The 57671-nt window shown below is 64.0% G+C and carries 50 protein-coding genes (2 of these 50 cut by a window edge); 22 read left to right on the top strand and 28 right to left on the bottom strand.

Annotated elements, in window-relative coordinates:
- The 8 genes in view from WA950_RS20530 to WA950_RS20495 are tightly spaced (at most 52 nt apart) and all read left to right on the top strand, a layout consistent with a single transcriptional unit that may run on beyond the window.
- A protein-coding gene (locus tag WA950_RS20530) for an ABC transporter permease (protein ID WP_424553574.1) crosses the window boundary here: on the top strand, positions 1-456 show its 3' end. 570 nt of this gene lie to the left of the window's left edge; 456 of the gene's 1026 nt are visible here — the last part of the coding sequence; the start codon falls outside the window, past its left edge; its stop codon occupies positions 454-456.
- The gene (locus WA950_RS20525) at positions 453-1286 is read left to right on the top strand and encodes an ABC transporter permease (RefSeq protein WP_288081813.1); all 834 of its coding nucleotides are present in this window, start codon (positions 453-455) and stop codon (positions 1284-1286) included. The genes WA950_RS20530 and WA950_RS20525 overlap by 4 nt, the downstream gene beginning before the upstream one ends.
- A complete protein-coding gene (locus tag WA950_RS20520; protein WP_424553573.1) occupies positions 1283-2173 on the top strand; it encodes an ABC transporter ATP-binding protein in 891 nt (296 codons plus the stop codon). Before WA950_RS20525 ends, WA950_RS20520 begins: the two co-directional genes overlap by 4 nt.
- Complete coding sequence (locus tag WA950_RS20515; protein ID WP_424553572.1) at positions 2170-2982, top strand: ATP-binding cassette domain-containing protein; 813 nt, start codon at positions 2170-2172, stop codon at positions 2980-2982. Before WA950_RS20520 ends, WA950_RS20515 begins: the two co-directional genes overlap by 4 nt.
- Positions 2969-3475, top strand: a complete 507-nt coding sequence (locus WA950_RS20510; RefSeq protein ID WP_424553571.1) for a GAF domain-containing protein — start codon at positions 2969-2971, stop codon at positions 3473-3475. Before WA950_RS20515 ends, WA950_RS20510 begins: the two co-directional genes overlap by 14 nt.
- Positions 3472-5544 carry a hydantoinase/oxoprolinase family protein gene (locus WA950_RS20505; RefSeq protein ID WP_424553570.1) on the top strand — a complete coding sequence of 691 codons (2073 nt, stop codon included), beginning with the start codon at positions 3472-3474 and terminating at the stop codon, positions 5542-5544. Before WA950_RS20510 ends, WA950_RS20505 begins: the two co-directional genes overlap by 4 nt.
- 12 nt (positions 5545-5556) lie before the next feature.
- Positions 5557-7221: a hydantoinase B/oxoprolinase family protein gene (locus WA950_RS20500; protein WP_424553569.1), complete on the top strand. Its 1665-nt coding sequence runs from the start codon at positions 5557-5559 to the stop codon at positions 7219-7221.
- Positions 7222-7273: 52 nt separating this feature from the next.
- Positions 7274-8377: a M24 family metallopeptidase gene (locus tag WA950_RS20495; protein WP_424553568.1), complete on the top strand. Its 1104-nt coding sequence runs from the start codon at positions 7274-7276 to the stop codon at positions 8375-8377.
- Between the two features lie 43 nt (positions 8378-8420).
- Here the strand turns inward: WA950_RS20495 and WA950_RS20490 are convergent, their stop codons facing one another.
- Positions 8421-8852, bottom strand: coding sequence for a c-type cytochrome (locus WA950_RS20490; protein ID WP_424553567.1), 432 nt, complete (start codon positions 8850-8852; stop codon positions 8421-8423).
- 179 nt (positions 8853-9031) lie between these two features.
- Positions 9032-9424, bottom strand: a complete 393-nt coding sequence (locus tag WA950_RS20485) for a hypothetical protein (RefSeq protein ID WP_424553566.1) — start codon at positions 9422-9424, stop codon at positions 9032-9034.
- Positions 9425-9568: 144 nt separating this feature from the next.
- Between WA950_RS20485 and WA950_RS20480 the strand changes: the two genes are divergently transcribed.
- Entirely contained in the window at positions 9569-10684 is a 1116-nt protein-coding gene (locus tag WA950_RS20480) for a PLP-dependent cysteine synthase family protein (RefSeq protein WP_424553565.1), read from the top strand.
- A gap of 12 nt (positions 10685-10696) precedes the next feature.
- Here WA950_RS20480 and WA950_RS20475 read toward each other — a convergent pair whose 3' ends face one another.
- Genes WA950_RS20475 through WA950_RS20465 form a run of 3 tightly spaced genes read right to left on the bottom strand, consistent with a single transcriptional unit; the run spans position 10697 to position 15166 of the window.
- Positions 10697-11776, bottom strand: a complete 1080-nt coding sequence (locus WA950_RS20475) for a DUF2218 domain-containing protein (protein WP_424553564.1) — start codon at positions 11774-11776, stop codon at positions 10697-10699.
- A gap of 10 nt (positions 11777-11786) precedes the next feature.
- The gene (locus tag WA950_RS20470) at positions 11787-12938 is read right to left on the bottom strand and encodes an ABC transporter substrate-binding protein (RefSeq protein ID WP_424553563.1); all 1152 of its coding nucleotides are present in this window, start codon (positions 12936-12938) and stop codon (positions 11787-11789) included.
- Positions 12938-15166 carry a TonB-dependent siderophore receptor gene (locus tag WA950_RS20465; RefSeq protein WP_424553562.1) on the bottom strand — a complete coding sequence of 743 codons (2229 nt, stop codon included), beginning with the start codon at positions 15164-15166 and terminating at the stop codon, positions 12938-12940. The genes WA950_RS20470 and WA950_RS20465 overlap by 1 nt, the downstream gene beginning before the upstream one ends.
- Before the next feature lie 211 nt (positions 15167-15377).
- Here WA950_RS20465 and WA950_RS20460 point away from each other — a divergent pair, with 211 nt between their 5' ends.
- Positions 15378-16388: a helix-turn-helix transcriptional regulator gene (locus WA950_RS20460; RefSeq protein ID WP_424553561.1), complete on the top strand. Its 1011-nt coding sequence runs from the start codon at positions 15378-15380 to the stop codon at positions 16386-16388.
- A 38-nt stretch (positions 16389-16426) separates the two neighbouring features.
- On the opposite strand, the gene WA950_RS20455 is transcribed toward WA950_RS20460, so the two are convergent.
- A complete protein-coding gene (locus tag WA950_RS20455; protein WP_424553560.1) occupies positions 16427-17101 on the bottom strand; it encodes a TetR/AcrR family transcriptional regulator in 675 nt (224 codons plus the stop codon).
- 246 nt (positions 17102-17347) lie between these two features.
- On the opposite strand from WA950_RS20455, the gene WA950_RS20450 reads away from it, so the two are divergent.
- The 5 genes from WA950_RS20450 to WA950_RS20430 all read left to right on the top strand — a co-directional run bounded on the left by WA950_RS20450 (position 17348) and on the right by WA950_RS20430 (position 23100).
- The gene (locus tag WA950_RS20450; RefSeq protein ID WP_424553559.1) at positions 17348-17911 is read left to right on the top strand and encodes a TRAP transporter small permease; all 564 of its coding nucleotides are present in this window, start codon (positions 17348-17350) and stop codon (positions 17909-17911) included.
- A 10-nt stretch (positions 17912-17921) separates the two neighbouring features.
- Positions 17922-19202, top strand: coding sequence for a TRAP transporter large permease (locus WA950_RS20445; RefSeq protein ID WP_424553558.1), 1281 nt, complete (start codon positions 17922-17924; stop codon positions 19200-19202).
- A 56-nt stretch (positions 19203-19258) separates the two neighbouring features.
- On the top strand, positions 19259-20275 hold the full coding sequence (locus WA950_RS20440; protein WP_424553557.1) for a TRAP transporter substrate-binding protein: 1017 nt from the start codon (positions 19259-19261) through the stop codon (positions 20273-20275).
- 61 nt (positions 20276-20336) lie between these two features.
- The gene (locus tag WA950_RS20435; RefSeq protein ID WP_424553556.1) at positions 20337-21197 is read left to right on the top strand and encodes a shikimate dehydrogenase; all 861 of its coding nucleotides are present in this window, start codon (positions 20337-20339) and stop codon (positions 21195-21197) included.
- Positions 21198-21210: 13 nt separating this feature from the next.
- Positions 21211-23100, top strand: coding sequence for a bifunctional sugar phosphate isomerase/epimerase/4-hydroxyphenylpyruvate dioxygenase family protein (locus WA950_RS20430; protein ID WP_424553555.1), 1890 nt, complete (start codon positions 21211-21213; stop codon positions 23098-23100).
- A gap of 9 nt (positions 23101-23109) precedes the next feature.
- Here WA950_RS20430 and WA950_RS20425 read toward each other — a convergent pair whose 3' ends face one another.
- The 18 genes from WA950_RS20425 to WA950_RS20340 all read right to left on the bottom strand — a co-directional run bounded on the left by WA950_RS20425 (position 23110) and on the right by WA950_RS20340 (position 45393).
- Positions 23110-24651, bottom strand: a complete 1542-nt coding sequence (locus WA950_RS20425) for a SpoVR family protein (RefSeq protein WP_424553554.1) — start codon at positions 24649-24651, stop codon at positions 23110-23112.
- Positions 24652-24662: 11 nt separating this feature from the next.
- The gene (locus WA950_RS20420) at positions 24663-25979 is read right to left on the bottom strand and encodes a YeaH/YhbH family protein (RefSeq protein WP_424553553.1); all 1317 of its coding nucleotides are present in this window, start codon (positions 25977-25979) and stop codon (positions 24663-24665) included.
- Positions 25980-26060: 81 nt separating this feature from the next.
- Positions 26061-28010 (bottom strand): PrkA family serine protein kinase, encoded by a 1950-nt coding sequence (locus WA950_RS20415; protein ID WP_424553552.1) that lies wholly within the window; start codon positions 28008-28010, stop codon positions 26061-26063.
- Between the two features lie 133 nt (positions 28011-28143).
- A complete protein-coding gene (locus WA950_RS20410; protein ID WP_424553551.1) occupies positions 28144-28893 on the bottom strand; it encodes an ABC transporter ATP-binding protein in 750 nt (249 codons plus the stop codon).
- Positions 28890-29723 (bottom strand): ABC transporter ATP-binding protein, encoded by an 834-nt coding sequence (locus WA950_RS20405; RefSeq protein ID WP_424553550.1) that lies wholly within the window; start codon positions 29721-29723, stop codon positions 28890-28892. Before WA950_RS20405 ends, WA950_RS20410 begins: the two co-directional genes overlap by 4 nt.
- Positions 29720-30637: a nickel transporter permease gene (nikC, locus tag WA950_RS20400; RefSeq protein WP_424553549.1), complete on the bottom strand. Its 918-nt coding sequence runs from the start codon at positions 30635-30637 to the stop codon at positions 29720-29722. The genes WA950_RS20405 and nikC overlap by 4 nt, the downstream gene beginning before the upstream one ends.
- A complete protein-coding gene (locus WA950_RS20395) occupies positions 30634-31680 on the bottom strand; it encodes an ABC transporter permease (RefSeq protein WP_424553609.1) in 1047 nt (348 codons plus the stop codon). Before WA950_RS20395 ends, nikC begins: the two co-directional genes overlap by 4 nt.
- A 39-nt stretch (positions 31681-31719) precedes the next feature.
- Entirely contained in the window at positions 31720-33369 is a 1650-nt protein-coding gene (locus WA950_RS20390) for an ABC transporter substrate-binding protein (protein WP_424553548.1), read from the bottom strand.
- Between the two features lie 205 nt (positions 33370-33574).
- Entirely contained in the window at positions 33575-34543 is a 969-nt protein-coding gene (gene yjfF / locus WA950_RS20385; protein WP_424553547.1) for a galactofuranose ABC transporter, permease protein YjfF, read from the bottom strand.
- Positions 34540-35565 (bottom strand): ABC transporter permease, encoded by a 1026-nt coding sequence (locus tag WA950_RS20380; protein WP_424553546.1) that lies wholly within the window; start codon positions 35563-35565, stop codon positions 34540-34542. The genes yjfF and WA950_RS20380 overlap by 4 nt, the downstream gene beginning before the upstream one ends.
- On the bottom strand, positions 35562-37082 hold the full coding sequence (ytfR, locus tag WA950_RS20375) for a galactofuranose ABC transporter, ATP-binding protein YtfR (RefSeq protein ID WP_424553545.1): 1521 nt from the start codon (positions 37080-37082) through the stop codon (positions 35562-35564). Before ytfR ends, WA950_RS20380 begins: the two co-directional genes overlap by 4 nt.
- 110 nt (positions 37083-37192) lie before the next feature.
- Positions 37193-38155: a galactofuranose ABC transporter, galactofuranose-binding protein YtfQ gene (gene ytfQ, locus WA950_RS20370; protein WP_424553544.1), complete on the bottom strand. Its 963-nt coding sequence runs from the start codon at positions 38153-38155 to the stop codon at positions 37193-37195.
- Positions 38156-38366: 211 nt separating this feature from the next.
- Positions 38367-39332: an ATP-binding cassette domain-containing protein gene (locus WA950_RS20365; protein ID WP_424553543.1), complete on the bottom strand. Its 966-nt coding sequence runs from the start codon at positions 39330-39332 to the stop codon at positions 38367-38369.
- Complete coding sequence (locus WA950_RS20360; RefSeq protein WP_424553542.1) at positions 39329-40237, bottom strand: ABC transporter ATP-binding protein; 909 nt, start codon at positions 40235-40237, stop codon at positions 39329-39331. The genes WA950_RS20365 and WA950_RS20360 overlap by 4 nt, the downstream gene beginning before the upstream one ends.
- A complete protein-coding gene (locus WA950_RS20355) occupies positions 40234-41055 on the bottom strand; it encodes an ABC transporter permease (RefSeq protein WP_424553541.1) in 822 nt (273 codons plus the stop codon). Before WA950_RS20355 ends, WA950_RS20360 begins: the two co-directional genes overlap by 4 nt.
- 4 nt (positions 41056-41059) lie before the next feature.
- Positions 41060-41995: an ABC transporter permease gene (locus WA950_RS20350; RefSeq protein ID WP_424553540.1), complete on the bottom strand. Its 936-nt coding sequence runs from the start codon at positions 41993-41995 to the stop codon at positions 41060-41062.
- Positions 41996-42078: 83 nt separating this feature from the next.
- The gene (locus WA950_RS20345) at positions 42079-43671 is read right to left on the bottom strand and encodes an ABC transporter substrate-binding protein (RefSeq protein ID WP_424553539.1); all 1593 of its coding nucleotides are present in this window, start codon (positions 43669-43671) and stop codon (positions 42079-42081) included.
- A 96-nt stretch (positions 43672-43767) separates the two neighbouring features.
- Positions 43768-45393: an amidohydrolase gene (locus WA950_RS20340; protein ID WP_424553538.1), complete on the bottom strand. Its 1626-nt coding sequence runs from the start codon at positions 45391-45393 to the stop codon at positions 43768-43770.
- A gap of 235 nt (positions 45394-45628) precedes the next feature.
- Between WA950_RS20340 and WA950_RS20335 the strand changes: the two genes are divergently transcribed.
- Complete coding sequence (locus WA950_RS20335; protein WP_424553537.1) at positions 45629-46573, top strand: LysR family transcriptional regulator; 945 nt, start codon at positions 45629-45631, stop codon at positions 46571-46573.
- On the opposite strand, the gene WA950_RS20330 is transcribed toward WA950_RS20335, so the two are convergent.
- The 4 genes from WA950_RS20330 to WA950_RS20315 all read right to left on the bottom strand — a co-directional run bounded on the left by WA950_RS20330 (position 46570) and on the right by WA950_RS20315 (position 51092).
- Positions 46570-47370: a M55 family metallopeptidase gene (locus WA950_RS20330; RefSeq protein ID WP_424553536.1), complete on the bottom strand. Its 801-nt coding sequence runs from the start codon at positions 47368-47370 to the stop codon at positions 46570-46572. The genes WA950_RS20335 and WA950_RS20330 overlap by 4 nt on opposite strands.
- 4 nt (positions 47371-47374) lie before the next feature.
- Positions 47375-48403: a P1 family peptidase gene (locus tag WA950_RS20325; protein ID WP_424553535.1), complete on the bottom strand. Its 1029-nt coding sequence runs from the start codon at positions 48401-48403 to the stop codon at positions 47375-47377.
- Positions 48404-48493: 90 nt separating this feature from the next.
- A complete protein-coding gene (locus tag WA950_RS20320; RefSeq protein ID WP_424553534.1) occupies positions 48494-49345 on the bottom strand; it encodes a D-amino-acid transaminase in 852 nt (283 codons plus the stop codon).
- A 190-nt stretch (positions 49346-49535) separates the two neighbouring features.
- Positions 49536-51092 (bottom strand): D-aminopeptidase, encoded by a 1557-nt coding sequence (locus WA950_RS20315; protein WP_424553533.1) that lies wholly within the window; start codon positions 51090-51092, stop codon positions 49536-49538.
- 326 nt (positions 51093-51418) lie between these two features.
- Between WA950_RS20315 and WA950_RS20310 the strand changes: the two genes are divergently transcribed.
- The 6 genes in view from WA950_RS20310 to WA950_RS20285 are tightly spaced (at most 37 nt apart) and all read left to right on the top strand, a layout consistent with a single transcriptional unit that may run on beyond the window.
- Positions 51419-51922, top strand: a complete 504-nt coding sequence (locus WA950_RS20310; RefSeq protein WP_424553532.1) for an Lrp/AsnC family transcriptional regulator — start codon at positions 51419-51421, stop codon at positions 51920-51922.
- 3 nt (positions 51923-51925) lie between these two features.
- Complete coding sequence (locus WA950_RS20305) at positions 51926-53470, top strand: hydantoinase/oxoprolinase N-terminal domain-containing protein (RefSeq protein WP_424553531.1); 1545 nt, start codon at positions 51926-51928, stop codon at positions 53468-53470.
- A complete protein-coding gene (locus WA950_RS20300) occupies positions 53467-54588 on the top strand; it encodes a DUF917 domain-containing protein (protein WP_424553530.1) in 1122 nt (373 codons plus the stop codon). Before WA950_RS20305 ends, WA950_RS20300 begins: the two co-directional genes overlap by 4 nt.
- A 37-nt stretch (positions 54589-54625) precedes the next feature.
- Entirely contained in the window at positions 54626-56188 is a 1563-nt protein-coding gene (locus tag WA950_RS20295; protein ID WP_424553529.1) for an ABC transporter substrate-binding protein, read from the top strand.
- A 15-nt stretch (positions 56189-56203) separates the two neighbouring features.
- Entirely contained in the window at positions 56204-57226 is a 1023-nt protein-coding gene (locus WA950_RS20290) for an ABC transporter permease (protein WP_424553528.1), read from the top strand.
- Positions 57223-57671, top strand: the 5' portion of a protein-coding gene (locus WA950_RS20285) for an ABC transporter permease (RefSeq protein ID WP_424553527.1). 391 nt of this gene lie beyond the right edge of the window; the window shows 449 of its 840 coding nt (coding positions 1-449); the start codon lies at positions 57223-57225; the stop codon falls past the right edge of the window. The genes WA950_RS20290 and WA950_RS20285 overlap by 4 nt, the downstream gene beginning before the upstream one ends.

The raw sequence follows: 57671 nt of genomic DNA, 5'->3' as shown, positions 1-57671 counted from the left end.
GCGGGCAACCTCAAGGCCTTTGCCGACGCCGTCTGGCACCTGATCCTGCCGGCCTTCGCGCTGGCGCTTTCCGGCATAGGACAGGCCGCCCGGCTCGTGCGTTCCAACATGGTGGAAACCTATGAGCGGCCCTATATCGAGATGGCCGAGGCCTATGGCTTCCCGGAAAAGCGTATCGCCCGGCGCTACGCCTTCCGCCCGTCGCTGATCCCCTCGCTCACCATTATCGGCCTCGATTTCGCGGCCATGCTCGGCAGCGCCTTCCTTGTGGAAGCCGTCTATGCCTGGCCGGGCCTGTCGCGCTACGGCGTCGCCGTCATCCTGCGCAAGGATCTCAACGCCATCGTGGGAACCGTGCTGATCATCTCGGCCATGTTCCTCATCGTCAACATCATCGTGGATATCCTGGTGTCGATCATCAATCCGCGCATCCGGCTTTCGCAGAGGGCATCATGAAAAAGACCCTCGTCATCCTCACCGGCAATCCGCTGTCGCTGATAGGGCTGATCCTCGTCGGGATCGTATTGTTCTCCGCCGTCTTCGCCGATTTCATCACGCCATTCCCCGAGCATGTCGGCGCCGTGGTGGACTTTGCCAACTTCAACCAGCCGCCCCAGTGGCCGAACATCTTCGGGACCGACCTCGTCGGCCGCGACCTCTTCACCCGTGTCGTCTATGCCTACCGGATCTCGCTGATCCTTGGCATCGTCGTGCTGGTCATCGCGGTGCCGGTCGGCGTCGCCATCGGCCTTGCCGCCGGCTATCTCGGCGGCTGGACGGAATATTTCCTGATGCGGCTTACCGACGTCTTCCTGTCGATCCCGCCGCTCGTGCTCGCCATGTCCATCATGGGCCTTCTTGAGCCGACGCTGACAAACGGGATGATCGCGGTCACCGTCATGTGGTGGCCCTGGTACACCCGGCTCGTCTACAACATCGCACGCTCCGAGAAGGAAGAGGGCTATGTGCTGGCGGCAGAAGTCATCGGCGCCTCGAAGCTGCACATCATGTTCCGCGAGATCCTGCCGAACTGCGTCCCCTCGATCATCACCAAGATGACGCTCGATTTCGGCTTCGTCATCCTGATCGCCTCCTCGTTGTCCTTCCTCGGCCTCGGCGTGCAACCGCCGACCCCTGACCTCGGCTCCATGGTGGCGGAAGGTGCGAAATACCTGCCCGACAGCTGGTGGCTCACCGTGTTCCCCGGCCTTGCCATCCTGATCGCCGTCTTCGGCTTCAACCTGATCGGCGACGCGCTGCGCGAAATCCTCGGAGTGGATCAATGACGGCTCCTACCCTCAGGATCGACAACCTGCGCCTCGGCTTCAAGACCTGGTCCGGTATGGTGGACGTGCTGCACGGCATCTCGCTTCACATCAAGAAGGGTGAGCGCGTGGCGCTGGTCGGCGAGTCCGGCTCCGGCAAGTCGGTGACGGCGCGCATCGTGCTTGGCATGCTCCAGCAACTGAAGTCGGCCCGCATCTCCGGCACGGTGGAATTCGAGGGCACCAACCTCGAAACGCTCAAACCCGCCTCGCGCCATGCGCTGCGCGGTACCGCCATGTCGATGATCTTCCAGGACCCGACTTCCTCGCTCAACCCGGTCTATCCGATCTTCACGCTGTTCCGCGAAGTGTTGCAGCGGGCCCAGCCAGGCCTCGACGAGGAGACGGCGCGCCGCAAGGCCATCGCCGCGCTGGCGGACGTTGCCATCAGCGAGCCGGAGCGCGTGCTGGAATCCTATGCCTTCCAGCTTTCCGGCGGCATGAACCAGCGCGTGATGATCGCCATGGCGCTCGCCAACAACCCGGCGCTGCTGCTGGCCGACGAGCCCGGCACGGCGCTCGACGTGACCGTGCAGGCGCAGACGCTCAAGCTGATGTCCGGGCTTGTCGAAAAGCACCAGACCTCGGTGCTGTTCATCTCGCACAATCTCGGCGTGGTGCGCGAATTCGCCGACCGGGTCTATGTTATCTACAAGGGCAACATCGTCGAGCAGGGGCCGACCGCCGCGCTCTTCGACGATCCCCGCCATCCCTATACGCGCGCGCTGCTTTCCGCCGTTCCGCGCATCACCGGCGGCGGCATTCCCGACATCGAGGACGATCCGGCGCAGTTCCTTGCGCCCCTCGTCGCCCATGAAGGCTTCAGCGAGAAGGAACTCCTCACATGAGCACGCTTCTTTCCGTATCGAACGTTTCCAAGCATTTCGAGGTGAACGGGCGCACCGTCAAGGCGCTCGACGGCGTCTCTTTCGATGTAGAGAAGGGTGAATGCCTTGCCATCGTCGGTGAATCCGGATCCGGCAAGTCGACCATCGCCAACATCATCCTCGGTATCTACGGCGCGACGGCGGGCAATCTCGCCTTCAAGGGCGAGACGCTGCCGGCAAAACGAACGCAGGAGCATCGCCGGGCGATCCAGCTCGTCCAGCAGAACCCGCTCTCCTCGCTCAATCCGCGCCGCTCCATCGGCGCGTCGCTGCGCCTTGCGCTCGACGTGCACAGTATAGGCGACAAGGCTGGACGCACTGCGCGCACCGGGGAGCTGCTGGAGGAAGTCGGCCTTCCCGCCGAGTTCCGGACGCGTTCGCCTTCCGCCCTTTCCGGCGGCCAGCGCCAGCGTGTCGCCATTGCCCGCGCACTTGCCTGCCAGTCGGAACTGGTCGTGCTCGACGAGCCGACCTCCGCGCTCGACGTGCTGGTGCAGGCGCGCGTGCTGAGGCTTCTGAAGGCGCTGAAGGAAAGCCGCGGGCTCACCTATGTCTTCATCACGCACGACCTTTCGGTCGTGCGCAACATCGCGGACCGCGTCGCCGTCTTCGAAAGGGGCCGGCTGGTCGAGCTGGCCACGACCGACGCGATCTTCACCCGACCCGAAAATCCCTACACGCGCCGGCTGATCGGCGCGGTTCCCGTCGTCAGCTCTGAAGAAGCGGCGCTCCGGGATCACATCATGGAGCAAGAGAATGGAAATGCCTGACTACAACGCTTTCGTCGAAGCCGTCGCCGCAGCCGGCGGTCAGCCGGACAGGGCCTATGCGGCGCTGGAAAAGCTGGTCAAGGATGTCGTCGGGGTAAAGCTCTTCACGATCATGACCTCGGACACGACCGACAAGCTTTCCGAGCGTATCTATTCCAACATGGCCGATGTCTATCCGGTCTCCGGCACCAAGCCATACAACGAGACCGAATGGTCGGAGATCGCGCTGGATCGCCAGGAGACCTTCGTCGCCAACACGATCGAGGATATCGCCAAGGTCTTCGACGACCACGAGCTGATCCTGTCGCTGGGCTGCGAATCGGTCATCAACGTGCCGATCATTGTCGACGGCGAGGTCATCGGCACGCTGAACTGCCTGCATGAGCGAGACTATTACACCGAGGAGCGCGTGCGCGCCGCCGACGCGCTCAAGCTGCCCGGCGCCGTCTGCATGCTGCTGCATGCCCAGCAGAAGAGAGAGGAAAACCGATGAGCCAGAAGACCATTCGTGTCGCGACCGATGTCGGCGGCACGTTCACCGATCTCGTCTGCTTCGAGACGGACCATGCGACCGGCGAGGCCCGCATCACCACGGCCAAGTCCGACACGACCCCGCCGAATTTCGAGCAGGGCGTGCTGAACGTGCTGGACAAGGGTGGCGTCGATCCGAAGACCGTCGATTTCCTCGCCCACGGCACTACCGTCGTCATCAACGCGCTGACCGAGCGCAAGGGCGTCAAGGTTGGCCTCATCACCACGGAAGGGTTCCGCGATTCTCTGGAGATCGCCCGCGGCAACCGGCCGGACTTCTTCAACCTCCATTACAGGAAGCCGGAGCCCTTCGTGCCGCGCTATCTGCGCCGCGAACTGCCCGGCCGCTTCGACTATCACGGCGTCGAGATGACGCCGCTCGATCTTTCGGGCCTGCCTGCCATCCTCGACGACTTCCGCGCCGACGGCGTGGAGGCGATTGCAGTCTGCTTCCTTCATTCCTACGCCAATACCAGCCATGAACTGGCGACGATTGCCGAGATCAAGCGCCTGTGGCCGGAAATCGCCACCGTCGCCTCGCACCAGATCACCCGCGAATGGCGCGAATACGAGCGCACCAACACGACCGTCATGTCCGCCTATGTGCAGCCGACGGCCGAGCGCTACCTGACGCGCCTCAATGACGGGCTTTCCGACAAGGGTTTTGCCGGCAACCTCTTCGTCATGCAGTCGAATTGCGGCGTGGATTCGCTGGAATCGGTCAAGAAGATCCCGATCACCATGGTCGAATCCGGCCCGGCCTCCGGCTTCTGGGGCGCGGCCGAACTCGGCAAGCTGATCGGCGAGCCGAACGTTCTGGCGCTCGACATCGGCGGCACGACGGCGAAATGCTCGCTGATCGAGGACGGCCAGGTCCGCATCATGACGGACTACTGGATCGAGCGCGACCGCACGTCGGCCGGCTATCCGATCATGGTGCCGGTGGTCGATCTCGTCGAGATCGGCAATGGCGGCGGATCCATCGCCTGGGTCGACGATTTCGGCAAGCTGCATGTCGGCCCGAAATCGGCCGGCGCAATGCCCGGCCCCGCCGCCTACGGCCGTGGTGGCACCAGCGCCACCACCACCGACGCAAATCTCTGGCTCGGCCGCATCAACCGCAACTATTTCTGCGGCGGCTCGGTTGTCGCGGACATGGCGGCGACCGAAAAGGCGCTGTCGGATGTCGGCGGCAAACTCGGCGTTTCGACCGATGACGTCGCGCGCGGCATCCTGCGCATAGCCAACAACAACATGGTCAACGCGTTGAAGCTCGTCTCGCTCAACCGCGGCTTCGACCCGCGCGACTTCACGCTGGTCGCCTTCGGCGGCGGCGGTGCGATGCATGCGGTGGCGCTCGGCATGGAGCTGGGGGTGAAGAAGGTCGTCATCCCCGCCGGCGCGGCGGTGTTCTCGGCCTGGGGCATGATGATGTCGGACCTGCGCCGTGACTATTTCGTCACCAAGCTCGCCGACCTCAAGGCCGATGCCGCAACGGCCATCGAGACCCTGTTCAGCGAAACCGAAGCGCTGGCCCACCAGCAATTCGGCGAGGAAGGCGTCGAGAAGGCGAAGGTCAAGTTCCTGCGCTACGGCAAGTTCCGCTACCAGAACCAGGAGCATACGACGGAAGTCCTCATCGAGGGCGCGATCACCGATGCGAGCCTTGCCGCCATCGAGGCCGCCTTCCACGAGACCTACGAGCGTGAATATACCTACCGCCTCGACGCCCCCGTCGAGCTGGTCGGCATCCACCTCGTCGCCTCGGCCGAGGTCGGCAAGCTGAAGATGCTGGAAAAGCCGCTTTCGGCGACGCCTGCTTCCGCCGCGCAGAAGGGCGAGCGCAGGGTCGACTATGCGCTGGAAGGCGTACATCCGGCCGCGATCTACGACGGCGAAAAGCTGGAACCCGGCATGGCCTTCGCTGGTCCTGCGATCATCGAGGATCCGGGCACGACGATCGTCATCCATCCCGGCAACCGCGTCGAGATCGACGGTTTCGGCAACATCCACATCCACCTGAAAGCCTGAGGAGTGCGGGACATGACGACGACTTCCCACGATCCGATCACGCTCGAGATCATCCAGAACTCGCTGCAGGCGACCGCCGACGAAATGTTCGCGGCCATGCGCAAGACGGCGATGAGCTCCATCATCTACGAAGTGCTCGACATGGGCACGGGCATCACCGATGCGGCGGGACGCCTCGCCTCATCGGGTGCCGGCATTCCCGGCTTCATCGGCGTGCTCGACAAGTCGGTGAAGGTGCTGCTGGAAAAATTCGCCAAGCCCGGTGAAATACAGCCCGGCGACGTCTTTATCACCAACGACCCCTATTATGGCGGCGTCACGCACTTGAACGACCTCGTCGTCTGCATGCCTGTCTTCGCCGGTGAAAAGCTGATCGCCTGGACGGCCAACATCGCCCACAATTCGGATGTCGGCGGCAAGTCGCCAGGTTCGCTGTCGGCCGATGCGACGGAAATCTTCCAGGAGGGCCTGCGCCTTCCCGCCATCAAGATGATCTCGAAGGGCGAGGCGATCCCCGGCATCTTCGACATCATCACCGTCAATTCGCGCATGCCCGACTTCCTCGAAGGCGACCTCTGGGCCGCCATCGCTTCCGTGCGCATCGGCGCAAAGCGTCTTGCCGAGCTTGCCGAAAAATACACGATCGCCACCTTCGAGGCGGCGATGGCAAGCTTCATGGATCATGGCGAGAAGATCGCGCTTGCCGAGCTCGCGAAACTCCCGCACGGCACCTTCGAACTGACCGAGGAGCAGGACGACGGGCGCATGTTCAACGTCAAGGTGACGATCTCCGACACGGAGTTCGTCATCGATCTTCGGGACAATCCGGATCAGGACACCGGCCCGTCGAATGCCGGCTATGACGACACGCTCGTCAGCATGCAGGTGATCTTCAAGGCGCTGACCGACCCGACCTCGCCGGCCAACGAAGGCTCCTTCCGTCCGCTCCGGGTGCTGACGCGCGAGGGTTCGTGCTTCCATGCCAAGGAACCGGCGGCCGTCGGCTTCTACTACGAGATCGGCATCCGCGGCTACGACCTCGTCTGGCGCTGCCTTGCCCCGCACATGCCGGAAAAGCTGCCTGCCGGGCACTTTTCCTCCATTGCCGGCACCTTCATCGGCGGCATCCACCCCGATACCGGACGGCAGTACACGATCATCGAGCCGCAGATCGGCGGATGGGGCGCTTCCAACGGCCGTGACGGCAATTCGGCGATCTTCTCCGGCGTGCACGGCGAGACCTACAATTGCCCGGCGGAAATCTCGGAAGCCCGCAACGGCCTCGTTGTCGACCGCATGGAACTGAACACCGATCCGGGCGGCGAAGGCAAATGGACCGGCGGCTACGGCATCCGGCTCGACTACCGTATTCGCCGTGACGATTCCTTCCTGACGCTCGGCTATACCCGCTCGCGCATCCTGCCCTGGTCGCTCGACGGCGGAAACGAGGGTTCGGCGAACTATGCGATGGTCCTGCGCAAGAACGGCGAGGCCGAGCGCTACGCCTTCGCCTCCGGCATCCGGGTCGACAAGGACGATGTGATCCGCGTGATCACCGGCGCCGGCGGCGGCGTGGGCGATCCGAAGGAACGCGATCCGGCCCTGGTGCGCGAGGATATCCGCAACGGCTACATCACCGCCGAACGCGCCCGCGAGGTCTATGGCGTCAGCCTGTAAGAGAGAGCGGCCGGCATCGCCGGCCACACCGTTCCTGAACGAGGACAGAACCATGACCGAACAGACCGCCGCCCGCCTGAAGGCCCTGCGCCAGCGCATGACCGAGACCGGAACAGGCCTCGTCGCCATCGCGCCGGGTTCCCACATGGACTGGGTGCTGGGTTTCCATCCGCATCCCGACGAGCGCCCCTGCCTGCTTCTCATCGGCCCGAAGAAGGAAGCCTTCCTGATGCCGGCGCTGAATGCCGAGGGCACGCGCGAATTCACGGACATCGCCTTCCACAACTGGGCCGACGACGAAGGCCCGGATGCGGCCCTTCGCGCGGCGCTTGCCGATATAGCCGCAGAAGCCCCCGGTCTTCTCGCGCTCGACGAAACGATGCGCGCCGACTTCGCCTTGCTGCTCATCGATGCGCTGCCGGCCGATACGCGCCGTGACTTTACGCCGGCAACGCTCGGCGGTCTGCGCATGCGCAAGGACGCCAGCGAATATGCCAAGCTGAAGATGAATGCCGGCATTGCCGACCGCGCCATGCAGGCGGCCTTTGCCGCCATTAAGCCGGGCATGACCGAGAAGGAACTTGCCACGGAGATCCGCGCGCATTTCTCCTCCGAAGGCGCTTCGCCGCAGTTCTGGATCGTTGGGGCGGGCGGCAACGGCGCTTTCCCGCACCATTCGGCAAGCGAACGGGTGATCGAGGAAGGCGACGCGGTGGTGATCGACATCGGTGGGCGTAAAGCGGGCTTCCCCTCCGACATTACCCGCATGGCCGTCGTCGGCCTGCCGCCGGAAGGCTATGGCGAGATCCACACCATCGTCGAGAAGGCCGTGCAGGCGGCGCTGAAGGCGGCCCGTCCCGGCGTTCGTGCCTGTGATGTGGATGCCGCCGCCCGCAAGGTCATCACCGATGCCGGCTATGGCGAGTATTTCGTGCATCGCACCGGCCACGGCATGGGCATCGATGGCCACGAGCCGCCCTATATCACCGCCACCTCCGAAACCGTGCTGGAGGAAGGCATGGTGTTCTCCATCGAGCCGGGCATTTACCTGCCCGGACGCTTCGGCATTCGCCTGGAAGACATCGTCATCCTGCGCGCCGAAGGCCCTGAAATCCTCTCCTCCCTGCCACGCGCGGTTCACATCGCGCGGGTTTGACCGCGAAGACGGCCTCCCCCAAAGGGAGGCCGTCTTTGTCCGGCTATTGGATGCCGTTTTCGCGTTGCAGTTCACGCACATAGGCGATGACGCTACGAAGGTCGGCCTTCGTCAGCGCCGGTTGCGGCGGCATGTTGCCGAACTGCCAGTGGTGCGCGCGCACGCCGTTGGTGACGGCACTCTCGAAGGCAAAGTCGCCGTGATGCGATGGCTCGTAGATCTTGTGCACGAGCGGCGGGCCGACGTCGGTTCCGGCGGCATTCACGCCATGGCATACGGCGCAGATGGCGTTGAACGCCCGCTCGCCGATCTTCGCCTCGTCGGAGAAGCTGGCGGGAACGGCGACGGACACCGCCGCCGCCTGACCGGCATTTGCAACGGCCGGCGGAGACGTCTCCCCGCCCCGCGTCCAGATGGCTGCAACGGCAATCACCGCCGCGACGGTGGCGAAAACGGCAATCTTTCCCTTGTTCATCGCATGATCCTCCCCTGCCGCGCCGCTCTGGTGGCGACGGTAGTGCTTCGGAATGCAGCGAAAGTGACTGTGCTTGCGGCCGGGAAGCCGCTGAAAATTGGTCTCATAGCGTTACCTCGGGACATTGCGTCCCGTTCAAAAATCCACTGACGGACGGCAGGATCGGTCCTGCCGCAGGCTCAAGGGAGATGCGCTATGGGAGGGCGGTCATCGAGGCCCGGCGGCGTCGCGACGAGGGCCGTTTCGGGGCCGGGAAGATAGGTCTCGCGCGCCGCCTGCACGCCGGCACCGAGCCGGGCGGGCGGCAGGAACACGCCGACGCCGGTGCAGACGAGATCGCACAGGCCGGGATCAACATTGCCGCAGGTCATGGTGTCGGCGCAGGATGTAGTCTGCATTGATGCATGATCCATCGACGGCATGGGGCTGGCGAACGACGTCGAGACAGCCATGCCGGTTTCATGCGCCGACGCCGTGAAGGACACCAGTGCAAGCAGGAAGGCAGTAACGATGGGCACCAGCAACCGAAGCATGGCGGGACGATAGATAGTCGAGCCCGTTTTGTCCATCATGCCCTGCGCCGGCGGACTATCAGCGACGCAACTTCAAAAGCGCTGGCCGATACTGCATGCATCTGCAAGGATCAGGCTTGCAAATGGCCGCGCCAGCGGATTGAAACAGTTGGCACATCCGAAATGCCCAGGAAGGACCGACGCATGAACACCAGCCTCTTTCAACCGGACACCGTTCCCTCGCTCGACTGCGCCGACCGGGCCTGGGCGCGCAATGCCATCGGTATCCTGGAGGGGGACGCACGCCGGTCGGCCGATACGCATCTGGTGAACCCGGTGTTCAAGGGCCTCAAGGGTATCTCGATCTATCTCAAGGACGAAAGCACCCACCCGACCGGCAGCCTGAAGCACCGCCTAGCCCGCTCGCTCTTCCTCTACGGCATCTGCAACGGCCGGATCAGCAAGGGCACGACGCTGGTGGAAGCTTCTTCCGGCTCGACTGCTGTCTCGGAGGCCTATTTCGCCGACCTGCTCGGCCTTCCCTTCATCGCGGTCATGCCACGCAGCACCAGCCAGAGCAAAATCGACGTCATCGAGCGCTTCGGCGGCCGCTGCGCCTTCGTCGACCGTCCCGCTGAGGTCTACGACACGGCAGCGCGCATCGCAGCGGAAACGGGCGGCCACTATCTCGACCAATTCACCAATGCCGAGCGCGCCACCGACTGGCGCGGCAACAACAACATCGCCGAAAGCATTTTCGGCCAGATGGAGCGCGAGACCCATCCGGTACCGGCCTGGGTGATCATGGGTGCGGGAACGGGTGGCACCTCGGCGACCATCGGCCGCTACATCCGCTACCGCAACCTTGCGACAAGGCTCTGCGTGACCGACGTCGAGAATTCCGTGTTCTATGACGCCTGGAAGAACGGCGATGCGGAAACGACCTGCACCACGCCCTCACGCATCGAGGGGGTCGGACGGCCGCGCGTCGAGCCGTCCTTCATCCCCTCCGTCATCGACCATATGGTCAAGGTGCCGGATGCAGCTTCGATCGCCGCCGCGCATGTCCTCTCCGATCGCCTGTTCCGCCGCGTCGGCGCGTCCACCGGCACCAATTTCTTCGGCCTGCTCACCATCGCGCAAACGCTGATGAAGGAAGGGCGCGAAGGCTCGCTCGTCACGCTGATCTGCGACAGCGGCGACCGCTATGCCGGCACCTATTTCAATGCAGACTGGCTTGCGCAGAACGGCATCGACATCGCCCCCTGGAGCCGCGCCATCGAGACCTTCCTCGACACGGGAACGTTCGAGGCGCCCTGAACCGCGCCGGCCTCAGTCCTCTTCGGCCGCGCCGCGCCGCCAATAGGAGACGACGAGGTGCTCGCTGTTCGGCAGGCGCTTTTCCTGCCGGGCGAAGGCACGGATCGCCCGGAACGCCTCGAATTCGCAGCCGGCCCAGAGATAGACCTTCTTCCCCTCTTCCGGGAAGAGGGTGCCCCGTATCGCGTCGATGAGCAGCATCGTGCTGCCGGCCGCCCGTCCATCGCGAAACAGCCATTCGATTGCGACCGCGGGCGGAGCGCTCAGAGGCTGGACCTCGGCTGCATCGGCCACTTCGAGAAAGACCTTGCCGCACGCGTCCGCCGGCAAATGCTCCAGCATGCGGGCAATGGCCGGCAGCGCGGTTTCGTCGCCGGCGAAGAGATACCAATCGGCCGAGGCAAGGCCGCCGCCGCCGGGGCCGACCACGCCGACCCGGTCGCCGACCGCCGCCCGTTCGGCAAAGGCCGAGCCCGGCCCGGCATCGTCATGCAGCACGAAATCGATTTCGAGCGTGCCGGCGGCCAGATCGAGCGAGCGAACCGTATATTTGCGCATGAGAGGGCGAAGGTGCGGCCGCTCCCAAGCAATCACGCCGTTCGCGCCGACGTGGGGCCATTGCGGCTCCTCCGCTTCCGGCCGCTGCACCATGAGATTGAGATGTAGCGCTTCGAGCCCGGCGAAGCGCGCGACATTTTCTCCGGCAAGCGTCAGCCGGCGCATATGCGGCGTCAGCGTCCGGCAGGCAACGACGCCGAGAATCTGGAAATTCGGCGGGCGGACAATCTCCCCGCCATCCCCCGTCCAGGCGATATTCGGCGGATTGTCGCCGGCAAATTCCAGGATATGCGAGGCAACGGACATGCGGGCGAGGTAGAGACCTTCGAGGTCCGGCGCGGCGACTTCGACCAGCGTCGCCTCTCCTTCACGGGTGAACCGTGCGCGAATGGCGCCGAGCCGTAGCACCGGGCCATCCGGCCCCTCGCTCACCACGGCATTGTGCTCGACCATGTGGTCGCAGAATTCCGCGATGACGGGGTCGGGATTGCTGAGGGCAATCAGGGCCTGTGCGGTGTATTCTCTGCCTTGCATGTCGCTGTCCTTACTGCGGCTTGAAATCGATCCAAAAGGTGCCCTCAAGCGGCACCGCCAGGAAATTCGCGTTGATCTCGGCAAGTGTCTCCGCAGGATCGACATCGGCGAAAAGATCGGGATGCATCCATTTGGCGAAACACTCGAAGACGAGGATGTTGAGCACCGAAATCGAAAGCTGGTGAGAGACGGCGTGGGCCCTGCCCTCGTGCACCGCCGTCAGCGCGTCGCGCATACCCTTGCCGAGAATGTCGGCGAAGGATTCATGCGCCGCCTCGGCGGAAACTCCGCCGCCGAGCACGAGGCCGCCCTGCGCGGCAAGGTGCGGTCCCCCGGTCGCGATATAGACCTTGGGGTCGGCGCCGAGCACATATTCCGGGCTGAGCTGGCCGTCATAGCCGGGCACGTCCGCGCCGATGCTCTGGCCGCCGGCAAGGCCAAGATAATCCGTCATGCGGTTGCCCTTGCCGGGCGTCGAGCAGCAGGTCGCGCCGGCATGGGCATCGACCAGCACCGAAACCGGCGTGACGGTTGCCGTGCGATCCGTGATGCGCTTGTAGCGGGCGCGCAGGAAATCGCCGAATGCCCTGCCCTTGCTCTCCTGGCCGACCGCCTTTGCGATCAGTTCGACGGAGAAGGCCGTTGTTTCCGCCGGCCCCTTGCCGTCGTTGACCGGGCCGTCGAGGAAAAGGACGGGCACGCCGGCCGCTTCCAGCGTGGCGGCCGCCTCGGTCCAGCCCGTCTCCCAGATCGAGACGACGAAGAGATCCGGCTTGACGGACAGGATCGCCTCGACAGAGGTCTTTGCCGGCAGGACGGATCCCACGGCAGGAATGGCGTCGAGTGCCGGAAACCGCCGTCGATAGGCCTCGTACATGCCGCGATCGATGCGCTGCGGCGCCGCCCAGCCGGCAATGCGGCCGACCGGATCGGGATCGACGAGGGCAAGCGATATCAGGATGAGGCTCTCGTTCGTGGCGATGCGCTGCGCCGGAGCGGCAAGGCGCACCTCGCGGCCCGCGGCATCCGACAGGACGATTTCAGCCCACGCCGGCATGGCGAAGGTCGCCATCAGCAGCACGCACAGCGCCAACAGCCGACAGAGGGCCGCCGGCAGCCCGGCAAGCCCTCCCGACGTCGTTTTTTTGCTGCGCTCTGCCATCACCACGAATATTTCAGGCTCGCGGTGATAGCGCGGCCCGCGCCGTAGTTGCAGCTTCCGCCCGTGATGTTGAGGCAATGGGAGACATACTCCTTGTCGAACAGGTTGGTCACATTGACCCTGAGCTTCGTGCCGGCGAAGTCCTTGTCGATTGCGCCGAAGTCGTATTCCGCGCCGATATCGACGAGCGCCTTTGCCGGTATGCGCAGGTCAGCCCGATAGGTGCTGTCCGTCTGGTAGGACGACGTGGCCCGTGCCCCGGCATTCAGCGTCAGGCCTTCGATGTAGCTCGGCTGGTAGGTGATCCAGAAGCTGCCCTGATGTTCCGGCAGGCGCAGCATCTCACGGCCGAGTTCGACGGCGTTGCGGGATTTGGTCACCTCGGAATCCGAGTAGGCGTAAGAAGCAAGCAGGCTGAGTTCCGGCGTCAGCTCATACTTGCCCTCAACTTCTAGGCCACGCACGCGCTGCTCGCCTATCTGGAGATACTGGTTCATGCCGATGTTCGACAACGCGTTTTCCAGCGTCATGTCGAACAGCGAGACCGTGACGAGCCCGCGACCGCCCGTTGGCTCATACTTGAAGCCGATCTCGAACTGCTCGGCCGTCTGTGCTTTCATCGGCTTGAGATTGGCATCCAGGCCGAGCGTCGGCAGGAACGACGTCGAGTAGCTGGCATAGGGCGCCAGACCATTGTCGAAGAGATAGGTGAGGCCCGCCCGCCAGGTCAGTCGCTGGTCGTCATTGGTGGTGACGACCTCGGGCGATTTCATCCGGTCCGTCGTCTTGATGTCGGAGAAATCATAGCGCATGCCGAACGTGCCGACCCAGTTGTCGTAACGGATCTGGTCCTGCGCATAGAGGCCGATCTGCTGTTGCTCCTGCAAGCCTGAGCGCTGGACGGCAGGTACGGCGATGGGCGCGGTGCCATATTGCGGGTTGAGCAGGTCCAGGGGCGGCACGCCCATACCATTGCCGAAATTGGTCGAGGAATTCGCCCGCAGGTAATCAAGGCCCAGCAGCAGCGTGTGGTCGAATGCGCCGGTATCGAAGCGCGCCTCGAGCTGCGTATCCACGTTGAAGGTCGAAACCCAGTCGTCCGACACGGCCGAGGCGCGGTTCAGCGTGTGTCCGTCCGGCTGGTACGCGAAGGCCGGATTGATCAGCGCCAGGAACATGTACTGGTCGGACTGGCCGTAGCGCAGGTTCTGCCGCACCGTCCACGTCTCGTTGAATTCGTGCTCGAATTCATAGCCGAGCGTGAAGAAATCCCGCTCGAAAACCTCCGCATTCGGATCGCCGAAATAGATATCGCGCGGAATCTGTCCGAAGGGGCTGTCGATCAGCGTGCCGATGGCCGGATAGAAGCGCGGCGAGAAGAGCGGGCGATCCTTCTGATAGGAACCGTAGAGCGTGAGCGAGGTCTGGTCCGTCGGAGCCCAGGTGAGGCTCGGCGCCAGCATGAGCTGCTTTTCGCGCTCGCGGTCGACCTGGCTTCCCATGTTCTTTCCAAGGGCGATGATGCGATAGAGCCAGTCGCCGTCCTGCGTCAGCGGGCCGGTCATGTCGAGCGTGCCCTGAAGACCGCCATGCGAGGAGGTCTGAAGGCCCACCTCGTTTCTGGCCGTTTCCTGCGGTCGCTTGCTGACCTGATTGACGAGGCCGCCCGGCACGGCGCGGCCATAGAGCACCGAGGCCGGCCCCTTGATGACGTCTATGCGCTCCAGCGCGAAGGAATTGACGCTGGGCGTCGCGTAATTGCTCGGATCGCCCGGCAGGATGAGACCGTCGAGCCACATCGTGCCATAGGCATTGAAACCGCGGATATAGAGCCAGTCGTACCGGATGTCGTAGCCGTTCGGATCGGGAAGCACGCCCGGCGTATAGCGTAGCGCCTCGGCGACGGTGCCCGCGCCCTGCGCATCCATCTGATCGCGCGTCACGACACTGATCGCCTGCGGTGTCTCACGCAGCGAGGTGTCCGTTTTCGAGGCGCTGAGGCTGCGTTTTGCGACGATGCCCTGGTCCGGCCCCTTCGGGTTTCCCTCGCCGCCATCGACGGTGATGGCCTGGAGCGTCGTCGTCCCCGCATCCTGCGCCAGCGCCGGGCCGGCGACGGCCGCAACGGCAAGTGCCACGGTCGAGGCGCGCCACAGGCGTTTGCGCGCCATCGCACGCCTTGCCGTCATCGTTGCCATCATCCCCATCATCTGTTCCAAACGCATCATCAGCCCCAACCGCGTATAGCTTTTCTTAAACTTGACCACATGAATCAAGTTAAGCTATTCCTAGGGCAACAATCGCATGAGCGACAATGTCGGTTCCTTTGCCTGACACGCAAAAACCTTTGCGAGCGGAGAAATCTCCGCCGCGGGTGAAGCTTCGCTAACCATCGCGGGCATTCGTGGCAGCGAGCACCGCGCAATTGAAGGATCAGGGATGGCGGCCGCACAGGGCGATGCCGGAAACCAGGTGAGCGACGGACACGTCCGCGTGCGCGATTTCATGCGCCATGACGGCATCGCGCTCGACAGCCCCGACGACCGGCTCGGCCTCGACGACACGCTGATGAAGGGCGCATTCCTGCACCGCGAACTGCGGCAGGGACTGGTGCTGCATGTCAGCGACGCCATCGAGGAGCGCGCCTTTACCGCCACGTCCATGCTGCCGGAAGAGCTTTCCTGCATCTTCTTCCTGGAAGGCAGCGTCGATCTTTCCATCGGCGACCGCCAGTTCGCGTTCCAGGCCGATCGCGGCGTGGCGCGCGGCGTCGCCATCATGAATACTTGCCCGGAAAATTTTGCGCGCGCCTCGCGCGGGCGCCAGCACCTGCGCCATCTCGTGGTGTCGGCCTCGCCCGAATGGCTGCACCGCGACGCCCTCGAAGCGATTGCCGATACGCCGGGCGGCACGCGCCTGCTGCGCAACCATCTCGCCGAGCACCGCTGGACGCTGACGCCGCGCATGGTCGAGCTTGTACGCCAGATTTTCATCCCTTCCCCGCTCATTCCGGAATTGCGCGACCTCTATCTCGAAGGTCGCGCCGTGGAACTGGTGGCGGAGACCATGGCGGCCATGCTCCAGGCGGATCGCCGCGATGCCGGTGGCGCCCTCATGACGCGGCAGGATGCAGTCTGCCTGCGGCGCGCCAAGGATTTCATCGCCAGTCGCGGCGCCGAGCCGCTCAGCGTGGAAACCATCGCCCGCGAGGCGGGCATCAGCGCAAGCGGCCTGCAACGCCTGTTCCGCGCCACGGAAAACCACAGCGTCTTCGACTACGTGCGCAGGGTCCGGCTGGAGCGCGCCCATGCCGCGCTCGAACGCGGCGACGTCACGGTGCAGGAAGCGAGCGCCATCGCCGGCTATACGAGCGCCGCCAATTTCGCCACCGCCTTCCGCCGCCACTTCGGCATCGTGCCGACCGCCGTGCGCGGCAGGGGGCAAGGCTAGCGGCGCCGGAAAGACGGTTTTCCACAGAGGCCCGGCAGTCAGCCCTTGAGATAGGTGATGACAGCGTCAGCGATCATGCCCTTGTGGCGGGTCATCGTCTCAGGCTCGGAAAGGTCCCGGCGGAAGATCGTACCGAATGTATAGCGGTTGGAGACGCGGAAAAAGCAGAAGGCGCTGATCAGCATGTGGACGTCGATCGGGTCGGCCTGCCGGGTGAATACACCGGTGGCAAGCCCGCGCTCCAGAATGCCGGCGATCGTCTCGATAACCGAGACATTGAGGTCGCGGATCGCCTCCGAGCGCAGCATGTGAGCCGCGTGATGAATGTTCTCGATGCTGACAAGGCGCACGAAATCGGGATTGGCCTCGTCGTGCTCGAAAGTGCTGGAAATCAGCGTGCGCAGTGCTTCCTCCGGCGCGAGGCTCGCCAGTTTGAGATCTTCTTCCAGCGTGCGGATCTTGCGATAGGCACGTTCCAGAACAGAGAGATAGAGTCCCTCCTTGCCGCCGAAATAGTAGTAGATCATGCGCTTGGAGGAGCGCGTGCGCTCCGCGATGGCATCAACGCGTGCGCCGGCAAGGCCATGAGTCGCGAATTCCTCAGTCGCGACGACGAGGATATCCTCTTGCGTGCGCCCCGGATCGTTTTTCCGACTTTTTTCCGCCCTCGCCACCGTTCCTCCGCCGGCCTCCGCAATCACCTTGATTTTCATCAGGAAAATCACACCCAAACTGGCGTACCAGCGACGCCCGTCTCCCACCTCTCAGGCAAGTCATATTGGGGTTTCGGGGCTCTTTCAAGAGAGGCCGCTTGACATACGTACTAGTTCGTACATTTTGAATGCACCATACCGATCAGGAGGAGATCGTCATGGCACCGTGCCCCTAACGCTCTGCATCGGACCTGCGCTAGGAACGAACGGGCCGCATGCGCGGCATCAGGCTTTGGGAGGAGCGCAATGGTTCGCATTATCGATTTCTGTTTCCTGGCGCTGAAGGCCACGATCGCCGCACTGCTTGCAGGCATGGTCGTGATGGTCTTCGGCAATGTCGTCCTGCGCTACGCCTTCAACACCGGCATCACCTATTCGGAAGAACTCTCGCGCATCCTCTTTCTCTGGCTGACCTTTCTCGGCGCGGTCGTGGCGATGCACGAGCACGGGCATCTCGGGGTCGATACCCTTCTTCGCCGCATGCCGCCCGCCAGCGCCCGTATCGCGGTGCTTTGCGGGCAGGCGCTCATGCTATGGGCCACCTGGCTGATGATCAGCGGAAGCTGGACCCAGACGCTGATCAACCTTCATGTCTCCGCACCGGCAACCGGCATCTCGATGGGCTTCTTCTACGGCGCCGGCCTTGCCTTCGGCGTGCCCGCCCTCCTGCTCATCCTGTGGGACATGCTCGGCGTGATTACGGGCCGTATCGATGTCGCCACAACGGAATTCGTCAAGGAAAGCGAAGACGAACTGGCACTGGAGCAGCAGCCCGCTTCACCCCTCCCCGCCCCGCTCGTCAAGCATTGAGGCCGCGCCGATGACCGTATCGATCTTCCTTGGCGCGCTTCTCGTTCCCATGGCGCTCGGCGTGCCGATCGCCTTCGCCCTCATCATCAGCGGCGTCGCCCTGATGATGTATCTCGGCCTCTTCGACGCGCAGATCGTCGCCCAGAACGTGCTCAACGGCGCCGACAGCTTTCCGCTGATGGCCGTGCCGTTCTTCCTGCTGGCGGGCGAGGTGATGAACACCGGCGGCCTGTCGCGCCGCATCGTGGACCTCGCCATGGCCCTGGTCGGCCATATCCGCGGCGGGCTGGGTTTCGTCGCCATCTTCGCAGCCTGTATCCTGTCGAGCCTGTCCGGTTCGGCAGTGGCCGATGCGGCGGCACTCGGCGCCCTGCTCTATCCGATGATGGTGAAATCCGGCCATGACCCGGCGCGTACAGGCGGGCTCATCGCCTCCGCCTCGATCATCGGGCCGATTATTCCGCCCTCCATCGGCTTCATCCTCTATGGCGTCATAGGCGGGGTCTCGATCACCAAGCTCTTCCTCGCCGGCATTTTTCCCGGGCTGATGATTGCCGCAGCGCTGTGTATCACCTGGCTGTTCGTCGCCCGCAAGGAGCAGTTTACCCTCCCGCCGCGCCAGAGCGGCGCGCTGCGCCTCAAGGCATTCGTCGACGCCATTTGGGCGCTGATGCTGCCGGTCATCATCATTTTCGGCCTGAAATTCGGCGTATTCACGCCGACCGAGGCCGGTGTCGTCGCAGCGGTCTATTCGCTGTTCGTCTCGATGGTCATCTACCGCGAGCTGCCGCCCACGAAGCTTTTCGGCGTCTTTGTTTCTGCCGCCAAGATCACTTCGGTCGTCATGTTCCTGGTCGCCTGCGCGTCTGTGTCGGCCTGGCTGGTCACCGTCGCCGACGTTCCGGGCGAACTGGTCTCCCTGCTCGAACCGCTGATGGACAATCAGACGCTGCTTCTGCTCGCGATCATGGCCCTCGTCATCCTGGTGGGGACCGCCATGGACATGACGCCGACCATCCTGATCATGACGCCGGTGCTGATGCCCGTCATCAAGGAGGCCGGCATCGATCCCGTCTATTTCGGCGTCCTCTTCATCATCAACAACTCCATCGGCCTGATCACACCGCCGGTCGGCACCGTGCTCAACGTCATCTGCGGGGTCGCCAAACTGAACATGGAACAATTGATGAAGGGCGTGATGCCCTTCCTCATCGCCGAAATCATCGTGCTTCTGCTGCTCGTCCTGTTTCCTCAGCTCGTCACGGTTCCCGTGGCGCTGTTGAGCAATTGAGCGACGAGGTTTCAACCGGCCAAGCGCGAAGGCGCGGCCAAACCTGGGAGGAAAACATGCTCTATACATTAAGGAAACTGGCTTTCGGGGCCATCATGCCGCTGGCCGTGCTCGCCGCCCTTCCGGCTTCGGCCGAAATCCGGGAACACCAGATCAAGTTCGCGGCTGCCAACAACAAGGGTCACCCGCAGGTGACCGGCATGGAGAAATTTGCAGAGCTGATCAAGGAAAAAAGCAGCGGCAAAATCGAGGTCAAGCTCTTCCCAGGCGGCGTACTGGGAGGCGACGTGCAGACCGTTTCGGCGCTGCAGGGCGGCGTCATCGAGATGACCGTGCTGAACGCCGGCATTCTCGCCAGCAACGTCAAGCAGTTCGGCGCCGTCGACCTGCCCTTCCTCTTCAACAGCGGCGAGGAAGCCGACAAGGTGATGGACGGTTCCTTCGGCACCGGCCTGATGGAGCTTCTGCCCGATACGGGCCTCATCGGCCTTGGTTATTGGGAACTCGGTTTCCGCAACGTCACCAACAACCGCCACCAGATCACCAAGCTGGAGGACATCAACGGGCTGAAGATCCGCACGATCCAGTCGCCGATCCCGATCGAGCTGTTCAACAGCCTCGGCGCGAACGCCGTGCCGCTGCCCTATACCGAGCTGTACACCGCACTCGAAACCGGCACCGTCGATGGCCAGGAAAATCCGGCCGCCAACATCCTCAATGCCAAATTCTACGAAGTGCAGAAATACATGACGGTCACCCGTCACCAGTACAATCCGCAGATCGTACTGATCAGCAAGAAGACCTGGGACGGGTTGAACGACGAGGAAAAGGCAGTCTTCCAGTCCGCCGCAACGGAAGCCCGCGACTACCAGCGCAAGATCTCTCGCGAGCTTGACGCCAAGGCGCTTGAGGACATCAAGGCCACGGGCATGGAAGTCGGCGAGCTGTCGGCCGAGGAAACCCAGAGACTGCGCGACGCCGTCAAGCCGCTGATCGACAAGTTCAGCGCCGAGATCGGCCAGGAGACGGTCTCCGCGCTCTTCAATGAACTCGAAACGATCCGCGGCAAGTAGAGCCCGCGAACCGGCCCACCCGCACCGGTGGGCCGGACCTTTCCCCAATGGATTTCGAGAGATGAACGAGACGCTGCTCAAACCGATGAAGGCCGGGCTGATCGGTTCCGGTATTCAGGCATCACTGACCCCCGCCATGCATATGCGCGAGGGCGAGGCGCAGGGCTTCTCCTATGAATACGAGCTGATCGACCTCAGTCAGATCGGCGCGACGCCGGAGGATCTGCCGCGTCTGCTCGATGAAGCGGAGGCGCGCGGGCTTTCCGGGCTCAACATCACCTATCCCTGCAAGCAGAGCGTCATAGCCTTTCTCGACGATCTCTCGCCGCAAGCCCGCGATCTGGGCGCGGTCAACACCGTCGTGCTGCGCGACGGCAAGCGTCATGGCCACAACACCGACTGGTGGGGCTTTGCCGAAAGCTTCCGCGAGGGGCTGCCGCATGCGGACCTTTCATCCGCCCTGCAGCTCGGCGCGGGCGGCGCGGGTGCCGCCACCGCCTATGCGCTCCTGTCGCTCGGCCTGCGGTCGCTTCTCATCTTCGACCGGGAGACGGAGCGCGCGGCATCGCTCGCACAGACCATGACCGCGCTCTTCCCGGATACCGTGATCGAGGTCGCGCACGATCTGGGTGCTGCAATGCAGGCAGTTGCCGGCCTCGTGCACGCAACGCCGACCGGCATGGCGAAATATCCCGGCCTTCCGTTGCCAGCCGACCTCCTTTCGCCCCGGCACTGGGTGGCCGAGGTCGTCTATTTCCCGCTCGAAACCGCCCTGCTGCGTGAGGCGCGACGGCGCGGCTGCCAGACGCTCGACGGGGGCGGCATGGCTGTCTACCAGGCCGTCGGCGCGTTCCGCCTGTTCACCCGGCGCGAACCGGACGCCGCACGCATGCTGGTTCATTTCAACACCCTCGCCCGCTGAAGGGAATGCCGTCATGAAGACCTCAATCGCAACCGTCTCGCTCAGCGGCGATCTGCGCGAAAAGCTCGGGGCCATTGCCAAGGCCGGCTTCGACGGCGTTGAGATCTTCGAGAACGACTTCCTTGTCTTCGACGAGAGCCCGCGACAGCTTGGCCGCATGGTGCGGGATTTCGGCCTGGAAATCACCCTGTTCCAGCCCTTCCGCGATTTCGAGGGCATGCCCGAGCCGCTGCGCAGCCGCACCTTCGACCGGGCCGAACGCAAGTTTGACCTCATGCAGGAAATGGGGACCGACCTCGTCCTCGTCTGCTCGAACGTCTCCAGCGCCGCTCTCGGCGGGCTCGACCGCGCTGCCGCCGATTTTCGCGAGTTGGGCGAGCGCGCAGCAAAGCGCGGCCTCAGGGTCGGCTACGAAGCGCTTGCCTGGGGCCGGCATATCAACGACCACCGCGATGCGTGGGAGATCGTGCGCCGCGCCGACCATCCCAATATCGGGCTGATCCTCGACAGTTTCCACACACTGGCGCGCAGGATCGACGTCAACTCGATCCGTTCGATCCCGAAGGAGAAGATCTTCATCATTCAGCTTGCCGATGCGCCGAAGATAGACATGGACCTCCTCTACTGGAGCCGGCACTTCCGCAACATGCCGGGCGAAGGCGAATTGCCCGTCGAGGACTTCATGGCCGCCGTCGCCGAGACGGGCTACGATGGCTACCTTTCGCTGGAGATCTTCAACGACCAGTTCCGGGGTGGTTCGCCCAGCGCCATCGCCGCCGACGGGCACCGGTCCCTGCTCTATCTCGGCGACCAGGTGCGGCGTGCCAATCCGGGCTTGCCCCTCGCCGTGCCGGACATGCCGGCGCGCAGCCGTGTAGAGGGTGTCGCCTTCATCGAGTTCACGGTGGACGCTTCAGAAGCGCCGGATATAGAGGCCATGATCGCGACGCTCGGCTTTCATCGTGACGCCTGCCATAAGACCAAGAACGTTACCGTGTTTCGGCAGGGCGAGATCAGGCTGGTCGTCAATGCGGACGAGCGCGGCTTCGCCTCCTCCTCCTATCTGGTGCATGGAACCTCCGCCTATGCGATGGGCCTTCTGGTCGAGGATGCCCGGGCGGCGCAGCAACGCGCCATCGCGCTCGGCGCGGAAGCCTTCGCGCAGCCGATCGATCCCGGCGAGATCGAGATGCCCGCCGTGCGTGGCGTCGGCGGCGGCATTCTCTATTTCCTCGACCGGACGAGCGACCTGTCGCGCATCTGGGACATCGAATTCGAGCCTGTGCCCAATACCGAATATGCGCGCGATGCCGGGCTGCGGGGCATCGACCACGTCGCCCAGACCATGCCCTATGACGAGCTTCTGACCTGGCTGCTGTTCTACACCTCGATCTTCGAGGCCGAAAAGACGCCGATGGTCGACATCGTCGATCCGTCCGGCCTCGTGCGCAGCCAGGCCGTGGAAAACGAGGAAGGGTCGCTGCGTATCACCATGAACGGCGCGGAGAATCGCAACACGGTTGCCGGGCGCTTCATCACGGAGACCTTCGGCTCGGGCATCCAACACCTCGCCTTCACCACCAGCGACATTTTCGCCACCGCCGACGCACTGGCCGCGAACGGCTTCGTCGCGCTTGAGATTTCACGCAACTACTATGACGATCTCGAGGCCCGTTTCGGCCTCGATCCCGAGCTCACCGAGCGGCTGCAGGCGCGCAATATCCTCTATGACCGGGACGAGCACGGCGAATATTTCCAGCTCTACAGCCCCACCTACCATGAGGGGTTCTTCTTCGAGATCGTGGAACGCCGGGGCTATCGCGGCTATGGCGCGGCCAATGCGATCTTCCGCATCGCAGCCCTGCGCCGCCATTTGCGGCCGACGGGCATGCCGCGAGCCTGATCGCACCAGTCACGCCTCGTCCGACACACACTCGTAGAGAATCTTGCCGGTGATTGCCTCGACACCTTCAAGGCTCACACCATAGCCCCAGAGCCGGCGGATATGGGCGAGGGTCGCATCGCGGTTCGGCACTTCCAGAAGCAGGCCGCTCTTGACGGTGTGGCGCAGCCGCAATTGCCGGTCGCCGAGAAGATCGACGTCGACCACCTGGATATCCGGTCTGTTGGCTCCCGGATCATAGAGGCGGGAGAGCGCTGCGCGCACTTCCGAATAGCCCCGCTCGTCGTGGATGGAGGCAACCTGGCAGAACCGGTCCCTGGCGCGGTCGGACAGATGGAAAAGGCGGAATTTGCGGATCAGCGCCGGGCTCAGATATTGCAGGATGAAGGATTCGTCGCGGTGGTTCTCCCACGCGTCGATCAGCGTGCCCATCGCGTCGCCGTTGCCGGCAATGTCGGGAAACCAGTCCCGGTCCTCGGTGGTCGGCTTCGTGCAGATGCGCTCGATATCCTGCATCATGGCAAAGCCAAGCGCATAAGGATTGATGCCGGAATAGCGCCGGTCGTCAAAGCCCGGCTGGAAGACGACATTGGCATGGCTCGCCAGGAGTTCCAGCATGGCGCCCTCGCTCATCCTGCCCTGATCGAAAAGCCGGTTGATGATCGTATAGTGCACGTAGGTGGCGCATCCCTCGTTCATCACCTTGGTCTGGCCCTGCGGATAGAAATATTGCGCGATGACGCGGACGATCCTGAGAATTTCCCTTTGCCAGGGCTCGAGGATCAGGCTGTGCTTTTCGAGGAAGTAGAGCAGGTTTTCTTCAGGAAGGCTCAGCGCCTTCTTGCGCTCGAGCGCCTCTTCTTCCGCCTCTGCAATGCTGACGGTGCCGGTCGCCATCGGCAAGGTCCGCCACAGGTCGCTATAGGTCTGCTCTTCGTATTCCAGCCGCTCGCGCGCCCGCTCCGTCACCTTGGCGGGCGATAGCCGGGGCGGCCGGCGATAGTGGAAGACGCCCTGATCCATCAGCGCATGGGCGGAATCGAGAATTTCCTCCACGGCGGCCAGCCCGTGCCGCTCCTCGCACTTGGCGATGTATTTCTTGGCGAAGTCCATATAGCCGAGGATCGCGCCGGCATCGGTCCACTGGCGAAAGAGGTAGTTGTTCTTGAAGAAATGGTTGTGGCCGAAGGCGGCATGCGCGGTCACCAGCGCCTGCATCGGCATGGTGTTTTCTTCCATGAGATAGGTGATGCAAGGATTGGAGTTGATGACCAGCTCATAGGCGAGCCCCCGCCAGCCCTTGCGGTAGAAATGGCTTTCGAAGACGAACCGTTTGCCGAAGGACCAGTGCTGGTACATCAGCGGCATGCCGATGGAGGAATAGGCATCCAGCATCTGCTCGGAGGAGATGACCTCGATCTGGTTCGGATAGACGTCCAGCCCCATTTCGCCGACTGCAATTTCCTCAATGGCATCATAGGCGTGCGATAGCGACGCAAAGCTCCACTCGGAACTTTCAAACAGCAGTGGGGAGGACGGACGGCTTGCCATGCGATCCTCCCCTAGGCGCGCAATGCGACGGGTTGACGGGCAAAGAGCTTGCGGAACACCGGATAGATATCGGCGGGCCGGGCGATGCGCGTCATCTGGAAATTCGGCACCGCGCCGTCGACGATGCGATAGGCGCGCCAGAGGGAGGTGCCGTTGTCCGTCGTGCCGAAGATCTCGCTCTCACGCTCGTCGATGATCTCGACATAGGCATAATACTGGCAGAGCTTCATCAACTCGTCCCGCAGGAGCGTGGCGCAGAGGTCGGAGTCGCCGGAGGCATTGTCGCCGTCCGAGGCCTGGGCCGCGTAGATGTTCCAGATGTTCGACGGATAGCGGTCGAGGATGATGCGCTGCATTTCCTCCAGCGCCGTCGAGACGATCGTGCCGCCGCTCTGCTTGCTGAAGAAGAAGGTTTCCTCGTCTACCTCCCGCGCCTCGTCGGTGTGGCGGATGAAGACGATATCGATGCGCTCGTAGCGGCGCTTGAGAAACAGGTGGAGCAGAACGAAGAAGCGTTTTGCCAGATCCTTCTCACGCTCGCCCATCGAGGCCGAGACGTCCATCAGGCAGAACATCACCGCACTGGCATTCGGCATCGGCAGGCGCTCGAAGCGGTTGAAGCGCACATCGACGGGATCGACATAGGCGATGCGCTTGCGCCGCCGTTCAAGGCCGTCCAATACCGCCCGCAGTTCCGCCAGCCGCCGGCGCTGCGGCTGGGAAGGGTTCGCTTCCTCTTCCAGCGCGGCGATCTCGCCTACGACCTCCAAGTATTCCTGCTCGCTCGGCCGCCCGAGCGCGATGCGCCGCCCGTAACTGTTGCGCATCGTGCGCCCGACATTGATGTTGCTCGGCGTGCCCGAGGTCGTGAAGCCGACGCGATGGGACCTGTAGGATACGGTCTCCTTGAGGTTGAGCTTGACCATGTCGGGAAGCTCAAGATCCTCGAAGAAGAGATCCAGCACCTCATCGCGCGACAGGACGAAGAGAAAGTCGTCGTCCCCCTCGCCCCGCCCGGGGCCGCGCCCGCTCCCCTCGCCGCCGCCGGCCTGCGGCTTGGCGATCCGGTCGCCAGCCGAAAAGCTTTCATTGCCGGGCAGCACATGATGCCGCTCGCCGCTGTCGGCGGAATGGCGGAAACTCGGCTCGTCGGCGCCGCGCCGGGGAACGGGGACGCCATGGGCGGCGTCCACGTCGGCGATCCGGTCCGACTTGACCTGATCGCGGATCGACCGCTTCAATTCGTCATGCACCCGTTTCAGGAAGCGCTGCCGGTTACCGAGGCTGCGGTCCTTGGGGTTCAGGCGGCGATCGATGAAATTCGGCATTTGCCAGTCCCCGCTCCAAAACCTTTACGCAACTGCGGACGCAAACCAGTTCACGCTCTTGCCGGAACTGCGCCGGTGTCGTCAGCCGGCCTTGTTGACGCGCATGTACCAGTCGACGAGGCGCCGGACCTGACGAACGGTATAACCGCGCTCGGTCATCCGCTCGACGAATTCGGCGTGCTGCTTCTCGGTGGAGCTGTCCTTCTTCGAGCCGAAACTGATGACCGGCAACAGATCCTCCACCTGACCGAACATACGCTTCTCGATGACTTCGCGCAGCTTTTCGTAGCTCGTCCAGGCCGGATTGCGTCCGCCATTGCGGGCGCGGGCGCGCAGGGTGAACTTGACGACCTCGTTGCGGAAGTCCTTGGGGTTGGCAATGCCGGCGGGCTTCTCGATCTGCGACAGCTCGCTGTCGAGGATGTCGCGGTTGAGGATCTGCCCCGTGTCGGGGTCCTTGAAGTCCTGATCTTCCAGCCAGGCATCCGCATAGGAGATGTAGCGGTCAAAGAGATTCTGGCCGTATTCGCTATAGGATTCCAGATAGGCCTTCTGGATTTCATGACCGATGAACTCGGCATAGCGGGCCGCCAGTTCCGAGCGGATGAAATCGAGATAGCCCGCCTCGATCTCCTTGGGAAACTGTTCCCGCCGGATCGCCTGCTCGAGAATGTACATCAGGTGAACCGAGTCGGCCGCGACCTCCCTGGTATCGTAGTTGAAGGTTTCCGACAGGACCTTGAAGGCGAAGCGCGTGCTGATGCCCCGCATGCCTTCGTCGACGCCGGCGGCGTCACGATATTCCTGCAGGGATTTCGCTTTCGGATCGGTGTCCTTCAGGTTCTCGCCGTCATAGACGCGCATCTTGGTATAGGTCGGCGAGTTCTCATGCGCCGCAAGACGCGTGGCGACGGTGAAGCGGCTGAGATTTTCAAGGACTTCCGGCGCGCAGGGGCTATTGGACAATTCGCTCTCGCGCAGCAGCTTTTCATAGATCAGCCGCTCCTCGGTCACGCGCAGGCAATAGGGCACCTTCACGACGAGGATACGGTCGAGGAAAGCCTCGTTGTTCTTGTTGTGCTTGAACTGCAGCCATTCCGACTCGTTGGAATGGGCGAGCACGATGCCCTGATAGGGGAAGGAGCCGAAGTTCTCCGTGCCGTTGTAGCTGCCCTCCTGCGTGGCGGTCAGCAGCGGGTGCAGCACCTTGATAGGCGCCTTGAACATTTCGACAAACTCGAGCAGGCCCTGCGTCGTGCGGTTGAGACCGCCACTGAAGGAATAGGCATCGGGATCGGCCTGGCTGAAATTCTCGAGCTGGCGGATATCGACCTTGCCGACCAGCGCCGAGACGTCCTGGTTGTTCTCGTCGCCGGGCTCCGTCTTGGCGATGCCGATCTGGCGCAGCCGGGAAGGCATGAGCTTGACGACGCTGAACTTGGAAATGTCGCCGCCAATCTCGTCGAGCCGCTTCGTCGCCCAGGGCGAGATGAGCCCGGTGAGGCGTCGCTTGGCGATGCCATACTTCTCCTCCAGAAGATCGCCCATCCGCTCGCGGCTGAAAAGGCCGAGTGGAGATTCGAATACCGGGCTGACCTTGCCGTCGATGGCGAGCGTGTAGATCGGCTGCTCCTCCATCAGCTTCTTCAGGCGCTCGGCGAGCGACGACTTTCCGCCGCCGACGGGCCCGAGCAGGTAAAGGATCTGCTTGCGTTCCTCCAGACCCTGCGCGGCATAGCGGAAGTAGCCGACGATCCTCTCGACGGTGTCTTCCATGCCGAAGAAATCGGCAAAGGAGGGATAGAGCTTGATGGTCCGGTTGGCGAAGATGCGCCCGAGGCGTTCGTCCGCGCTGGTATCGACCAGCTTGGGCTCGCCGATGGCCGTCACCATCCGCTCCGGTGCGGTGGCGTACATCGTTCGGTCTTCACGGCAGGCGAGCAGGTATTCCTGAAGGCTCAGTTCTTCCTGCGCCGTACTCGCGTAAGTTTTGGAAAAGAGGTCGAAAATGTCGCTGCCAGCGGTTGCCATGGAAACACCCCCACGCTTGCTGGGCGAGTGTGATTCGTTTCTCACCCGATGCAAATATAGTAACGGATTTGCGCTACAATTTGTTCATGCATTTGAAGTTTGAACACAATTTATTTACAGGCGACATCCTGGATCAGCCGCTGCGCCGGAACCCTTCGCTCGCGGCGAGCAGGCCACGCGTGTAATCTTCAGTCACCCTGCGCTCCGAAAGATCCGCGGAGGACAGCTCCTCAACCGTGCGTCCATACTGCATGACCATCAGCCGATCACACATATGGGTGACGACGGCAAGGTCGTGGCTGACCATGACGAAGGTGAGCTTGCGGGCGGCACGCAGTTGCTCGAGCAGGTTCAGCACTTCGGCCTGAACCGAGGCGTCGAGTGCCGAGGTCGGCTCGTCGAGCAGCAGGATGGACGGTTCGAGGATCAGCGCGCGGGCGATCGCCACGCGCTGGCGCTGGCCACCGGAAAGCTGGTGCGAATAGCGGAAGCGGAAGCCGGAGCCGAGTCCCACCTCTTCGAGCGCCCGCACGATACGGTTCTCGGTATCGTCGAAGCCATGAACGGCAAGCGGCTCCAGAAGCAGCCGGTCGACGGTCTGGCGCGGATGCAGAGATCCGTAGGGATCCTGGAACACCATCTGGACCTGCCGGTAGAAGGCCTTGTCGCGCTTGCGGCCGAGCACCTTGCCATCGACGGTGATCGTGCCGGCGGAAACCGGCGCAAGCCCTGCCAGGGCGCGCAGAAGCGTCGACTTGCCGGAACCGGATTCGCCGACCAGCCCGAATGACTCGCCGGACGCGACCGAAAGGCTGACATTGTCCAGCGCCGTGAAATCGTCATAGACGACGCTGACGCTGTCGATCGTGAGAGCCGGCGTCATAAGCTCCACTCCGGTTTGCGGTCGAGCACGGGCAGCGGATGCCTCCCGGCGCCGATCTGCGGCATGCAGTTGAGAAGCCCCCGCGTATAGGGGTGCTTCGCCTCGGAAAGCTGCGCGGCCGGCAGTTCCTCGACGATGCGGCCCGCATACATGACGATGACGCGGTCGCAAAAGGAGGAGACAAGCCGAAGGTCGTGTGAAATGAAGATCAGCCCCATGCCCCGGTCGGCGACGAGCCTGTTGAGGATATCAAGCACGTCGAGCTGCACCGTCACGTCGAGCGCCGAGGTCGGCTCGTCGGCGATCAGCAGTTCCGGCCCGGCGATCAGCATCATGGCGATCATGGCGCGCTGGCCCATGCCGCCCGACACTTCGTGCGGATAGAGGTCGTAGACGCGCTCGGGATCACGGATCTGCACGGCCGCGAGCATGTCGAGCGCACGCTTCCTCGCCTCCACCCGCCCCACCGGCTCATGCGTGCGAAGCGTCTCGACGATCTGCCGGCCGATGGTCATGACCGGGTTGAGCGAATATTTCGGGTCCTGCAGGATCATCGCGATGCGCTTGCCGCGCAGCGCCCGCCGTTCGGCCCTCGACGCCTTGAGAAGGTCGATCCCGTTGAATTCCAGCCTCTTTGCGGCGATATCGCCGTGTTCCGCCGTAAGGCCCATGATGGCGCGGCCGGTCTGAGACTTACCCGAGCCGGATTCTCCGACGATACCGAGCCGCTCGCGGCCGAGCGTGAAGGAGACGCCGCGCACGGCCTCGATAAGGCCGGTGCGCGTCGGGAAGGAGACGCGAAGGTCTTCGACGTGAAGGAGCGCGCTCACTGGCCGCTCCCGCGCGGATCGAGCGCATCGCGAAGGCCGTCACCGAGAAGGTTGAAGCCGAGGCTGACGATGAGGATGGCAAAGCCGGGCATGGCGGCGACCCACCATTGATCGAGAATGAAGCGGCGGCCGGAGGCGATCATCGCACCCCATTCGGGCAGCGGCGGCTGTGCGCCAAGGCCGAGGAAGCCGAGGCCCGCCGCCGTAAGGATGATGCCCGCCATGTCGAGCGTCACGCGCACGATGAGCGAGGAAATGCACAGTGGCATGATATGGCGCAGCACGATGCGCCACGGGGACGCCCCCATCAGCTGCACGGCCAGAATATAATCCGAATTGCGCACTGTCAGCGTCTCGGCCCGCGCGATACGCGCATAGGGGGGCCAGGAGGTGATGGCGATGGCGATGATGGCATTGCCGATGCCCGGGCCGAGCGCCGCGACGAAGGCAAGCGCCAGGACGAGCTTGGGAAAGGCGAGGAAAATGTCGGTGATACGCATCAGCACCGCATCCACCCAGCCGCCCGCATAGCCGGCGACCGTGCCGACGAGAAGGCCGAGGGGCGCGGCGATGATCGCCACCAGCAGCACGACCTGCAAGGTGAGGCGCGAACCGTAGATGAGGCGAGAGAGGATGTCGCGGCCCTGGTCGTCCGTGCCGAGCCAGTGGACCGCCCCCGGCGCCTGCAGGCGGGCATTCGCAAGGTCGCCGACATAGGGCGAATGGGGCGCGAGCAGCGGCGCGAAGATGGCAAGGAAGACGAGGCCGAGGATGATCAGCAGGCCGAGGACGGCGAGCCGGTTGGCGGTGAAGCGCCGCCAGGCGACATAGGCGCGGCCGAGCCGGGCCTGCAGGCGCGATTGCGGCCGGTCGGTCAAAAGCCATTCGCGGCGGGTCATGGCGACTTCGCTCATCGCGTCCTCGTTCGGGGATCGAGCATGCGGTAAAGCACGTCGGAGAGAAGATTGATGGCGATGAAGACGGAACCGATGACGATGGTGCCGCCGAGCACCGCGTTCATGTCGGCGTTTTGCAGGGAATTGGTAATGTAGAGGCCAAGGCCCGGCCAGGCGAAGACGGTTTCCGTCAGCACAGAGCCTTCCAGAAGGCCGGCATAGGAGAGCGCGATCACCGTGACGAGCGGCACGGCGGCATTGCGCAGTGCATGGCCCCAAATGATGCGGGTTTCCGACAGGCCTTTCGCACGCGCCGCGACAATGTATTCCTGCCCCAGCTCGTTGAGCATAAAGGAACGCGTCATGCGGCTGATATAGGCCATGGAGAAATAGCCGAGCAGCGAGGCCGGCAGGATGATGTGCGAAAAGATATCGCGGAAGGCCGCCCAGTCGCGGTTGATGATCGCGTCGAGCAGATAGAAACCGGTGACCGGCGTGAAGGTATATTCGAACACCACGTCGATGCGGCCGGGGCCGGAGACCCAGCCGAGGCGGGCATAGAAGACAAGGAGCGCCAGAAGGCCGAGCCAGAAGATCGGCACCGAATATCCGACAAGGCCGATGATGCGCACGATCTGGTCGACAAGGCTGCCGCGCTTGACGGCCGCCAGGACGCCGAGCGGAATTCCCAATGAAGCGCCGATGACTGTGCCTACCGTGGCAAGCTCCATGGTCGCCGGGAAGACGCGGCGGATGTCGGTCATCACCGGATTTGTGGTGAGCACCGACGTGCCGAAATCGCCCTGCAAAACGCCTTTCACATACAGGAGAAATTGCTGGTAGTACGGCAGGTTGAAGCCCATCTCCTGGCGCACGCGCTCAACGACGTGCTCCGGCGCCCGGTCGCCGACAATCGCCAGCACCGGATCGATCGGCACGACGCGGCCGATGAAGAAGGTCACGGCGAGAAGGCCGAGATAGGTGGTCGCGACGACCACGACGAAGCCGGCGACCGATTTGAGGATCGTGAAGGCGCGCCGATTGGCGCGCCTTTCCGGCATTTGGCTTTCAGCAGTGCTCAAGGAACCGATCCTTCAGGCCTATTCCTTGTTCACCGTCGCAAGGAAGTTCGTATCCATGGTCGGACCGAGCTTGTAGTTCTTCACTACGCCACGCACCCCGGCTACTTCGATCTGCTGGAAGATCATGACGAAGGGGCTGGTGTCCAGCGCTTCCTGCTGCAGTTTCTTGTACATCTCCGCGCGCTTGTCGTTGTCACGCTCGAGAAGCGCTGCCTTGGCCTCTTCCGTCAGTTGCGGGATGTCCCAGGCATTGCGCCAGGCGAGCGTCTTGACCGAGGCCTCGTCGCCATTGTCCGGGTTCGAGGTGAAGGCTTCGCCGTTCGAGTTCGGATCCCAGTAGTCCATGCCCCACTGGCCGATATACATATCGTGGTTGCGGGCGCGGTACTTGGTGAGCGTCTGCTTGCCGTCGCCGGGGATGATCTCGACCTTCACGCCGGCCTGACCAGCGGTCTGCTGGAAGGATTCGGCAATGCCCGTCACGGGCTGCGTGTTGCGCACGTCGAAAGTGACGGACAGACCGTCCTTCAGACCCGCCTTTTCCAGCAGTTCCTTGGCCTTGGCGACGTCGAACTTGTACGGGTTGGAATCCAGCGCACCGAGCACACCCTTGGCCTGATAGGTCTGGCGAATTTCGCCGATGCCCTTGATGAGGGTCGCCCCGATGGCGTCATAGTCGACGAGATACTTGAGGGCCTCGCGCACTTCCGGCTTGGCGAGGTTCTCGTTCTTCTGGTTGAGGCTGATGTAATAGACCGTGCCCTTCGGCGCGCTGGCCGTGGTAAGGCTGGTATTCTTGGAAACAGCTTCGTAGTCACCCGGCTCCAAGTTGCGGGCGACGTCGACGTCACCGGCTTCCAGCATCAGGCGCTGGGTCGCGCTTTCCTTGACGTGTCGGTAGATGACACGAGCGAGCGCCGGCTTGTCGCCGTAGTAGTTGTCGTTGCGCTCCATGACGAGGATTTCATTGGCGCGCCAGTCGCGGATCTTGAACGGGCCGGAGCCGGCAAAGTTGGTCTTCATCCACGCATAGCCGAAATCGGTATCGTATTTGTACTCATCGCTCGGTGTGGTGGATTCGGCGTGTTCCATCACCAGCTTCTTGTCGAGTACGGCGCCCACCGTCGCGGTCAGGCAGTTCAGCACGAAGCTCGGCGCGTAGGCCTTGTCGACGGTGAAGACGAAAGTGGCCTCATCCACGGCCTTGGCCTTTTCCGTGACGTTGTCGCCCGTCAGGCCGAACTGGGTGAGGATGAAGGCGGGGCTCTTGTCGAGCTTGACGGCGCGCTCGAAGGACCAGGCGACGTCCTCGGCGGTGATAGGATTGCCGGAAGCGAACTTGATGCCCGGCTTCAGCTTGAACGTATAGGTGAGGCCATCGTCGGAAACGGTCCAGCTGTCGGCGATGCCGCCCTTGACCTTGGTCGTGTCGGCGACGTCGAGACGCACCAGCATGTCATAGGCGTTGCCGATGAATTCGGCGGGGCTCAGCTCGAAGGATTCGGCCGGGTCGAGCGTGATCGTATCGTCGATCGCCCAGGCCTGGACCAGCGTATCGGCCGGCGTTTCAGCGAAGGCCGGCGCCACGCCGCCCGAGACGAGCAGCAGCGAGAAGGCCGCACCGGCGAGCAGCGGGCGAATATGCATCGAGATCTTTTCCCTGTTCATTTCCAGTTCCCCGTTTTTTAACGATTGTCCTTCGGGCACCCGGTGATGCCGGCTGCCATTTTCGAAATACAATCATACTCCTGCAGGCAAATATAGCCCCCATCACCACTCATTCCGGTACGCTAAAACAGCGCCTGCCGGCGCGGACAGGAAAACCGGGGCGGCGGGCGGGCGTCTCTGCCGGCTGGCGATGGATGGAACCCGGTCAGGCGTAGCGTCGCCGGCGGTTCGTGACGAGGATCAGGCCCTTCTGAAGCAGGATGAAGGTGAAGAGCAAAAGGCCGATCAGGATCTTCGTCCACCAGCTCGACAACGAGCCGTCGAAGGTGATGTAGGTCTGGATCAGCCCCTGGATGAGGATGCCGACCAGCGTTCCGGCAACGAATCCGGAGCCGCCCGTAAGGAGCGTGCCGCCGATGACCACGGCCGCGATGGCATCCAGCTCGACGCCCACCGTCGCCAGCGAATAGCCGGCGGAGGTGTAGAGCGAGAAGACGATACCGGACAGGCCCGCAAGAAAACCGGACAGCGCATAGATCAGGATCGTCGTGCGACCGAGCGACACGCCCATCAGCCGCGCCGTCGCCGTGCCGCCGCCGAGCGCGTAGACATTGGCGCCGAAGCGGGTGCGGTGGGCGATCAGGATGCCTGCGCCGAAGACCAGCAGCATCAGGCCGCCGATCAGCGTGATGCGCCCGCCGCCGGGCAGCTTGTAATAGAAGCTTTTCAGCGTGGCGTAGAACGGATGCTTGATCGGTATGGAATCGATGGACAGCACGAACGCCATGCCGCGCGCCAGGAACATGCCCGCGAGCGTCACGATGAAGGGCGGCATTTCGAGATGGTGGATGATCGCCCCCATCACCGCGCCGAAGGCCGTGGTGATGGCGAGCGCCAGCGCGAAAGCGAGGAGCGGATGGATCGACGTCGCTTCGAGCAGCACCGCGAGGAAGACGCCGGTAAAGGCAATGACCGCGCCGATCGAGAGGTCGATGCCTCCAGAGAGGATGACAAAGGTCATGCCGACTGCCGCAATGCCGAGAAAGGCGTTGTCGGTGATGAGGTTGCCGATCACCCGCGTCGACAGCATGTTCGGATATTGCGCGATGCAGATGGCATAGGCGATCAGGAAGATCGCGACCGTCGCGGCGAGCGGAAGATAACGCGGGTTCATTTCGCCTCCTGCTCCGTGTTGTTTTCCTTCGCCTGCGGGCGCGAGAACCAGACGAAAGCTGACCGGGCGCGCGGCGACTGGATGACCAGGATCAGGACGATAATCGCGGCCTTGATGATGAGGTTGAATTCGGGCGGGAAGCCGGAAAGCAGGATGCCCGTATTGATCGACTGGATGATGAGCGCGCCGAGCAGCGAGGCGGCGATGGAAAAACGCCCGCCGAGCAGCGACGTGCCGCCGACGACGACCGCGAGGATTGCATCCAGTTCCAGCCAGAGGCCGGCATTGTTGGCATCGGCGCCACGGATATCGGCGGCCGCGATGATACCGGCGATGGCGGCGCAAAGGCCGGAAAGCACATAGGCGGCGATCAGCAGCACGCCGGTCCAGACGCCGGCAAGCGTGGAAGCGCGGCGGTTGACGCCGAGCGCCTCGATCAGCATGCCGAGCGCCGTGCGGCGCACCAGAAGCGCGACGATGATGCCGAAGGCGAGCCAGATCACTACCGGCATGGGCAGGCCGAAGAGCGCACCGCTGCCGATGAAGATGAGCCCGGCATCGTTGAAGGTCAGGATTGCCCCCTCGGTGATGAGTTGCGCGATGCCGCGACCCGCAACCATCAGGACGAGCGTGGCAATGATCGGCTGGATATCGAGCACGGCGACGAGGATGCCGTTCCACAGGCCGCACAGGATGCCGGTGCCGAGCGTGATGAGGAGCGTCATCGCCAGCCCGTAGCCCGACGTTATGCAGGCGGCGGCGACCGCCCCGCAGATCGCCATGACCGCGCCGACGGAAAGGTCGATGCCCTTGGTGGCGATGACCACCGTCATGCCGATGGCGAGCAGCGCCACGGGCGCGCCGCGGTTCAGGATGTCGATGATGCTGCCATAGAGCCGGCCGTTCTGCATTTCGAGCCGGAAGAAACCGGGAAAGGCGATGGAAACCATCAAGAGGATGGCGGCAAGGGCCGCGACCTGTGGCAAGAGGCGGATGGCATAGGCTTTCAGCGTGGAATTCATGCGCCCGCCCTCCCCGCGGAAGCGGCGATCGCCTCGACGATGCCCTCCGTGGTGACGCTCTCGCCGGTGAGTTCGGCGACATGCGCCCGGTCGCGCAGCACGATGACGCGGCTCGAATAGGCGACGAGTTCTTCGAGTTCGGAGGAAATCACGATCAGCGACATGCCTTTTTCGCAGAGGGATTCGATGAGACGGATGATTTCTGCATGCGCGCCGACATCGATGCCGCGCGTCGGCTCGTCGAGGATGAGAAAATCCGGATTGGTGGCGAGCCAGCGCGCGAGGATCGCCTTCTGCTGGTTGCCACCGGACAACAGCTTGATCGGCTTCTCGCGGTCGCTCGTGCGGATGTCGAGGGCCTTGATGTACTTGTCGGCAAGGCGGTCCTGTTCGGCGCGGCTGATCGGCCGCGCCCAGCCACGCCGGGCCTGAAGGGCGAGCGCTATGTTCTCGCGCACGGAAAGATCGCCGATGATGCCGTCGATCTTGCGATCCTCCGGACAGAAGCCGAATTTTTCGCGGATGGCGGCGCGGGGCGTGGAAAGGTCGAGCGCGCGGCCTTCGGCCTCCGCCGCACCGCTGTCGGCACGTTCGGCACCGAACAGGATCTCCGCCGTCTCCGTGCGGCCCGAGCCGAGCAGGCCGGCAATGCCCACCACCTCGCCGGCGCGCACGTCGAGATCGAACGGCTGGATATGGCCCTTGCGACCGAACTTGCGGAAGCGGAAGCGCACCTCGCCGCCCGCGCCCTTCGGCCCGTGCCCCGCCGCCACTTCCTGCACCAGCTCGCGGCCGAGCATCATGGCAATAAGGTCGCGGCGCGGCAGCTCGGCCGTCTCGCGCGTGCCGACGAGCTGGCCGTTGCGCAGCACGGTGATGCGGTCGGAAATTTCGTAAACCTGCTCGAGGAAATGGGTGATGAAAATGATGCCGAGGCCGCGCTCCCTGAGACGGCGCACGATGCGAAAGAGCATCGCGACCTCATGCGCATCGAGGCTCGCCGTCGGTTCGTCGAGGATCAGCACCTTGCCGGAAAGATCGACGGCGCGGGCAATGGCGATCACCTGCTGCACCGCGACCGAATAGGCGGCAAGCTCGGCGGTGACATCGATATCGAGATCGTATTCGGCCAGCAGCGCCCTGGCGCGCCGGTTCATTTCGCGCGCGCTGACGAGGCCGAAACGCTTCGGCTGGCGGCCGAGGAAGAGATTTTCGGCGACCGTGAGGTTCGCCAGGAGATTGACCTCCTGGTAGACCGTGCCGATGCCGAGATTCTGCGCCTCCAGCGTGCTCTGCGGATCGACCTCCGCGCCATCGACAAGGATGCGCCCGCCATCGCGGCGGTAGGCGCCGGTGAGGCATTTGACGAGCGTCGACTTGCCCGCGCCGTTTTCACCGAGCAGCGCATGGACCTCGCCGCGCTTCAGCGAAAAGTCGACATGGCTCAACGCCTTGGCGCCCGGAAAGATCTTGTCGATCCCCGTCGCCGAAAGAACATAGGAACTGTCCGCCTGCATGATCCCGACCTGTCTGACGATGGCCGCCCGCCGCCTCGCAAGGAGACGGCAGGCGGGCTAGGTGGATGCCCCGCGCCAAACAGAAGCCTGGCGCAGGACATCTGGAGAGATCAGTAGCCGAGGCCCTTCTTTTCCTCGTACACCTTCGCCGGGTCGTCGGCCTGGGTGTAGAGCCTGGATTCCGTCTGGATCCACTTCGGCGGCACCTTGCCGTCCTTGCGGAAGGCATCGAGCGCATCGAAGGCCGGGCCTGCCATGTTCGGCGTCAGTTCGACGGTGGCGTTCGCCTCGCCGGCGGCCATCGCCTGGAAGATATCCGGCACGGCATCGATCGAGACGACGAGGATATCGGTGCCGGGCTTCAGGCCCGCTTCCTTGATCGCCTGGATGGCGCCGACGGCCATGTCGTCGTTGTGGGCGTAGAGCGCACAGATGTTCTTGCCGCCGTCTTCCGCCTTCAGGAAGCTTTCCATGACTTCCTTGCCCTTGGTGCGGGTGAAGTCGCCGGTCTGGCTGCGGATGATCTTCAGGTTGTCCTTGCCAGCAAGCGCTTCCTCGAAGCCCTTCTTGCGATCGATGGCCGGCGAGGAGCCGGTCGTACCCTGGAGTTCGACGACGTTGCAGGGCTTGCCGGCAACCGTGTCGACCAGCCACTGGCCGGCAACCTTTCCTTCATGCACGAGGTCGGAGGTGACGGCGGTCATGTAGAGGTCGTCCGACGCATCGACGGTGCGATCGAGCAGGATGACCGGGATTTCCGCATCCTTGGCTTCCTGCAGCACTTCGTCCCAGCCCGTGGCGACGACAGGCGCGACGAGGATGGCGTCGACGTCCTGCGCGATGAAGGAGCGTAGCGCCTTGATCTGGTTTTCCTGCTTCTGCTGCGCATCGGCGAACTTGAGGTCGATGCCGCGCTGTTCGGCCTGTTGCTTGGTCAGCGTGGTTTCCGCAGCGCGCCAGCCGGATTCAGAGCCGATCTGCGAAAAGCCCACGGTCAGGTCGGCGGCGGATGCGGCGCTGAACATCGCGGCGGCAAGGATCGTGGCACTCGCAAGTGCGGTTTTGAGTTTCATGATGTCCTCCAAAAGAAAGCTGCTCCTCCGCAGCACGGGTAAAACATCATATTGTATTACTATTGTAAACCCAAAATTTGACCGGGCGCAGATTTCCAAACGAGGAGGCAAACGGCACCCAGCCGCCCGCGCGCGGTCCCGAAAGACGGCACGCGCCGGCCGGAAGACAGCGGCAAGGGTTCAGGGTGTCGGGATGAATGGCCGCCGCTCGTCAACCGGCGGCGGCGAGCCTCACGCGGTGCTTCGGCGCGATTTCTACCAATTCGGAGGGTAGAGGGGCTGAAAAGACATCCGGCGCCGTCCGGCCATCGGAAATGAAGCTACGCCCGTCCAGCAACGGCATATCGGCAAAACGCTCCCGTTCCGCATTGGGGTCCAGCACGGCGTCCGGGTCCGGAATGGCCGCGATCAGCCGGCGTGTATAGGGATGCGACGGCGCTTCGAAAATCTGCCGCCAGCCGCCCTCTTCCACGATCTGGCCGAAGTACATGACCAGCACCCTGTCGCTCATGTGCTCGACCACACTGAGGTCGTGGCTGATCATGAGGTAGGACAGGCCGAGTTTTTCCTGCAGGTCCAGCAGGAGGTTGATGATCTGCGCGCGGATCGACACGTCGAGGGCCGAGACCGGCTCGTCCAGAACCACGATCTCCGGTTCGAGGATCAGCGCCCGGGCAATGCCGATGCGCTGGCGCTGGCCGCCGGAAAACTCGTGCGGATAGCGGTCCGCCTGTTCGGGTGTCAGACCGACATTGGCCATCATCGCCTCGATGCGGTCGGAAATCTCGGAGGCCGCCGTGATACCGTGCAACTTCAGCGGCGCAGCGAGAGACGTGCGCACGGACTGGCGCGGATTGAGAGAGGCATAGGGATCCTGGAACACCATCTGCACCGCCTTGGCGCGCTCCATGCGACCCGGTGCGCCGGGACCGGCAAGCAGCTGGCCGCGGTAGCGGATCGTGCCTTCCGTCGGCTCCTGCAGGCCGAGGATCGAAAGCGCCGTGGTGGACTTGCCGCAACCGGATTCACCGACGATCGACAGGCATTCGCCCTTGGCGAGCTCGAAGCTTATGCCGTTGACGGCGTGCAGCATGCGCCGCCCTCGCCCGAGCAACCCTCCGCCGGAAATCGGAAAGCGGACATGGAGGTCATCCACCTGCAGAAGGGGCACGGTCATGGCTGGCTCCCTTGCGCAGCGCGCGGCGCGATGAAGCGGGTTTCGGTCAGTTTCGAGCGGTCGGCAATGATGCTGTCGATATCGACCAGCCGCTGGCGGCCGTGCTGACTGCGGCTGCCGAGGCGCGGCAGTGCTCCGAGGAGGCCGCGCGTATAGTCGTGCCTGGGATCGTCGAACAGCGCCCGCGTCTCGTTCTCCTCGACAAGGCAGCCCGCATACATGACGCCGACGCGCTGGCAGATGCTGGCGATGACGCCGAGATCGTGGCTGATGAACAGAACAGCCGTGCCACGCTCGGCGCAGAGTTCCTTGATGAGGCGCAGCACCTCCGCCTGTACCGTCACGTCGAGCGCCGTGGTGGGCTCGTCGGCAATCAGGAGGTCGGGGTTGCAGGCGAGCGCCATGGCGATCATCACACGCTGGCGCAGCCCGCCCGACATCTGGTGCGGGTAGTTCTTCGCGCGGCGGTCGGGATTGGGCACCTGCACGCTGGCGAGCGCCTCGACCGCCAGTTTCTGCGCCTCGCCCCAGCTCTTGCCCTGATGCAGCACGAACATTTCGGCGATCTGCCGGCCGACGGTGGACAGCGGGTTCAGCGCCGTCATCGGCTCCTGGAATATCATGGCGATGCGGTTGCCGCGCAGGCGGCGCATCTCGCGCCTCGGCAACGCCAGGAGGTTCTGACCCTTGAACAGGATCTCGCCGCCGGACACGGCGAGCGGCTTCTTCAGAAGCCCCATCACGGCAAGCGAGGTCACGGACTTGCCGGAGCCGGATTCGCCGACAAGGCCATAGGCCTCGCCCGGCATGATCTGGAAGGAGACGCCCTTGAGGAGCGGATGGACGGAGCGGCCGAGCGCCACGCCCAATTGCAGGTCCCTGATGTCGAGCAGCGGCGCGGTCATGGCTTGCGCGTCCTCATATGCGGGTCGAGACTGTCGCGCAGGCCGTCACCGAGCAGGTTGAAGCCGAGCACAGAAAGGAAGATGGCAAGACCGGGGAAGACCGCGACCCAGGGCGCAAGCTGGATGAGCTGACGCGCATCGGTCAGCATCGAGCCCCAGCTCGGGAACGGCGGCTGGATGCCGAGACCAAGGAAGGAAAGCGCCGCCTCCGACAGCACCGCCGAGCCCATGCCGAGCGTCGCCATGACGAGGATCGGCCCCATCATGTTGGGCAGGATCTGCGTGAACATGATGCGCAGGTCGCCATAGCCGAGCGTCTGGGCCGCCTGCACATAGCCCTGCGATTTCAGCGAGAGCGTCGAGGAGCGGGCAATGCGGCAGGTCCAGCTCCAGTTCGTGAGGCCGAGCGCGACGAGCAGCGACGGCAGGCCGGGGCCGAGCACCGCCATCACGGCGAGCGCGAAGATCAGCGAGGGAATAGCGAGCATCACATTGGTGAGGCCGTTGACAAGATCGTCCCACCAGCCGCCCCAGTAGCCGGCGGTCATGCCGAGCGTCACGCCGATCACCGAATTGATCACCTGCGAGACGATGCCGACCGTCAGCGAGATCTGCGCGCCGTAAAGGATACGGGTATAGACGTCCCGCCCCTGCGCGTCCGTGCCGAACCAGAAGGTGGAGTCGGGCGGCAGCTCGGAACTCATCAGGTCCGCATCGAGCACCGGATCGAAGGGCGCGATCCACGGGGCGAGAATGCCCGCAAAGATCACCAGCGCCGTCAGGCCGGCGCCGAGCCAGAAGTTGAAGCCGAGACGCATCCCGTCACTCCTGCTTGATGCGCGGATCGATCGCGGCATAGATCAGATCGACGGCAGTGTTGATGACGAGGAACCAGAGCACGATGACGAGGATCGTGCCCTGCACCACGGGAATGTCGCGGATCGCCACGCTATCGACCAGAAGCGAGCCGATGCCGGGCCAGGCGAAAAGCTTTTCGATGACGACAGCCTGGCCGATCAGCGAGCCGAATTGCAGGCCGACCGTGGTGACGATCAGCACCAGCGCGTTCCGCGCCACATGCCAGCGCACCACCTTGAACTCGCTCATGCCCTTGGAATGGGCGGTGCGGATGAAATCGGCGTTGAGCACGTCGAGCACGCCGGCCCGCGTGGTGCGCGCAAGAAGCGCCAGCGGCGTCACCCCGAGCGTGATGGCGGGCAGGATCAGGTTGCGGAACGACCCATCGCCGTAGCCGAAGCTGGGCAGCCAGTTCAGTTGCAGGGCGAAGAGATACATCATCAGGAGGCCCAGCCAGAACTGCGGCATGGAGAGGCCGGACACCGCGCCGATCATCGTCACCGTATCGAGTATCGAGCCGGGCTTCAGCGCCGCAAGGAAGCCGAGCGGCACGCCGATGACGAGGGCGAAGACCATGGCGGCGATCGCCAGTTGCAACGAGGCCCACATGCGGTCGTTGATGAGGTCGATCACCGGCTGGCGGGTGCGGAAGCTGGTGCCGAGATCGAATTGCGCGAGATCCGTGACATAGGTAACGAAGCGCTCCATCAACGGCTTGTTCAGTCCGAACTCCTCGTTGAGACGGGCGATCATCTGCGGATCGGCGGCGCGCCTGCCATCGGCGAAAAGGCTCGCGGCAAAGGTGCCCGGCACGACCGAGAAGATGACGAAGATGAGTAGCGCGACCACGATGACCGTGGGTATGATCTGCAGGACGCGGCGCAGGGTAAAGCGAAGCATGAGCGGTTCCGTTTTGGTCGCCCTTTCGGGCGCGACAATCGATACGGGGGCAGCTTTACGCCGCCCCCGAACCCCTCAAGGTCTTACTTGCGCGATTCCGGCGCCGTGTCGTCGATCCAGATCTCGTCATAGGGCTGGACCGCCAGTTCCGTTGCATTCGGAACGAGGCCGTGGATCCACGGCTGGTAGGCCATGACGGCCTTGTTGTAGTTGAAGAACCAGACCGGCGCGTCGTCCTGCACGATGTTGTTGGCCTGGCGCAGGAGATCGTTCTGCTTGGCCGGGTCACGTTCCTGCTGGGCCGCATCGTAGAGCTTGTCGAATTCGGGGCTCGAATAGCTCGCATAGTTGCAGGCCGATTGCGCCGTCTTGGAATGGTAGCAGCGCAGCGCATTCAGCGGATCGGGACCGGACAGGTTCGACCAGATGAAGGCCTGGAAGTTGTTGGCCGTCACCGCCTCGCCGAGCGCGGAGCTTTCGACCGGCTTCGGCTTCACGGTGATGCCGACCTTCTTGAGCATCGGCAGGATGGCTTCCACGATCGGCACGCCCCAGCTTTCGTTCGGGCTCGCCGTCACCTCGAATTCGAAGCCGTCGGCATAGCCGGCTTCCACCAGCAGCGCCTTGGCCTTGTCCGGATCGAAGGCGTAGGGCGCCTTGTCCTTGTCGAAGGCGGGCGAGGAGATCGGCAGCCAGCCGGCGGCCGGATAGGCCTTGTTCTTGACGAGGCGCTCGATGATCAGGGGCGCGTTGATCGCATGGTTGATCGCCTGACGCACCCGCTTGTCCTTGAAGGGCTCGAAAGCGGGGTTGAAGCCGATATTGCGGGTATAAACCTCGGCGACTTCAAGCAGATGATCCTTCAGCACATCCTCGCCCAGATACGCCTGGTACTGGGTCGGGCCAAGGACCGAAACGTCGATTTCCTTGTTGCGGAAGGCGACGTCTCGCGCGGCGTCCTCGGCCATCAGCACGATGTTGATGCGGTCGAGATAGGGCTTGCCTTCTTCGTAATACTTGTCGAATTTTTCGACCACGACCTGCGAGCCGGGCACGTGCTCCTTGAAGACGAAGGCGCCGAGGCCGACCGGGTTCTTGCCGAATGACGTCTCGTCCTCGACATTCGACGGATAGATCACCGTCGTGTTCTGCATCAGCGGGAAGCCGGGATTGATCGGGCCGGTATAGGTGATTTCAAGCGTATGGTCGTCGATCTTCTTGAGGCCCGAAATCTCCTCCGCCTTGCCGGCGATAAAGTCGTCCGCACCCTTGATGTTGGCGATGAAGCTGGCGCCCGGGAAGGCGTTTTTCGGATTGGCGATACGCTTGTAGCTGTAGATGAAATCGTCGGCCGTCAGGGGCTTGCCGTTGTGGAACACGGCGTTCTGGCGCAGGTGATAGGTATGGACCGTGCCGTCTTCGGAGACATCCTCGGAGGTCGCCAGTTCCAGGACCGGCTTGTTCTGGTTGGAATCCCAGCTATAGAGCGCGCGGTGGATGGCCTGCGTGATGAACTCTTCCTGCGTGTTCGGGCTCGCCTGCACGTCGAGCGTGGCGAAGCTCGAGCCGTAGGGTGCGGTGAAGACGAGCGTTCCGCCGGAACGTTCGCCCGCGGCAAGCGCCCCGGTTGCCACGCCGAGGCTGAGCATTGCGGCCAGTGTCAGTCTTTTCAGCATTTCGTTCTCCCTCTCGTGCCGTTTTCGGCATCGTTTCGATTGTGTCCGGCAGGCTAGCGCATTCTTTCGCTTTTCTCCAAATCGCAGGAATTGCGCCTAGCGTGCATCATGCACGACACGGCCTGCAAGCAGGGTCAGCAGGCAGCGTGTGCCTGACAGAATGGTGTCGGCCGGAGCCTCCAGAAGATCGTTGTCGAAGACGGCGATGTCGGCCCACTGGCCGGATACGAGCCGCCCCTTCACGCCCTCCGCCTTCTGCGACCAGGCGCCATATTCCGTATAGGCCTGCAACGCCTCCTCGCGGCTCAGCCTTTCCGAGGCGTCCATCACCGTGCCCTTGCCGGTCTGGCGCGTGATCATCGCGTGCAGGTTCGGGAAGGGATCGGGCGAGCAGACCGGCGAATCCGAGCCGGTCGAGGGCTTGAGGCCGAGGCGCATCCAGCTGCCGATCGGGTAGGAGGCCATGCCGCGCTCCTCCCCGAGCACGGAAATGTAGCTGTCGCCGAAATCGTGGATGAAGGCCATCTGCGGCGCAGGCAGGATACCCGCCGCCTTCATGCGCGCATTCTGCTTTTCGGTGGGAAAACCGCAATGCTCGATGCGGTGGCGGCGGTCGGGATCGGGATTGGCGGCCAGCGCCTTCTCATAGGCGGTGATGAGCTGTTCGATCGCACCGTCGCCGATGGCATGGCAGACCATCTGGTAGCCGCGGTCGTGGCAGTCCTTGACGACCTCCTCGACAACGGCGTCGGACAGCATCTGCACGCCGATATTCTCCGGCTCGCCCCGATAGGGTTTCGACATCCAGGCGGTTCGCCCACCCGCTGAGCCATCGAGAAAGACCTTCACGCCGCCGACGCGCAGCATGTCGTCACCGGCACCGGACAGAAGGCCGGCGCGCCAGGAATCCTCGACGATAGAGACACCGGGATCGCCGAGCAGGGTCAGCCAGACGCGCACCGGCAGGCGGCCGGCAAGCCGCGCCATTTCATAGGCCTGGATCTCGGCAAAACCTGCGACATGTCCGACCGCCGCGTCCATGCAACTGGTAATGCCGAAAGAAAGTAGATGCTGCCCTGCCCGCTCGATGCCTTCGATCAGATCCTCGGTCGTCGCCTCGGGCATGACCGCCTTGACGAGGTTCTGGGCGTTCTCCGCCAGAAAACCGTTCAGCCTGCCATCGGTGAGGCCGATCACACCGCCCTCCGGCACCGGCGTCGCCTCGGTGATACCGGCGAGCGCCAGCGCGCGGGAATTGGCGACCGAGACATGGCCGCAGGCGCGCGTCAACATGACCGGATGATCGGGCGCCGCACGGTCGAGGTCTTCCCGCGTCGGGTGCGTTCCCGTGTCGAGCTTGACCTGATCATAGCCACGGGCGCGGATCCAGCCGCCCTTGGGTGTTCCGGCGGCGCGGTCGGAAACACCCTTCATCAGCGCGGCAAGCGTCGGCGCGACCGCGGGAGTCGCATCGACAAAGCCCATGGCGATGCCGGTCGCAATCAGATGCAGATGGTTGTCGATAAGGCCGGGGCTGGCAAAGCGGCCCTCAAGATCGATGACGTCGGTTGTCCGGCCCTCCAGGCTCAGGATGTCGGCATTGGTGCCCGTAGCAAGCACCTTGCCCTGCCAGATGGCGAGGGCTTCGTTGATCCCCTCCTCCCGGCCGCACCAGATGCGGCCATTGTGCAGGATAAGATCGGCTTCAATTCCGAATGCCATTCACAGCTCCCCCTGTGGGCACCGGCCAGACCATATGTGCATTCACGGACACAGGATCGCTGCGTCTTGAATTGCTCCGGCCAACACCTGTTTCCTCCAGACGCAAGGTGAGAGCTGGAGGCCGGCTTGGCCAATTCGGTTTTGGCACCAGCCCATGCGAAAACGGCATACATATTTCGATTGAATGACTTATGATCGTTTTCTCGGGCGGACAGGATCGGAAGGGTGGCGGGCGATGGAGATCAAGTGGCTGGAGGATTTCGTGACGCTTGCCGACACGTCCAGCTTTTCGCGCGCGGCGGACCTGCGCAACGTCACGCAGCCGGCCTTCAGCCGGAGGATCAAGCAACTGGAGAGCTGGCTCGGCGCAACGCTGATCAGCCGCGCCACCATGCCGGCGGAACTGACGCCCGCCGGGCGCAGCTTCCTGCCCGTCGCACAGGAGGCCATCCGCACCTTCTATGCGGCGCGCGAGGCACTGAGCCCTTCGCACGAGCCCGGCCTCATCCGCTTTGCCGCGTTACACACGCTGACGGTCACCTTCTTCCCACGCTGGCTGAAGGCACTGGAAACGGCCGGCGGGGCATTCAGCACCTCGCTTATCGCGGACCGCGGCGGCATCGAGGCCAATCTCGATGCGTTGGTCAACGACGAGGCCGACTTCTTCCTGACCTATGCCCATCCGGAAGTACCGTTCCATCTCGACCGCGGCCAGTTCGCCTCGCTGACCGTCGCCCATGACCGGTTGATCCCGCTGGTTTCAGCGCAGATCGCACTCTCCGGCAATGCGCAGCCGGGACGCAATCTCCTCGACCGCGCCGTCGCGCAGCCGAGACTTGCCATTCCCTATCTCAGCTACGGCTTCAATTCCTTCTTCGGCGTCGCCCTGTCGCGGCTATGGCTGCGCCGCCCGCCCTTCCGCCGCCGGACGACGCACGAGAACTCGATCAGCGCCGGGCTGATGAACATGGCAGTCACGGGCGCGGGCGTCTGCTGGCTGCCGGAAAGCCTTGCGCGCGAGGAAATCGAGGCTGGCCGGCTCGTGCCCGCCTCCGTGGACGAGGGCTGGAACCTCGACCTCGAAATCCGCCTCTACCGCCATGCAGCAAGCCGCAACCGCAAGGTCGAGGACTTCTGGCGCACGGCGCAGCAGGTTCTCGGCAAGGCCCCGGGCAATTAAACCTTGAGGAAGAGCAGCGCGCGCAGGATTTCGGCGAAATCCTTGTGCTCGAAGGCGACGGCGCGGGGGCCGTGCGCCTTCGCGCCCGGATACCAGCCGGCGCGATAGGCCTCGGACGGCGTGGTAAACTCGATCACCACCTCGTAGTGTTCCGACCTTGCGGGCAGCGCCTGCGCGAAATCGCCGGAGAGCGCCGCCGCCACGCCTTCGCGGATGAGGCGGCGCGACCAGGCCGGCGAGATCGAGGTCGTCGCCTTGCCCCTGCCGTCCAGTGTTTCGACGGTCGCAAGGCCCGGCACCATGGCACGGGCTTCCGCGCACATGCCGACATCACCGGCAAGGAAGACGGACGGCACGCCATACTGCGCCGCGCAGAGCGCGTTGATGGTGAATTCGGACGCGACCTCGCCATTGAGCAACAGCCGCGAAATGCGCAGGTTCGAGGTATGGGCGAGCGGATTGACCTCCGTGCCGGCCTTTGAGTGGTAGCCGGTATAGATCGCGGCGGCGAAGCCTTCGTCGATCCCGAACATCATTTCGTCCGGATGGCCGGACCAGCCGCGCACGATGCGTGCATAGTCGGGCAGCCGGTCGAGGATCAGGTTGCGCCCGCTTTCATGGGCGTCCTTGATCACCACTTCCGTCGCGCCGGCAGCGCTCGCGCCCTCGCAGGCGGCGACCACCTCGGCGGTCATCAGGGCGCGGAACTCGGCCCAGTCGGGATGCGTGCGCTCGGCCTCGTTCCAGTGGGCGATGCCGGCGGTGCCTTCGATATCAGCAGAGATAAAGACTTTCATGGGCTCAATTCTCCTTCAACCAGTCGGCAAGAGAGGGGTAGATGCGGCCGCTGCGGGCGGGGGTCGCCGGAGCCATGCAGAGCGCGTTCAGTACCGCTTCCTGCGTCGTTTCGGCGGCGGCGCGGAAGGCCACGTCGATATGATCGTCTGAAAGACGCTCCTGCATGGCGAACGATTTTGCCGGATCGTGCTCGACCGGATCGGAGGTGGTGAAACAGACAACGACATCGCCGCTGCCATGACCCCAGAAGGCGCCGAGCCGTGCAATGCCAGCGCCGCCGCGCCGGGCAACGCGCTGCAACTGGCGATCGCCGAGGGGGAGGTCCGTCGCCATGACGACGATGATCGAGCCGCGCTCGGGACTTGCCGGTGCACGCGGATCGGGACGCCGCCCGTCCGGCAGGACGAGGTCGCCTGCTGCGCCGAAATTGGCGAGCACCAGCGTGCCGAGCGTGAAATCGCGCTTGCCGATCCGCATCATGCGCGAGGCGGTGCCGATGCCGGCCTTGAAGCCGAAGGCGGTCATGCCGGAACCGGCACCAACCGCGCCCTGCTCGACCGGCCCGGTGCCGGCAGCGTCGAGCGCCGCCTCGGCATCGGCGGGCGATACGGCCAGCGCCTGGATGTCGTTGATGCTGCCATCGTTGCATTCGCAGACCAGCGCATTGACCGTCGAGGTCTTGCGGCCGATCGCCGGGTTGGCGGCGATGGCGCGACGGATCAGCGCCTGCGTGCAGGCCGCAACGCCGAATGTGTTGGTGAGCAGGATCGGCGTCTCGATCGTGCCGAGCTCGGCAACCTGCATCAGCCCGGCTGACTTGCCGAAGCCGTTGACGACCTCGACAGCCGCGCGCGGCTTCATGCGGAAAAGATCGCCCTGATGGGGCAGGATGGCCGTAACGCCGGTGAAAAGCCCCTCGCCACGCAGAGAATGGTGGCCGACGGCAACGCCCGGCACATCGGTGATGGCATTGCCCGGTCCCGGCTCCAGCCTGCCCGCCGGGATCAGTCCCCATTCGCGCGCCGTCTTCATGTCGTCCTCCCTGAAGAAACGACGTTCCTAGAGCATTTCCAGCCGAAGAAAAACCGCTTCTGCGTCGGATAATGCGGCAAAAACAAAACCCTAGGCCGGAACGCCGGCCGCCTCCAGATAGAGGGCCTGGAGCCTGCGCGTCATCGGCCCGGGCTTCCCGTCGCCGACCACCGTCTCACCGATGCGCACGATGGGCATGACGAGGCTGGAGGCGGAGGTCTGGAAGGCTTCGGCCGCGCCCTGCGCTTCCTCGGGTGTAAAGGCGCGCTCCTCGATCGTCAGTCCCTCGGCGGCGCAGAGCCGGGCAAGTGCGCGCTGCGTGCAACCCGGCAGCGTCGCGCGGGAGGCAGGCCGGGTGAGGATGCGCCCGTCAGCGGTGATGAGATGGGCCGTCGAGGAGGCCCCCTCCGTCACCAGCCCGTCCTCCACCAGCCACACATCGTCGAAGCCGCGCGCGCGGGCCGCCTGCTTGGCCATGACCTGCGCGAGCAGCATGGTGGTCTTGATGTCCCGCCGCTGCCAGCGCGGATCAACCGCCAGATCGACCGCAATGCCATTCTGCTGCGCCTTGGTGCCGGCCAGAACCTTCGCCTGCGTGAAGCCGATGAGACGCGGCGCCAGCGCATCGGAATAGAAGAAGTCGCGATCGGCCTCGCCGCGCGAGACCTGGAGATAGACCGTGCCGTCCAGCAAGTCGTTGCGGGCGATCAGCTCCGCCTGGATACCGGCGATCGTCTCGCGAGAGAAGGCGATCGGGATATCGAGTTCCTTCAGCGAACGTTCGAGGCGGGCAAGATGCAGGTCGTTGTCGATCATACGGCCCCCGATCACGGCCGTGACTTCATAGACGGAATCCCCGAACAGAAACCCGCGATCGAAAAGCCCGATGCGGGCTTCCTCCTCCGGTACGAATTGACCGTGGACGTAGACGATCCTGCCCATTTCTTCCTCTTGCTGCGCCAGTTGCCAAAGCATGCCGCGCCGAAACCGTCCAACGGCCTTGCGATCACGACATGCGGAAAAGTCCAGGCGCAAAGCATAGGAACGACTGGCCGTGGCTGACCAATTCAATTTGGGCAGAATCTCATGCAAAATTCGCCTGAGGCGTTAAGTTTCAAAAGGTTGATGGCGATCAGCCGCACTTTTCATACCCGATACCGCGCGCCAGCCACGAGCCGAGCGTCAGCCCCTTGATGGTTCCCTGGCCATCGCGAGCGACCTGCAGGGTCCAGTCCCCCGGTGCCGGCGCATCCATCGAGCGGCGCGTCACGACGATCCAGAAATCCGGTCCCGCCGGCCGGACGATCTCGGGGCGACCGGTGCCCAGGAAGCCTTCCGCCCACAGATAGGCGCCGCCATCCCGGCATTCGATGACGATATCCGCCTCCAGCTCCGCCGAACGATAACGCCCGGCAATGTCCACGGCGACAGTCGGCGGCGCGGCGGGAACCGGCGCAAGCCGCTCCGCATGGTTCTCCTGCGGACGCTGCATCAGGAGGTCGTTCCCCTCGCGGCTGACCGTGACCGCGCCGGAAGCAAGGGTCCCTTCCGACGTCTCCGACAGCGCCTCTACCGAGGTGCCGAAGCGAAGGTTCGCTGTGTCGTATCCCTGCTCCAGCCGCACCAGAAGGCCGGTTTCGCGGCTGATCCATTGCCCCGCCCAGTGGTCGCGCAGTGGCTGCGATACCGGATGCGGCACGCCGAGCGCGGCGCGCAGGATCCGATGGGCCGCACCATGGGCATCGCCGTGATGGTTGAACATCACCACCACCGAAAGCCGCGCCTCGCTCGAGGAGGCCCGGTAGGCGCGGAAGCCCCGCAGGGCGCCGCTATGGCCGGTGAACACAACATCACCGACGCGGGTATGCTGGAGACCAAAACCATAGGCGGCCCGTGCGCCGTCACGGAATTTTTGCGGCACGGCGATCCGCTGATAGAGGCTCTGCGGGTCGTTGCGGGTCGCGTCGATCCAGCATTCATAGGCCAGCATGTCGTCGAGCGAGGCGGCAATGCCCGCATCGCCGCGCCAGTAGATGCCGTTTTCCGCCGGCAGGTAGCCGGTCGCGTCATTGCCCTCATAGCCGGTCACGCCATCCTCGGGCCGGCGCGTATCGGCCGCCAGCACGGCGCCTTCCATGCCGGCCGGCTGAAAGATGTGCCGCGCATAGAGCGTTTCCAGCGTCTCGCCCGAAGCCTCCTCGACAAGCTCGGCGACAAGCCGGAAATTGCCGTTGCTGTAGGAATAGCGCGTACCGGGTGCAAAATGGCCGGTGCGCGTGCGGGCAAAGACCTTCACCGCATCCTCACGCGCAAAGACCTGCTCCGCCTTCGCGCCGTGCAGGACGGTCAGGGCCCAATAGTCGCGCAAACCCGACTGGTTGTTGCAGAGATCGCGCACGCGCGGCAGAGGGCCTTCGAAATTCGGCAGATACGCCGCAAGCCGCGCATCCAGCGCTTCGGGTTCGCCGCAGGCCGCCAGCATGGCCGCGCAGGTGAACTGCTTGGAGATCGAGCAGATCGGCAGGCGCGTTTCGGTCGTCATGGTACGATGGACATCGAGATCGGCAAATCCCCAGGCACGGCGCGCGACGACGCGCCCCTCATGCACCACCCCGACGACGCCGCCCGGCCCTGAAAACCGCAGGGAAAGCCCATCCAGTTCCGCTTCGATCTGCCTGCCGTCGATCATGCCCTGCCTGCCTTCCCTCGCCTGCCTATGCGGCGATTCACTTCGTTTGCCGGGGGGATATTGATCAAACGCCGCCGGCCTGACAACTCGCGCGCACTTCCTAAGAACAGCAACGGCAGCAACGTGCGCTGCCGAAACGGCAACGGATGGGCAGCGCATTTTGCCGAAAAATACGGCACTCACCTTCCGAATCGGTAATAAATTTCATCATCAATCACCAATTCGGGACATTTTTGGCAAGATTTGCACGATCCGACTGAAATAATCTTGACACAATTCCGTTTCGGAAATTTACTCCCCTCATTCAGGCCGATATGGAAACGGAAATGAGCCAGCGCTACCTCATCGACGATCTGGATCGCGAGATCATCCGCTACCTCACCGAGGACGGACGGCTTTCGGCCGCCGAGATTGCCAGCCGGATCGGCAGCGTCTCGGAGCGCACGATCCGCAACCGCATCGCCGGGCTGCTGCAGGCCAAGATGATCGTGATCGGCGCCATTCCCGATCCGGTGGCGCTTGGCCGCGAAGTTCAGGTCGAGCTGATCATCGAGGTCGAGCCGGGCAAGCTGGAAGAGGTCGCGATCCTTCTGGCCGAGTATGACGAGATCGGCTACCTCGCCGCCACCAGCGGCACGGCCAATCTCAGCGCCTCGCTTTTCGTAGCCGACCATGCGGCGCTTTTCGAATTCATCGACCAGGAGCTGGGCAGCCTGCCCGGCGTCCGGCGCGTGACGAGCTCGGTCGTCCTGCGCCTCTACAAGGTATTCGGCACGAGGACGACCGCGATGAGCCGCGGCACGGACCTCGGCGGCAAGAAGAAAGGATAACCCATGCTGCGCATTGGGGTGGATGTGGGCGGAACCAATACGGATGCGGCGCTGTTGCGCGGCAACGAGGTTCTGGCGACGGTGAAGTCCTCGACCACAGCGGACGTGACCTCGGGCGTCGGTGCGGCGATCCGCACGGTCCTTTCGCAGGCCGGCGTCGCGGCCGGCGCGGTCGATGCCGTCATGATCGGCACCACGCATTTCCTCAACGCCGTCGTCGAAGGCAGGCATCTCGAAAAGGTCGGCGTGCTCCGGCTTTGCGGCACGGCAACGCGCTCGTTGCCTCCGATGATCGACTGGCCGGACAGCCTGCGCCCCACGGTCGACGGCGGCGCGGCGCTAGTTGGTGGTGGCGTCAACTATGACGGCTCGGAAATCGCACCGCTCGACGGCCCGGCGATCCGTGCGGCCTGCCGCGACTGGCAAGCCCGCGGCATTTCGGCCATTGCCATCTGCTCCGTCTTCGCCCTTGTCGATCCGCGCATGGAAAACGAGGCGGCAGAGATCGTCGCCGAGGAAATGCCGGGGGCCGCGATCAGCCTGTCGCACCGCGTCGGCCGCACCGGCCTGCTGCCGCGCGAGAACGCCACGATCCTCAATGCCAGCCTTCACAAGCTCGGCCGCGACACCGTCGGCGCCTTCCGCACGGCCTTTGCCGCACTCGGCCTCGACTGCCCGCTCTATCTCACGCAGAACGACGGCACGCTGATGGCGGCCGATTTCGCCGAGCGCTATCCGGTCTTCACCATTGCTTCCGGCCCAACGAACTCCATGCGCGGCGCAGCTTTCCTCACCGGGCTTACCGACGCCGCGGTGATCGACATCGGCGGCACCACCACCGACATCGGCATGCTGGTCGCCGGCTTCCCGCGCACCCGCAGCGAAGGCGCGATGATCGGCGGCGTACCGACCAATTTCCGCGTGCCCGACGTCTATTCCTTCGGCCTCGGCGGCGGCAGCATCGTGCGCCCCGGCGACGCGCCGACCGTCGGTCCTGACTCCGTCGGCTTCCGCCTGCCGGAAAAGGCGCTGTGCTTCGGCGGCGACACGCTGACGGCGACCGACATCGCGGTCGCGGCCGGCCTCGTCGATCTCGGCGATCGCAGCCGCCTTGCCCATATCACACCCGAATTCGCCCAGCAGATGCAGGCGCAGATCAAGGCGAGCATCGAGACGGTGCTCGACCGGATGAAGCCGAGCGCCGAGCCGATCCCGGCCATCCTGGTCGGCGGCGGTTCGGTGCTGGTCCATGGGCTGCTGGACGGCACGTCCGTTTCACTGAAGCCGGATCATTTCGGCTCGGCCAACGCGATCGGCGCGGCCATCGCGCAGGTCTCCGGCGAAGTCGACAGCGTGGTTTCGCTCGAAGGGACCAGCCGCGAGATCGCGCTGGAATCCGTCGTGGCGGAAGCGCGCGCCCGTGCCGTCGAGGCCGGTGCGGCTGAAGAGACCGTGACGCTTGCCGAAATCGAGGAAACGCCGCTGGCCTACCTGCCCGGCAATGCCGTGCGCATCGCGGCGAAAGTCATTGGAGAACTGCGGGCATGAAGTACTGGACGCTCACCGAGGCGGATATCGACCGCATCGCGATCGGCTGCGGCATTCTCGGCACCGGCGGCGGCGGCAGCACCTATCACGGCCTGCTGCGCGCCAAGGCGCTCCTGCGTGAAGGCAAGCGCATCCGCATGGTGCGCCCGGCCGATGTGGACCCGGACGCGCAGATCATCGGTATCGGCGGCATCGGCGCGCCGACCGTCGGCATCGAGAAGATCGCCGAGGGCGGCGAGGGCGTCCGCTTGCTGCACGCGCTGGAACGCCATATGGGCCGCAAGATCGATGCGCTCCTCGGCGACGAGGTCGGTGGCGGCAACGGCATCGCGCCGATGCTGACGGCGGCCATGGTCGACCTGCCGGTGGTGGATGCCGACGGCATGGGCCGCGCCTTCCCCGAAGTGCAGATGACGACCTTCTTCATCCACGGTCAGCCGGTCCAACCGGCAGCGCTGGCGGATGCGGACGGCAACGTTCTTGTCGTCACCGAGGCGACCACGCCGAAGATGCTGGAAAAGCTGCTGCGCGCCAGCACCATCGCCATGGGCTGTACGGCGCTGATGACGACGGCGCCGATGTCGGGCGATTTCGTGCGACGCTTCGGCGTGCCGCACACGACGAGCCAGGCCTGGAGCCTCGGCGATGCGGTGCTGTCGGCCCGTGCCGCCAAGCAGGATCCGGTGGAGGCCATCCTCCAGCAGTCCGGCGGCGTGCGCCTGATGCGCGGCAAGGTTACCGATATCGGCCGGCGCGTCATGGCTGGCTTTACCCGCGGCAAGCTGACCGTAGCAGGGCTCGACGGAGATGCCGGACGCACGCTGACCGTCGAGATCCAGAACGAATATCTTATCGCGCGTGAGGGCGAGAAGATCATCACCATGGTGCCGGACCTGATCTGCATCGTGGATTCGGAGACCGGCCGCGCCATCGGCACGGAAGAGCTGCGCTACGGCCTGCGCATCGACGTGCTCTCCATGCCGGCACCCGTGCTGCTGCGCAGCGAGATCGCGCTTGCCTCCGTCGGCCCGCGGGCCTTCGGCTATGATTTCGATTTCGTGCCGATGGGTATTTCCGCCGACGCCCCCGCGGTGCCGCAATACGAAGAAGACGCCTGACCGTCCGCGCCACACGAACCTTTCACGGGAGACCGACATGAACCGCCGCAATTTTATGAAAACCGCCGCTCTTGCCGCCCTTGCAACCACCAGCGCAAGCTGGAATTTCGCCATGGCGCAGGGCACCGGCAGCATCTTCACCATCGCCTCTCCGACCAGCTTCCCCGACCTTGACCCGGCAACGTCCTTCTCGAACGACGGCGCGGTGCTCGCGAACGTCTACGAAGGCCTGACGCGCTACATCCCGGGGACGGAAACGGCGGAAGCCAGGATCGAGCCCCTGCTTGCCACTTCGTGGGAAGTGAGCGCCGACGGCAAGAGCTGGACCTTCACCCTGCGCGACGGCGTCAAGTTCCATGACGGCAGCGCGCTGACCTCCGAAGCCGTGAAGGGTTCCATCGAGCGCACCAAGAAGATCGGCGGCGGCGCTTCCTTCATCTGGGGACCGGTCACCGCCATCGAGACACCGGAACCGCTGAAAGTGGTCTTCGTGCTTTCCGAGCCGCAGCCGCTCGACCTGATCGCCTCCGCCGGCTTTGCCGGCTGGATCTATGCACCATCCTCGCACGACAAGGACAATGCCTGGTTCAACGCCGGCAACGACGCCGGCACCGGCGCCTTCAGGATTTCCCGTTACGAGCCCGGCCAGCGCGCGGTTCTCGACCGGGTGGAAGGCTACTGGGGCAAGGTGCCGGAGGGTGGTTTCCAGACCGTCACCTTCGAAATCATCGAGGACACGACGCTCGCCCAGAACATGATCGAAAGCGGCCAGGCCGACTGGACCTACTCCATCCCGTACGAGAACCTCGAGGCGATGGAGTCCAATCCTGAGCTGCGCGTGGTTTCCAATCCCTCCTTCGAGACGCTGTTCGGCCTCTACAACGTCAAGCGTGCGCCGCTCGACAAGGCGAAGGTACGCCAGGCCCTGTCGCTCGCCTTCCCCTATGACGACGTGATCGCCGCCGGCACGATGGGCCTCGGCACCCGCGCCAAGGGCGTCGTGCCCGCCGGCATCTGGGGCCACGATGCCAATGCACCGATCCCGAACACCGACCTTGAAGCCGCCAAGGCGCTGCTTGCCGAGGAGGGCGTAGAGCCCGGCCTCGAACTGGTGATGACCTATTCCACCACCCAGGTGCTTGCCGCCGTGGCCGGCGAACTTTGGAAGGCCAACCTCGAGACCCTCGGCATCAACCTGACGCTCCAGCCCATGGCCTGGGAAGCCCAGTGGCAGCTCGGCAAGTCCAACCCGGAAGCTGCGCAGGACATCTTCGTGATGCTCTGGTGGCCGACCTTCGTCACGCCCTACGACTATCTCTTCAGCCTGTTCCACAGCGAGGAAAAGCCGAACTTCAACCTCGGCTACTATTCCAACCCGGAAGTCGATGCCAAGATCGACGAGGCCGCCAAGCTCTCCGGCACCGACCGCGCCCGAGCCGAAAGACTCTTCATCGAAGCCCAGCGCACGATCATCGAGGAGGCGGCCGCCGTCTTCATGCTGGATCGGCCGAACGTCCATGTCATCCGCGCGGACATCAAGGGCTATGCCGACAATCCGGCCTATGGCCATGTCAACTTCGTCAACGAACTGAGCCGCTAGCGCTCCCGGGGTCTGATGGAACTCTTACGCTACATCCTGCGCCGCATGATCCTCTCCGCCTTCGTGGTGGTGGGCGTGACCTTTCTGGTCTTCATCGTGGCGCAGGTGGTTCCATCGGATCCGGCCGCGCTCTATGCCGGCCCGCGCCCGACGGCCGAACAGATCGAGAAGGCGCGTGTCGAACTCAATCTCGACGCGCCCCTTCCCGCCCGGTTCGTCACCTTCGCCGGTGCAATGGCCTCCGGCGATTTCGGCGTTTCCTACAAGTCGCGCCGACTGATCGCCGAAGACCTGAAGGCCTATCTTCCCGCGACGCTTGAGCTTGCGGTGTTCTCCACCGGCCTTGCGCTTCTCCTCGGCATTCCGCTCGGCGTGCTCGCCGCCGCACGACAGGGCAGATGGGCAGACAGGCTCGGCAGTCTGGGCTCCATCGCCGCCGTCGCCATGCCCACCTTCTTCTTTGCCATGATCCTGCAACTGATCTTCGCGCAATGGCTCGGCATCCTGCCGCTGTCCGGCCGCCTGTCGCGGGAAATAGCGATCGCCGCGCCGTTCCCCGCTGTCACCAACTTCGTCCTGATCGATGCGCTTCTCGCCGGGCGGCTCGACGCCTTCGGCAACGCACTGACCCATCTCATCCTGCCCGCGCTGACGCTCGCCTCCTATCCGGCCGGCGTAGCCATGCGGCTGACCCGTTCGGCGATGATCGAAATCCTCGAGCGCCGCCATGTCGTCGCCGCCCGCGCGCTCGGTCTTTCCGAACCGCGCATCCTGTTCGGCCATGCGCTGCCCAACGCCATGGGCCCGGCGCTGACGGTGATCGGCCTTTCCTTCGCCTATGCGCTGACCGGCGCGGTGCTGGTCGAGATCATCTTTGCCTGGCCCGGTCTCGGCCGCTACGTCTCCGAGGCGATCCTCGCCAAGGACTTCCCTGTCATTGCCGCTGTCACCATGGTGGTGACGATCTGTTATGTCGTGATGAACCTCCTGATCGACATTGCCCAGGCCCTGGTCGACCCGCGGGTGGCGCTATCATGAAAAAACTCGTTCACCGTCTCGGCTGGCCGGGCACGATCGCCCTTGGCATCGTCGTCCTCTTCGTTGTCCTGGCCGTCTTCGCACCGTGGATCGCGCCCTATCCTGCGCAGGGCGCCGGCGCACCGAATGTCGTGGCGAAACTCTCGCCGCCGTCGGCCGACTACTGGCTTGGCACCGATCATCTCGGCCGCGATATCCTCAGCCGCATCATCTACGGCACCCGCGTCTCGCTGACGAATGGCGTGCTGATCGTCGCCTTCTCGCTCATGATCGGCCTGCCCGTCGGTCTTGCGGCCGGCTATTTCGGCGGCTGGGTAGACGAGGCGCTGATGCGCTGCACCGATGTCTTCCTCGCTTTCCCGGCACTGCTGCTCGCCGTCCTGATGGCGGCGGCGCTGGGGCCGGGCTTCCTCAACAGCATCATCGCCGTCGCCGTGACCTGGTG

Origin of the sequence: Shinella sp. (assembly GCF_049651085.1) — a bacterium.
GTDB lineage: Bacteria > Pseudomonadota > Alphaproteobacteria > Rhizobiales > Rhizobiaceae > Shinella.
Note: the sequence above shows the minus strand (reverse complement) of the source record. Positions and strands in the feature narration are given on the sequence as shown.

Coding starts and splice junctions, on each gene's coding strand:
- WA950_RS20450 (WP_424553559.1), top strand. CDS start 17,348: ATGGTTCGCATTATCGATTTCTGTTTCCTGGCGCTGAAGGCCACGATC.
- WA950_RS20470 (WP_424553563.1), bottom strand. CDS start 12,938: ATGGCAGAGCGCAGCAAAAAAACGACGTCGGGAGGGCTTGCCGGGCTG.
- WA950_RS20420 (WP_424553553.1), bottom strand. CDS start 25,979: ATGCCGAATTTCATCGATCGCCGCCTGAACCCCAAGGACCGCAGCCTC.
- WA950_RS20520 (WP_424553573.1), top strand. CDS start 1,283: ATGACGGCTCCTACCCTCAGGATCGACAACCTGCGCCTCGGCTTCAAG.
- WA950_RS20290 (WP_424553528.1), top strand. CDS start 56,204: ATGGAACTCTTACGCTACATCCTGCGCCGCATGATCCTCTCCGCCTTC.
- nikC (WP_424553549.1), bottom strand. CDS start 30,637: ATGAGCGAAGTCGCCATGACCCGCCGCGAATGGCTTTTGACCGACCGG.
- WA950_RS20455 (WP_424553560.1), bottom strand. CDS start 17,101: ATGAAAATCAAGGTGATTGCGGAGGCCGGCGGAGGAACGGTGGCGAGG.
- WA950_RS20300 (WP_424553530.1), top strand. CDS start 53,467: ATGAAGTACTGGACGCTCACCGAGGCGGATATCGACCGCATCGCGATC.
- WA950_RS20365 (WP_424553543.1), bottom strand. CDS start 39,332: ATGACCGTGCCCCTTCTGCAGGTGGATGACCTCCATGTCCGCTTTCCG.
- WA950_RS20430 (WP_424553555.1), top strand. CDS start 21,211: ATGAAGACCTCAATCGCAACCGTCTCGCTCAGCGGCGATCTGCGCGAA.
- WA950_RS20345 (WP_424553539.1), bottom strand. CDS start 43,671: ATGCTGAAAAGACTGACACTGGCCGCAATGCTCAGCCTCGGCGTGGCA.
- WA950_RS20435 (WP_424553556.1), top strand. CDS start 20,337: ATGAACGAGACGCTGCTCAAACCGATGAAGGCCGGGCTGATCGGTTCC.
- WA950_RS20440 (WP_424553557.1), top strand. CDS start 19,259: ATGCTCTATACATTAAGGAAACTGGCTTTCGGGGCCATCATGCCGCTG.
- WA950_RS20360 (WP_424553542.1), bottom strand. CDS start 40,237: ATGACCGCGCCGCTGCTCGACATCAGGGACCTGCAATTGGGCGTGGCG.
- WA950_RS20495 (WP_424553568.1), top strand. CDS start 7,274: ATGACCGAACAGACCGCCGCCCGCCTGAAGGCCCTGCGCCAGCGCATG.
- WA950_RS20465 (WP_424553562.1), bottom strand. CDS start 15,166: ATGATGCGTTTGGAACAGATGATGGGGATGATGGCAACGATGACGGCA.
- WA950_RS20515 (WP_424553572.1), top strand. CDS start 2,170: ATGAGCACGCTTCTTTCCGTATCGAACGTTTCCAAGCATTTCGAGGTG.
- WA950_RS20510 (WP_424553571.1), top strand. CDS start 2,969: ATGGAAATGCCTGACTACAACGCTTTCGTCGAAGCCGTCGCCGCAGCC.
- WA950_RS20340 (WP_424553538.1), bottom strand. CDS start 45,393: ATGGCATTCGGAATTGAAGCCGATCTTATCCTGCACAATGGCCGCATC.
- WA950_RS20410 (WP_424553551.1), bottom strand. CDS start 28,893: ATGACGCCGGCTCTCACGATCGACAGCGTCAGCGTCGTCTATGACGAT.
- WA950_RS20525 (WP_288081813.1), top strand. CDS start 453: ATGAAAAAGACCCTCGTCATCCTCACCGGCAATCCGCTGTCGCTGATA.
- WA950_RS20325 (WP_424553535.1), bottom strand. CDS start 48,403: ATGAAGACGGCGCGCGAATGGGGACTGATCCCGGCGGGCAGGCTGGAG.
- WA950_RS20425 (WP_424553554.1), bottom strand. CDS start 24,651: ATGGCAAGCCGTCCGTCCTCCCCACTGCTGTTTGAAAGTTCCGAGTGG.
- WA950_RS20500 (WP_424553569.1), top strand. CDS start 5,557: ATGACGACGACTTCCCACGATCCGATCACGCTCGAGATCATCCAGAAC.
- WA950_RS20505 (WP_424553570.1), top strand. CDS start 3,472: ATGAGCCAGAAGACCATTCGTGTCGCGACCGATGTCGGCGGCACGTTC.
- WA950_RS20355 (WP_424553541.1), bottom strand. CDS start 41,055: ATGCGTCTCGGCTTCAACTTCTGGCTCGGCGCCGGCCTGACGGCGCTG.
- WA950_RS20310 (WP_424553532.1), top strand. CDS start 51,419: ATGAGCCAGCGCTACCTCATCGACGATCTGGATCGCGAGATCATCCGC.
- WA950_RS20350 (WP_424553540.1), bottom strand. CDS start 41,995: ATGCTTCGCTTTACCCTGCGCCGCGTCCTGCAGATCATACCCACGGTC.
- WA950_RS20390 (WP_424553548.1), bottom strand. CDS start 33,369: ATGAACAGGGAAAAGATCTCGATGCATATTCGCCCGCTGCTCGCCGGT.
- WA950_RS20415 (WP_424553552.1), bottom strand. CDS start 28,010: ATGGCAACCGCTGGCAGCGACATTTTCGACCTCTTTTCCAAAACTTAC.
- WA950_RS20335 (WP_424553537.1), top strand. CDS start 45,629: ATGGAGATCAAGTGGCTGGAGGATTTCGTGACGCTTGCCGACACGTCC.
- ytfR (WP_424553545.1), bottom strand. CDS start 37,082: ATGCAGGCGGACAGTTCCTATGTTCTTTCGGCGACGGGGATCGACAAG.
- WA950_RS20485 (WP_424553566.1), bottom strand. CDS start 9,424: ATGATGGACAAAACGGGCTCGACTATCTATCGTCCCGCCATGCTTCGG.
- WA950_RS20295 (WP_424553529.1), top strand. CDS start 54,626: ATGAACCGCCGCAATTTTATGAAAACCGCCGCTCTTGCCGCCCTTGCA.
- WA950_RS20460 (WP_424553561.1), top strand. CDS start 15,378: ATGGCGGCCGCACAGGGCGATGCCGGAAACCAGGTGAGCGACGGACAC.
- WA950_RS20315 (WP_424553533.1), bottom strand. CDS start 51,092: ATGATCGACGGCAGGCAGATCGAAGCGGAACTGGATGGGCTTTCCCTG.
- WA950_RS20330 (WP_424553536.1), bottom strand. CDS start 47,370: ATGAAAGTCTTTATCTCTGCTGATATCGAAGGCACCGCCGGCATCGCC.
- WA950_RS20490 (WP_424553567.1), bottom strand. CDS start 8,852: ATGAACAAGGGAAAGATTGCCGTTTTCGCCACCGTCGCGGCGGTGATT.
- WA950_RS20480 (WP_424553565.1), top strand. CDS start 9,569: ATGAACACCAGCCTCTTTCAACCGGACACCGTTCCCTCGCTCGACTGC.
- ytfQ (WP_424553544.1), bottom strand. CDS start 38,155: ATGAAACTCAAAACCGCACTTGCGAGTGCCACGATCCTTGCCGCCGCG.
- WA950_RS20395 (WP_424553609.1), bottom strand. CDS start 31,680: ATGCCGGAAAGGCGCGCCAATCGGCGCGCCTTCACGATCCTCAAATCG.
- WA950_RS20305 (WP_424553531.1), top strand. CDS start 51,926: ATGCTGCGCATTGGGGTGGATGTGGGCGGAACCAATACGGATGCGGCG.
- WA950_RS20320 (WP_424553534.1), bottom strand. CDS start 49,345: ATGGGCAGGATCGTCTACGTCCACGGTCAATTCGTACCGGAGGAGGAA.
- yjfF (WP_424553547.1), bottom strand. CDS start 34,543: ATGAACCCGCGTTATCTTCCGCTCGCCGCGACGGTCGCGATCTTCCTG.
- WA950_RS20445 (WP_424553558.1), top strand. CDS start 17,922: ATGACCGTATCGATCTTCCTTGGCGCGCTTCTCGTTCCCATGGCGCTC.
- WA950_RS20380 (WP_424553546.1), bottom strand. CDS start 35,565: ATGAATTCCACGCTGAAAGCCTATGCCATCCGCCTCTTGCCACAGGTC.
- WA950_RS20475 (WP_424553564.1), bottom strand. CDS start 11,776: ATGCAAGGCAGAGAATACACCGCACAGGCCCTGATTGCCCTCAGCAAT.